This is a genomic window from Nocardia bovistercoris (genome assembly GCF_015674855.1).
Lineage (GTDB): Bacteria > Actinomycetota > Actinomycetes > Mycobacteriales > Mycobacteriaceae > Nocardia > Nocardia bovistercoris.
In genome coordinates this window covers 1-56,886 of the sequence record NZ_JADMLG010000001.1, presented here as the reverse complement: position 1 = coordinate 56,886, position 56,886 = coordinate 1, and the positions used below count along the sequence as shown (strand labels likewise).

Annotated in this window: 52 protein-coding genes and 1 pseudogene; 22 read left to right on the top strand and 31 right to left on the bottom strand. The window is 67.0% G+C overall.

What is annotated here, in order from left to right:
* Positions 1-53: 53 nt before the first annotated feature.
* Positions 54-593 (top strand): M15 family metallopeptidase, encoded by a 540-nt coding sequence (locus IT779_RS00265; protein ID WP_196147090.1) that lies wholly within the window; start codon positions 54-56, stop codon positions 591-593.
* 8 nt (positions 594-601) lie between these two features.
* Here IT779_RS00265 and IT779_RS00260 read toward each other — a convergent pair whose 3' ends face one another.
* Both IT779_RS00260 and IT779_RS00255 read right to left on the bottom strand, forming a co-directional pair.
* A complete protein-coding gene (locus IT779_RS00260; RefSeq protein WP_198428016.1) occupies positions 602-1,105 on the bottom strand; it encodes a DM13 domain-containing protein in 504 nt (167 codons plus the stop codon).
* Positions 1,106-1,140: 35 nt separating this feature from the next.
* Positions 1,141-1,893, bottom strand: coding sequence for an alpha/beta fold hydrolase (locus IT779_RS00255; protein ID WP_232541333.1), 753 nt, complete (start codon positions 1,891-1,893; stop codon positions 1,141-1,143).
* 7 nt (positions 1,894-1,900) lie between these two features.
* Between IT779_RS00255 and IT779_RS00250 the strand changes: the two genes are divergently transcribed.
* Positions 1,901-2,767: a sigma-70 family RNA polymerase sigma factor gene (locus IT779_RS00250; protein WP_232541332.1), complete on the top strand. Its 867-nt coding sequence runs from the start codon at positions 1,901-1,903 to the stop codon at positions 2,765-2,767.
* 165 nt (positions 2,768-2,932) lie between these two features.
* Here IT779_RS00250 and IT779_RS00245 read toward each other — a convergent pair whose 3' ends face one another.
* A complete protein-coding gene (locus IT779_RS00245) occupies positions 2,933-3,337 on the bottom strand; it encodes a hypothetical protein (protein ID WP_196147086.1) in 405 nt (134 codons plus the stop codon).
* Positions 3,338-3,472: 135 nt separating this feature from the next.
* On the opposite strand from IT779_RS00245, the pseudogene IT779_RS37345 reads away from it, so the two are divergent.
* Positions 3,473-3,645 (top strand): annotated as a pseudogene (locus IT779_RS37345) (IS5/IS1182 family transposase); the annotation flags it as partial.
* A 309-nt stretch (positions 3,646-3,954) separates the two neighbouring features.
* On the opposite strand, the gene IT779_RS00235 reads toward IT779_RS37345, so the two are convergent.
* Positions 3,955-4,587 (bottom strand): NADPH-dependent F420 reductase, encoded by a 633-nt coding sequence (locus IT779_RS00235; RefSeq protein ID WP_196147084.1) that lies wholly within the window; start codon positions 4,585-4,587, stop codon positions 3,955-3,957.
* A 62-nt stretch (positions 4,588-4,649) separates the two neighbouring features.
* Between IT779_RS00235 and IT779_RS00230 the strand changes: the two genes are divergently transcribed.
* Positions 4,650-5,006, top strand: coding sequence for a winged helix-turn-helix transcriptional regulator (locus IT779_RS00230; RefSeq protein ID WP_196147083.1), 357 nt, complete (start codon positions 4,650-4,652; stop codon positions 5,004-5,006).
* A gap of 191 nt (positions 5,007-5,197) precedes the next feature.
* Here the strand turns inward: IT779_RS00230 and IT779_RS00225 are convergent, their stop codons facing one another.
* From IT779_RS00225 to IT779_RS00200, 6 genes are all read right to left on the bottom strand, one after another.
* Positions 5,198-6,142 (bottom strand): hypothetical protein, encoded by a 945-nt coding sequence (locus IT779_RS00225; protein ID WP_196147082.1) that lies wholly within the window; start codon positions 6,140-6,142, stop codon positions 5,198-5,200.
* 260 nt (positions 6,143-6,402) lie between these two features.
* Positions 6,403-7,710 carry a pentapeptide repeat-containing protein gene (locus IT779_RS38670; protein ID WP_196147081.1) on the bottom strand — a complete coding sequence of 436 codons (1,308 nt, stop codon included), beginning with the start codon at positions 7,708-7,710 and terminating at the stop codon, positions 6,403-6,405.
* Between the two features lie 485 nt (positions 7,711-8,195).
* On the bottom strand, positions 8,196-8,660 hold the full coding sequence (locus IT779_RS00215; RefSeq protein ID WP_196147080.1) for an NUDIX hydrolase: 465 nt from the start codon (positions 8,658-8,660) through the stop codon (positions 8,196-8,198).
* A gap of 25 nt (positions 8,661-8,685) precedes the next feature.
* Positions 8,686-12,936, bottom strand: a complete 4,251-nt coding sequence (locus IT779_RS00210; protein ID WP_196147079.1) for a TIGR02680 family protein — start codon at positions 12,934-12,936, stop codon at positions 8,686-8,688.
* 2 nt (positions 12,937-12,938) lie between these two features.
* Positions 12,939-14,297: a TIGR02678 family protein gene (locus tag IT779_RS00205; RefSeq protein WP_198428015.1), complete on the bottom strand. Its 1,359-nt coding sequence runs from the start codon at positions 14,295-14,297 to the stop codon at positions 12,939-12,941.
* Positions 14,294-16,102 carry a TIGR02677 family protein gene (locus IT779_RS00200; protein ID WP_232541368.1) on the bottom strand — a complete coding sequence of 603 codons (1,809 nt, stop codon included), beginning with the start codon at positions 16,100-16,102 and terminating at the stop codon, positions 14,294-14,296. The genes IT779_RS00205 and IT779_RS00200 overlap by 4 nt, the downstream gene beginning before the upstream one ends.
* Positions 16,103-16,607: 505 nt before the next feature.
* On the opposite strand from IT779_RS00200, the gene IT779_RS37335 reads away from it, so the two are divergent.
* The 4 genes from IT779_RS37335 to IT779_RS00180 all read left to right on the top strand — a co-directional run bounded on the left by IT779_RS37335 (position 16,608) and on the right by IT779_RS00180 (position 18,662).
* Complete coding sequence (locus IT779_RS37335) at positions 16,608-16,820, top strand: WXG100 family type VII secretion target (RefSeq protein ID WP_332838591.1); 213 nt, start codon at positions 16,608-16,610, stop codon at positions 16,818-16,820.
* Between the two features lie 102 nt (positions 16,821-16,922).
* Positions 16,923-17,114: a WXG100 family type VII secretion target gene (locus tag IT779_RS39015; protein ID WP_408637705.1), complete on the top strand. Its 192-nt coding sequence runs from the start codon at positions 16,923-16,925 to the stop codon at positions 17,112-17,114.
* Position 17,115: 1 nt separating this feature from the next.
* The gene (locus IT779_RS00185) at positions 17,116-18,366 is read left to right on the top strand and encodes a polymorphic toxin type 37 domain-containing protein (protein WP_196147078.1); all 1,251 of its coding nucleotides are present in this window, start codon (positions 17,116-17,118) and stop codon (positions 18,364-18,366) included.
* Positions 18,363-18,662: a hypothetical protein gene (locus tag IT779_RS00180; protein WP_196147077.1), complete on the top strand. Its 300-nt coding sequence runs from the start codon at positions 18,363-18,365 to the stop codon at positions 18,660-18,662. Before IT779_RS00185 ends, IT779_RS00180 begins: the two co-directional genes overlap by 4 nt.
* Before the next feature lie 135 nt (positions 18,663-18,797).
* Here the strand turns inward: IT779_RS00180 and IT779_RS00175 are convergent, their stop codons facing one another.
* The 3 genes from IT779_RS00175 to IT779_RS00165 form a co-directional block, all read right to left on the bottom strand.
* Positions 18,798-19,460, bottom strand: coding sequence for a hypothetical protein (locus IT779_RS00175; protein ID WP_198428014.1), 663 nt, complete (start codon positions 19,458-19,460; stop codon positions 18,798-18,800).
* A gap of 121 nt (positions 19,461-19,581) precedes the next feature.
* Positions 19,582-20,394: an MBL fold metallo-hydrolase gene (locus IT779_RS00170; protein WP_196147076.1), complete on the bottom strand. Its 813-nt coding sequence runs from the start codon at positions 20,392-20,394 to the stop codon at positions 19,582-19,584.
* Between the two features lie 6 nt (positions 20,395-20,400).
* Positions 20,401-20,871, bottom strand: coding sequence for a grhN (locus IT779_RS00165; RefSeq protein ID WP_232541331.1), 471 nt, complete (start codon positions 20,869-20,871; stop codon positions 20,401-20,403).
* Positions 20,872-20,974: 103 nt separating this feature from the next.
* Between IT779_RS00165 and IT779_RS00160 the strand changes: the two genes are divergently transcribed.
* Entirely contained in the window at positions 20,975-22,108 is a 1,134-nt protein-coding gene (locus IT779_RS00160; RefSeq protein WP_196147075.1) for a helix-turn-helix transcriptional regulator, read from the top strand.
* Between the two features lie 158 nt (positions 22,109-22,266).
* On the opposite strand, the gene IT779_RS00155 is transcribed toward IT779_RS00160, so the two are convergent.
* Positions 22,267-22,836 carry a TetR/AcrR family transcriptional regulator gene (locus tag IT779_RS00155; RefSeq protein ID WP_196147074.1) on the bottom strand — a complete coding sequence of 190 codons (570 nt, stop codon included), beginning with the start codon at positions 22,834-22,836 and terminating at the stop codon, positions 22,267-22,269.
* Positions 22,837-22,885: 49 nt separating this feature from the next.
* Between IT779_RS00155 and IT779_RS00150 the strand changes: the two genes are divergently transcribed.
* On the top strand, positions 22,886-23,407 hold the full coding sequence (locus tag IT779_RS00150) for an SRPBCC family protein (protein WP_232541330.1): 522 nt from the start codon (positions 22,886-22,888) through the stop codon (positions 23,405-23,407).
* 122 nt (positions 23,408-23,529) lie between these two features.
* On the opposite strand, the gene IT779_RS00145 is transcribed toward IT779_RS00150, so the two are convergent.
* The 9 genes from IT779_RS00145 to IT779_RS00105 all read right to left on the bottom strand — a co-directional run bounded on the left by IT779_RS00145 (position 23,530) and on the right by IT779_RS00105 (position 34,073).
* A complete protein-coding gene (locus IT779_RS00145) occupies positions 23,530-23,679 on the bottom strand; it encodes a hypothetical protein (protein WP_198428012.1) in 150 nt (49 codons plus the stop codon).
* Positions 23,680-23,866: 187 nt separating this feature from the next.
* Positions 23,867-24,787 (bottom strand): aminoglycoside adenylyltransferase domain-containing protein, encoded by a 921-nt coding sequence (locus IT779_RS00140; protein WP_196147073.1) that lies wholly within the window; start codon positions 24,785-24,787, stop codon positions 23,867-23,869.
* A complete protein-coding gene (locus IT779_RS00135) occupies positions 24,781-25,185 on the bottom strand; it encodes a hypothetical protein (protein ID WP_232541329.1) in 405 nt (134 codons plus the stop codon). Before IT779_RS00135 ends, IT779_RS00140 begins: the two co-directional genes overlap by 7 nt.
* Positions 25,186-25,235: 50 nt before the next feature.
* Positions 25,236-27,428 carry a site-specific integrase gene (locus IT779_RS00130; RefSeq protein WP_196147071.1) on the bottom strand — a complete coding sequence of 731 codons (2,193 nt, stop codon included), beginning with the start codon at positions 27,426-27,428 and terminating at the stop codon, positions 25,236-25,238.
* Complete coding sequence (locus IT779_RS00125; RefSeq protein WP_232541328.1) at positions 27,406-29,148, bottom strand: hypothetical protein; 1,743 nt, start codon at positions 29,146-29,148, stop codon at positions 27,406-27,408. The genes IT779_RS00130 and IT779_RS00125 overlap by 23 nt, the downstream gene beginning before the upstream one ends.
* Positions 29,148-30,614, bottom strand: coding sequence for a tyrosine-type recombinase/integrase (locus IT779_RS00120; protein WP_196147070.1), 1,467 nt, complete (start codon positions 30,612-30,614; stop codon positions 29,148-29,150). The genes IT779_RS00125 and IT779_RS00120 overlap by 1 nt, the downstream gene beginning before the upstream one ends.
* 89 nt (positions 30,615-30,703) lie before the next feature.
* Positions 30,704-31,468 carry a tyrosine-type recombinase/integrase gene (locus IT779_RS00115; RefSeq protein WP_196147069.1) on the bottom strand — a complete coding sequence of 255 codons (765 nt, stop codon included), beginning with the start codon at positions 31,466-31,468 and terminating at the stop codon, positions 30,704-30,706.
* 78 nt (positions 31,469-31,546) lie between these two features.
* A complete protein-coding gene (locus IT779_RS00110) occupies positions 31,547-32,119 on the bottom strand; it encodes a hypothetical protein (protein WP_196147068.1) in 573 nt (190 codons plus the stop codon).
* Positions 32,120-32,954: 835 nt separating this feature from the next.
* Complete coding sequence (locus IT779_RS00105) at positions 32,955-34,073, bottom strand: ADP-ribosylglycohydrolase family protein (RefSeq protein ID WP_232541327.1); 1,119 nt, start codon at positions 34,071-34,073, stop codon at positions 32,955-32,957.
* A gap of 112 nt (positions 34,074-34,185) precedes the next feature.
* Between IT779_RS00105 and IT779_RS00100 the strand changes: the two genes are divergently transcribed.
* Positions 34,186-34,620, top strand: a complete 435-nt coding sequence (locus IT779_RS00100) for a hypothetical protein (RefSeq protein WP_196147067.1) — start codon at positions 34,186-34,188, stop codon at positions 34,618-34,620.
* A 21-nt stretch (positions 34,621-34,641) separates the two neighbouring features.
* Here the strand turns inward: IT779_RS00100 and IT779_RS00095 are convergent, their stop codons facing one another.
* Both IT779_RS00095 and IT779_RS00090 read right to left on the bottom strand, forming a co-directional pair.
* Positions 34,642-35,097, bottom strand: a complete 456-nt coding sequence (locus IT779_RS00095; protein ID WP_196147066.1) for a pyridoxamine 5'-phosphate oxidase family protein — start codon at positions 35,095-35,097, stop codon at positions 34,642-34,644.
* 96 nt (positions 35,098-35,193) lie between these two features.
* Entirely contained in the window at positions 35,194-36,336 is a 1,143-nt protein-coding gene (locus IT779_RS00090) for an XRE family transcriptional regulator (RefSeq protein WP_196147065.1), read from the bottom strand.
* A 416-nt stretch (positions 36,337-36,752) separates the two neighbouring features.
* Here IT779_RS00090 and IT779_RS00085 point away from each other — a divergent pair, with 416 nt between their 5' ends.
* Positions 36,753-37,097, top strand: coding sequence for a hypothetical protein (locus IT779_RS00085; protein WP_196147064.1), 345 nt, complete (start codon positions 36,753-36,755; stop codon positions 37,095-37,097).
* Between the two features lie 74 nt (positions 37,098-37,171).
* Here IT779_RS00085 and IT779_RS00080 read toward each other — a convergent pair whose 3' ends face one another.
* Positions 37,172-38,056 carry a PAC2 family protein gene (locus IT779_RS00080; RefSeq protein WP_196147063.1) on the bottom strand — a complete coding sequence of 295 codons (885 nt, stop codon included), beginning with the start codon at positions 38,054-38,056 and terminating at the stop codon, positions 37,172-37,174.
* Positions 38,057-38,261: 205 nt separating this feature from the next.
* Here IT779_RS00080 and metH point away from each other — a divergent pair, with 205 nt between their 5' ends.
* The 8 genes from metH to hisG all read left to right on the top strand — a co-directional run bounded on the left by metH (position 38,262) and on the right by hisG (position 49,922).
* Positions 38,262-41,888 carry a methionine synthase gene (gene metH, locus IT779_RS00075; RefSeq protein ID WP_196147062.1) on the top strand — a complete coding sequence of 1,209 codons (3,627 nt, stop codon included), beginning with the start codon at positions 38,262-38,264 and terminating at the stop codon, positions 41,886-41,888.
* Positions 41,889-42,270: 382 nt separating this feature from the next.
* Entirely contained in the window at positions 42,271-43,950 is a 1,680-nt protein-coding gene (locus tag IT779_RS00070) for a serine/threonine-protein kinase (RefSeq protein ID WP_196147061.1), read from the top strand.
* Positions 43,951-44,085: 135 nt separating this feature from the next.
* Entirely contained in the window at positions 44,086-44,757 is a 672-nt protein-coding gene (locus tag IT779_RS00065) for an HAD family hydrolase (protein WP_332838590.1), read from the top strand.
* 206 nt (positions 44,758-44,963) lie between these two features.
* Positions 44,964-45,824, top strand: coding sequence for a HalD/BesD family halogenase (locus tag IT779_RS00060; RefSeq protein ID WP_196147060.1), 861 nt, complete (start codon positions 44,964-44,966; stop codon positions 45,822-45,824).
* A gap of 30 nt (positions 45,825-45,854) precedes the next feature.
* Positions 45,855-46,691, top strand: coding sequence for a class I SAM-dependent methyltransferase (locus tag IT779_RS00055; RefSeq protein ID WP_196147059.1), 837 nt, complete (start codon positions 45,855-45,857; stop codon positions 46,689-46,691).
* Between the two features lie 161 nt (positions 46,692-46,852).
* The gene (locus tag IT779_RS00050) at positions 46,853-48,667 is read left to right on the top strand and encodes a choline/carnitine O-acyltransferase (protein ID WP_196147058.1); all 1,815 of its coding nucleotides are present in this window, start codon (positions 46,853-46,855) and stop codon (positions 48,665-48,667) included.
* Between the two features lie 72 nt (positions 48,668-48,739).
* Positions 48,740-49,021: a phosphoribosyl-ATP diphosphatase gene (locus IT779_RS00045; protein WP_196147705.1), complete on the top strand. Its 282-nt coding sequence runs from the start codon at positions 48,740-48,742 to the stop codon at positions 49,019-49,021.
* 49 nt (positions 49,022-49,070) lie between these two features.
* Positions 49,071-49,922 (top strand): ATP phosphoribosyltransferase, encoded by an 852-nt coding sequence (gene hisG, locus IT779_RS00040; RefSeq protein ID WP_196147057.1) that lies wholly within the window; start codon positions 49,071-49,073, stop codon positions 49,920-49,922.
* A 335-nt stretch (positions 49,923-50,257) separates the two neighbouring features.
* On the opposite strand, the gene IT779_RS00035 is transcribed toward hisG, so the two are convergent.
* Positions 50,258-51,166 (bottom strand): RecB family exonuclease, encoded by a 909-nt coding sequence (locus tag IT779_RS00035; protein WP_196147056.1) that lies wholly within the window; start codon positions 51,164-51,166, stop codon positions 50,258-50,260.
* A gap of 95 nt (positions 51,167-51,261) precedes the next feature.
* On the opposite strand from IT779_RS00035, the gene IT779_RS00030 reads away from it, so the two are divergent.
* On the top strand, positions 51,262-52,095 hold the full coding sequence (locus IT779_RS00030; protein WP_196147055.1) for a tRNA (adenine-N1)-methyltransferase: 834 nt from the start codon (positions 51,262-51,264) through the stop codon (positions 52,093-52,095).
* Between the two features lie 57 nt (positions 52,096-52,152).
* On the opposite strand, the gene IT779_RS00025 is transcribed toward IT779_RS00030, so the two are convergent.
* Complete coding sequence (locus IT779_RS00025; protein WP_196147054.1) at positions 52,153-52,689, bottom strand: hypothetical protein; 537 nt, start codon at positions 52,687-52,689, stop codon at positions 52,153-52,155.
* Positions 52,690-52,867: 178 nt separating this feature from the next.
* Here IT779_RS00025 and arc point away from each other — a divergent pair, with 178 nt between their 5' ends.
* A complete protein-coding gene (gene arc / locus IT779_RS00020; RefSeq protein WP_196147053.1) occupies positions 52,868-54,628 on the top strand; it encodes a proteasome ATPase in 1,761 nt (586 codons plus the stop codon).
* A gap of 81 nt (positions 54,629-54,709) precedes the next feature.
* On the opposite strand, the gene IT779_RS00015 is transcribed toward arc, so the two are convergent.
* The 3 genes from IT779_RS00015 to IT779_RS00005 all read right to left on the bottom strand — a co-directional run.
* Entirely contained in the window at positions 54,710-55,495 is a 786-nt protein-coding gene (locus IT779_RS00015) for a PP2C family protein-serine/threonine phosphatase (protein WP_198428010.1), read from the bottom strand.
* A gap of 319 nt (positions 55,496-55,814) precedes the next feature.
* Complete coding sequence (locus IT779_RS00010) at positions 55,815-56,216, bottom strand: DUF779 domain-containing protein (protein WP_196147052.1); 402 nt, start codon at positions 56,214-56,216, stop codon at positions 55,815-55,817.
* On the bottom strand, positions 56,216-56,886 hold a 671-nt coding region (locus tag IT779_RS00005; protein ID WP_196147051.1), incomplete at its 5' end, for an aldehyde dehydrogenase family protein. The genes IT779_RS00010 and IT779_RS00005, both read right to left, overlap by 1 nt.

Genomic DNA, 56,886 nt, shown 5'->3' with positions numbered 1-56,886 from the left:
ATACGACCGTTGTGCCCGGTGTCACATTCCGGCGTGTCGCTACCATCGTCGGCATGTTGCGCTCCGGCGAGAGATCCCACCCGCGAGTGGCGGCGGCACTGCTCACCGCGATCGCGCCCGCACTGCTGGCCGTGCTCGCGCCCGGCGCACCGCTCACGACCCCCATGGCCACCGCCGCACCCGAGGACCAGCGCGAAGTCCAGCCGTTCGCACCGGGAACCGACGGCCTCAGCGCACCCCTGGCCCTGGCCTACACCCTCGCCGAAGACACCGCGCACAGCGAAGGCGTGCCACTGCGGATCAACTCCGGCTACCGCACCCACGCCGAACAGCAGGCGCTCTGGGAGGACGGCATCGCCACCTACGGCAGCCCCGAAGCGGCCCGCCGCTGGGTGCTGCCGCCCGAGGAATCGACCCACGTTGCCGGGAAAGCGATCGATGTCGGCCCGCAGGAGGGAGCGTCCTGGCTCGAGGCCCGCGGCAGCCGCTGGGGGCTGTGCCGCACCTACCTCAACGAATGGTGGCACTTCGAAGTGGCGACCGTCCCCGGCACGAAATGCCCGGCCCCCCGCCCCGACGCCAGCGAACGCTGACCCGCCGCTCAGGTCTCCAGCGGCGCCGACCCGAACGCCACGTGGAATCGTCGGCACCAAATGACGGCAGATCGCAGCCCGGACAGGTCGTGGTCGGCGGGAATCGGGTAGTTGTGGTTGCCATCGGTCGCTTTGAGAGCGCCCAGTCGGACACGGCGTCCCCGGCCGTACTTGAACCAATTCCCACCGGCTGCCTTTTCCGACAACCAGACGTGCAAGTCGGGCCCGTCGGACGTGGCGAAGTCCTCCAATCGCAGGATGCGTCGCCCGTCGGGTAGCTCGAGTAGTCGGGCGGTTCCCACCACTTCGTGTTCCTGGCGCACGAAGCGTCCCCTGGTGAGTTCGGTGATCGCGGGCGCCGCGGATTCGACCGCGCCGCCCGTGAGCGCGCCGTCGACGAAGCTCGGCAGGTTCTCGTCGAGGCGAGATCGAGTCCAGAGCGTCCACAGCGCGAACAGGAATATCACGCCGGCGAGCACGATGCCGCCTGCCGGCCAGGCGAGCGGTGTCACGGCAGACCTCCGAACCTTCTGTACCAGTGGGTACATCACTTCTTTTCCGACAAGGCTGATCGGGTCGCCGATGTGGCGGCGGCGTTGGTCGGCTCGGCGGCTGAGGCGTTTCTTCGCCATTCGATGATGGTCCGCGCGACCAGGGCGGGGTTGTCCGATTGGGGGAAGTGCAACCCCCACGGGACGGTGACGTCGGTCATGGCTGGTCGGATGCGTCGCCAGCCGCGGCGGAAGAGGAAGTAGTCGCCGAACCGTCCGAATACCGTCATCGTAGGCCGGTCCGCCAGGGCCGCGATCCCCCGTTCGGCCGCCTGCGATGTGGCACGGTCTTTGGCGGCGCCTGCGAACATGTGGTGTAGAAACCGCCGCTGCGAGTGCGGGCGCAGACAACGCCGCCATGCTCGCTTGGTGGCCCGGTCGAAGTGTCGGCCCACGCCGAAGCGGGTGGCGCTGCCCCAGGCGAGGAACCCTGTCCACACCGTGAGTTCACGTATCACGGTCGAGCCCATGAACAGCAGGGCGAGCCGCAGCACTCCGCGCGGTGACCAGCCGAACGTGTTGACCGCGACCACCCGTGAGACGCGCTCGGCGCGCGACCGCTCTGCCCCGACCGCGGCCATGGTGGCCCAGCCGCCGGTGTCGTGCACCGCCAGAGTGACGTCGCGCAGATCGAGCCGATCGATGAATCGCCCGATCGCATCCGAGGCGGCGGCCGGCGAGGCAGGCGCCGGACCGGACAAGCCGGAACCCGGCACGTCGAGGGTGATGCACCGGAACCGAGGCGCCAACTCCGTGATGAGACCCTTCCAGAGCAGCGAGCACAAACCCACGTGCACCAACAACACCAGCTACCGCATGCTGGGTACGCTGACCGACGCCGAGGACGCGATGCAGGAGACGTTCGTGCGACTGACACGCGTCGGCGCGGACGGGATCGAGGATGTCGAGGGTTGGCTGGTCACCGTAGCCGGACGAGTGTGCCTCGACATGCTTCGTGCGAGTGCGACACGCCGCAGGTATGTCGGTCCCTGGCTGCCCGAGCCGCTGATCGATCAATTCGCATCCGCACCCGACCCCGCCGACCAGGTCACCCTCGACGACACCATCCGGATCGCGTTGCTGGCCGTCCTCCACACTCTGAGCCCCGCCGAACGGGTCGCCTTCGTACTGCACGACGTGTTCGGTCTGACGTTCCAGGCGATCAGCGAGATAGTCGGGAGGTCACCGGCCGCGCCACGAAAGCTCGCCAGCCGCGCCCGCGCCGTCATCCGCGACGACTCCGAGCCGCGCTTCGACGTCACGGGCGCACAGGCCGAGTCCGTGGCCGAACGGTTCGCCGCGGCCTGCGCGGGCGGCGATATCGCCGACCTCGTCGCGGTCCTGGCTCCCGACGTCGTCGGCGAGTTCGACTCCGGCGGTCGCATCGCAGGTGCACCACAAAGCGCCCAGGTCGGCAGCGAACTCGTGTCGATCGTGTTGGCCGATTCGCTGTTCGGGGCGGGCGCGGACTTCCGCGTCGCCGACGTCAACGGCAGGCCGGGTGTCGTCGTGTCACTGCGCGGTCAGGTGATGGCGGTGATCGACCTGGAGACCGAAGGCCACCTCGTCCGCGCCCTCCGCGCGATCGGCAATCCGGAGAAACTCGCTCATCTCACCCGCTGAGCGCGGATTCCGCATCAGCTTCACTGTCTTCGGATGTGAGGGCTGCGGGCAGGTCATCGGCGTGACGGCATCCACCACGGATCAGCAACCCAGCTCGCCCGAAACCGAATCAACATGCCGCAACCCATATACCGGACGTTCTGGGACCGAGTTCTAGTCAGCCGATCATGGTTCCACATGGGGCGCGGAAACTCGAGAGCGAGCGGCCCGGCGGAGCAGATGACATTGGAGGAGCAAGCCGGCGACGAGACCCGCGAACAATGGTGACATCCCGGGTGCGATTGTGTCGGCGCTGGTTCCGAACGCGAGTAGCACGGCTCCGGTCGCCGCGAGAAGGAGCAGCGGGATGAGTACGTTCCGTTGGCGTTCGCTCACCGTCCCTTGCCAACCCACGACGACGCCCACCGTCTGCACGACCATCACACCGACCATGGCCACGATAACCGCGACGTGCGCGAAACCGTCTGTCCGCCAAGTCAGCACGGCGATGATCCCCGTCAGCGCGATGAACGGCACCGCGGTCCACCGATCCTTGTATCCGCTTCTCGCCGTGATCAGTTCAACCGCCATTTCGATTCGCCGCCACCCTCGACCGAGGCATCGGCGAAGGTGCCAGCGAGCGAGTCCGGCCGACCCGGCTTGCCCTGGGCGTCGTCGGGGACCCCCATTATCGCGTGTTCGTGGCGCATTACGATACCTGGTGTCGAGCTACCGGAATGGAAATAGGCCCACAAGTCCCATCGCAGGGTCTCTGCTCGCGTCGAGCATGCATTCGCTCGGACGAAGACCTGGAAGATCCTGCGGGACTGCCGGTCGCGTGGCAAGGGGTGGGTGTCGCGATGGCCGGGGTGGCCACTCCGACCAACCTCGCGCACGCCCGGCAATCCAGACTGACAGGTGGCCGGCGTCACCGGGGACCGGCCATCGCCGCTCAGGAGTGCTGTCGTCGCCGCGCGGTGGATACTGGAGTACTCGTGCTCGTAGTAGAGCGGGCGGCTGCGGCGGGGCGGCGCTTCTGCAACATCCGGTAATGCCGCGAGCCGGTCATCGACGAGCACGGAGATCCTTGGGTGACTGCCGATCTCATGGCACGACCGCCACCTGCCGATCACCGGCCGGGGGAAGCTGGTCGGAGGGTGTGGGTAGGCGCCGGTCGGCACTCGAGGGTCTGTGGTCGGTGCAGCGGGTTACCGCATGCCCTGGGCGTATTCCAGCGGAGGTAGCACGGCCTGTGCGTCTTCGCCGCTGAACCAGAGGCCGATCATGAACGCCGCTGTGGCCTCCAGCAGACCGGCGCGTTCCAAGGTCCCGGCGTTGATCGGATGGCAGCCGAGAGCGGCGACCAGTGAGGACGCGGTGTCGACCGCGTCGAGGTCACCGCACAGCGGCACCGCCAAGGGCCGACCGTTGAATTGCGGCGGGGTCATTCGCCACACATCCACGTGGCAGAGGTTGAACGCTTTCACCACGCGGGCCTCGGGCACTTGGTCGGCGAATCGTTCGGCAGCCGAGTGTCCCGGGGTCGCCAGGGTGAACCGTCCGGGGATGACCGGGTTGGTGCAGTCGAGCACGATTCGTCCCGGTATCGCTCCGGCCTCGGTGAGCGCCGCGGGCGCCGCGTCGTATGGCACCGCGAGCAGCAGCACCTCGCCGAACGCCGCGGCCTCGGCGAGGGTGCCGTGGGTCGCATCGATCCGGGTGGCGAGCGCGGTCGCCCGCTCGCCGCTGCGCCCGCCGATCATGACGTCGTGGCCCCGCCGGACCCACTGGCCGCCGAGTGCGTCGGCCATGTCGCCGGTTCCGAGAACGCCGATCCGCATACTGTCTCCTCAACTGATTCGATGGATACATGAGAGACGTTAGGCACCACGGTGGTTACCGAATGGTTCCCGACAGCGATCCGAGGTTGCTCGCCGACTGTCGGGCCAGGCTGGCGTTGGATCTGCTGGCCAACACGTGGAACGGTGTCGTGTTGTGGGCGCTTCGAGACGGTCCGCGACGGCACGGCGAGTTGCGCGGTCACATCGGCGGGGTCAGCGCGAAAGTACTGACCGAGACGGTCCGCCGCCTCGAGTACAACGGTCTCGTGACACGGACCTCGGGCCGATACACGCTGACACCGCTGGGCCGGAGCCTGCTCGATCCCATCGAACGTCTCGGTCAGTGGGCAGACCAGCACGGTGACGAAGTGCTGGACGCCCAGCAGCGCGCAGATCTCTCCTCTCGAGACATCCGATAGTGCCGCGATCCGTCCGGTGCGGCCGTGACCCGGGAAACTGCTGGGCCACAGTTGATCTCGTCGGGTGACTGGCGGCTGCCGTATCGAATGTTCCGATGCCTTGGAAGGGCTGAACTGGAACCGTCTTTCGGCCGCGCGGCGGTGGGTGCGGCGTCGTGTTGCCCGAGACCGACTCGTGTCCTCGGAGAGTGTCAGCCATCGAGTTCGTACCGATACCAGCGTCCGGGGTTGCCGTTCTCGTGCAACCACAGGGTCGAGTCACGTCCGATGTTTCCGCGAGCCCATCGCTCGGATCGCCGGCCATCCGGCAGAACGAGTTCTTCGGTGTCGGTTTCGGTGATGACTCCGTCCTGGAGTCGGCCCTTTCGGATCGCCCATCTCGGTTTTCCTTTGTGTCGATGCTGGTCGAAGAAGCCGAAGGTCGAGTCCGATACCGTCAAGCCGACGCAGCGGGTGATGGAGTTTCGGGTGATCGACCGCACGCCATCGGCGTCCATCTCCACCAGCGGAAACTTCGTGTAGGGACAGGCGTGGGTGCGGGTGCGGCCGACATTGACCGCATAGCAGTCGAACCAGTCGACATCGGGTACGGTGCCGTGGAAAGCGAACCAAGGCTCACTGTTGAGGTTGTCCCAACGTGCGAGGCCGATCCCGGAACCGTTGGACCAGGATCCGTCGGGTCCAGCGAACGCGAAGGTGGTTTCGTCGAAGGAGCTGATCCAGATCCGCCCGTCAGGATCTGTCAGCATTTGAGCGATCGCGTCTCCCGCGTAGAAGGCGCCCCGTTGATGTCCCTCGGTGTCGAAGGCGACGATGTTGCGGGGCAAGGTCGGATCCGTGGGCTCGATTCGTTCGATTCGTGCGGCGCCCAAAATGATTCCGTCGTCGAGGACGTCGATCTCGTGGAACTGTCGATCGAGGCCGTTCAGGGGTATCTGGTCGATGTCGCCGTTGTCGCAGATGACGACGACCGCATCGTAGACGGGGCTGGGCGTACGCGTGGCGGGGAGTTGTGTGGGCTCCACGAGCAGGGCAACGAGTCGGCCTCGGTGGTCGATCGTGGCGGCGGGAATGTCGAAGTGTCCGTATCGATCCGGCAGAGCTGCGTGTAGTGCGAGGCGGCGTTTACCGGCCATCGGCCTTTTCGGTTGTCATGGTGCGATAATCGCACGGTCGAGTCGCGGACGCTCGGTTCGGTCGCCACAGTGGGAGTGCGCACTCACGCCGATTATGTGACAGTTCGTCCGCGCCGCAGGAGAGCGACGCCGCTGAACAGGCGGTTGGCGTCGGTCGGCGGGGTCGGGACCGCACCTGTCAGGAGCTCCTAAATCGTGTCGGCGTGCGGGTAGTGGTGGCTACCTGCGTTCTACAGGCAGTTCCCGTAGGTCTCTGCGACCTAAGATTTCTCCGGAGAATTGTCCGTTCCGAGCCCTAGCTCTTTCGGCGGCCAATCAGAGGGAAGTATATTTGACGGCTTCTTACTGGCGTCATCATTCCAATCGAAATCTACACCACGCCATATCTTCGGATCATCGAACTTCACTCTTTCGCTCATGAATGTCGCCTCATTGAACATTGCACCGGCGAACACCATTCCGGTAAAGAATGTATCCGTGCTGTAGAATTTTGCCTTGCGGAAGAGGGCGCCGCCGGCGAATGCCGCTCCGTCGAAAGCTGTCAGATCGCCGTAGAATTCGGCATTGTTGAAGTTTGCCGCTTCCTTGAAAAGCGTCCACATGAAGAGCGTCTCCTTCTCGTGAAATTTGGCGCCGTCGAACGATGCGTCTCCTTCGAATATCGAACCCATGAACACTGTCCACTTATCGCTATAGAATTCCGCACCATCGAAATTTGCATTACCTTCAAACAGCACTTCGCTGAAGTTGGCATTCTCGAAGACGGCATCGGAGAAGTCGAAATCACATATGGACCAGGGGTGTTCTTCATCTTTTTTCAGGCGTGAAGCAATTACCTTGACTATAGTTTGACGGACCTCACGATCATTTTGTCGGTATTCGAAATGGTCTTCGACCGCTCCGCGTGCCGAATTCCTGTCCAAGTTGTTCCTCGGCCTGGAGATTACTCTTTTCGTCAGATGAGAGTCGCCGTGCTCGCGCAAGTAGGGTAAACGTAGATACCCACACAACACGTCAATGCATACCTGGACTTCATCCTGCCGGTCTCGACTGTGCCAATCATCCGCAAGAGCCCCCATGGCATAGACCCCGGCGATGCGGACGGCGGGAGACGGGTGCGCCAACTGAGTAGCCGCCTCGCGGAATCGGATTCGAAGTTCACGCTGTTGTTCGATATCGTGGCGCTCTACCGAGAGTTTATAGGCATTGGCGGTGACGAGCAGGGTTTCAGCCGCAGTGCGCTGGTTCTGATCTGCGGTCAATTGCCGCCTGTACGCTAAATATGCTGCGCCGCCTGCTACCGCGAGCGCAACGAGTGCAACAGTCGCACGCGATGCTTCGAACCAGTCGCCCTGGTTCAATTTATGCTCAAATATCTTCCACCAAGACCCCTTTCCGTCGATCATGCGAGCGAAAAAGCTTAATAGTATCAACGAAGCCAGCGACGTCAATGCAATTCCGAAAAGGCTCCAAAGGAGCAGTTTCCTGCCGTCCCGATCACTTTCTCTTATGGTGGCGTCCTGGTCGCCGTCCAATCCATTACGTCCCGCATGGCCTGCTATGTTCACAATTCAATCATGCCTGATCGCGGATTCTCTCGGCGCAATTTCCGCTAGAACTATCCACCGATGATACGAAAATGGTGACCCGCCATGCGCCATCCTCGACGGCGTCGACTGACCAACATCATGGCTGCCGCCGGCCCGACGCGGAATCGACCCCGCGATCTACGATCATGGCTTCGGACCGATCCTGGGCAACTCTCGTGGTCGGCGCATAGACCGTCACTGCGCCACCGTGGTGCCACAGCGCGCGGCTCTGCTCACGGGTCGCCATGCGCGAGAGCGATCCGAATCAGCGCCGTCCACGCAGCCACAGCTTGGACGTCGCATCCGGCAACTAGCACTCTGGACCCGTGCGCCGGTTGTCCAAACCGATCTGGCCGACAGTGCCTCTCAACGTGCGCGCATGCCGCTGAGCACCTAACAACATCGCCGGGTCGGAGCTGCGGCGAACGCTCGCTGATGCCGCAGGGCGCGCTACCCGACGCGAGCTAGGCGGGAGGCGGTCGGTGACCGGTGCGGCCCAGAGCAGGCCTGGTCCGCCACAGTTCGATTCCGATGTCGACCAAGTCGACTCGGTCGAGGTGGACGATGGTGTCGAGTGGATGCCAGGCGGCGAGGTCGGTCGAGCCGTTGGTTTCGTTGCGGAGTTCGCCCGCGGTGATCCGGGCCTCGTAGACGATTCGGAGCCCGTGGAAGTCGGCGAATTTTCCGTGCGGGCGCGGGTATCGGCGGTTCAGCGAGTCGATGCCGATGAGGCTGACGAGTTCGGCGGTGTATCCGGTCTCCTCGGCTACTTCGCGGACCGCCGTGGTGGTCGGGTCCTCGCCGTGATGCATTCCGCCGCCGGGTAGTGTCCACTGTCTTCCGCCGTCGGGCGCTATCCACCTGGCCAGCAGGATCGCGGCTTCCCGCACGCACACGGCGTAGGCCGCTACTCGAAGCTCTTCGTTCACTCTCAGAGGTTACGGGTTTCGTCGTTCACCTGACCGGACTTGTCGCGCCCGGCATATCGTCCAGAGTCATGCCTCCTTCGATGGTGGTCGGGGTGCGGCGGCGGTCGGGGGAGCCGAGGGCGGCGGTGAGGTCGCCGCCGTCGTGTTCGGCGAGGAGTTCGCCGCTGTCCCATACCAACAGGGTTGCGCTGACGCTGTTTTCGGCGGCGGAGTGGGCAAGGTCGTAGTGGGCGCAGCCGGGGACGTGGGCGTAGGTGATCCACAGGTCGTAGCCGGTCATGAAGAGGTCGAGGTCGAATTGGACGCTGAGGCCGAGTAGTTCGCTGCGGCCGTTGTCGTCGACGCCCGCGAAGGCTTCGTCGAGGGCGAGTAGGCGAGGGGCCTGCGGGTCGGCGGAGTCGAGCATCACGTGGGCGGCGGCGAACAGGGGCAGGTGCAGGGAGACGGATTGTTCGCCGCCGGACAGGGCGCTGTGGCGGGCCACGGTGAGTTTGTCCTCGGCGCCGTCGGCGCCGAGGATGGTGAAGGAGAACACCCGCCAGGTGCGGTAATCGAGGGTGGCGGCGAGGATTTCGGGGTAGGAGCGTTCGGGGTGGGCGGCGCGGGCGGTGCGGATCTCGGCGGCGAAGTGGGCGCGCACGGACGCGAGGTCTTCGGCGGTGAGGGCGGTGGCGTCGCGGTCGAGGAGTTTGCATACCGCGCGGGCGGGGTCGGAGAGGGTGTCGGCGAGAACCCAGTGCACGCCGATGGTGTTGCCGGAGGACATGCGGCGCTGCTTCATCTCCGCGCCCATGCGGGTGATGAGATCGCGGGCGTCGCCGGTGCGTTCGTGGATCTGCTGGGCCAAGCCGGTGAGCAGGGCATCTTCGAGTATGCGGCGTTCGGCGTCGGTGAGCAGCAGTTCCTGGTCGTGGCGGGCGCGGTCGACGCGTTCGGCGAAATCGGCGAGCGCGCAGACGCCGTGCTCGTCCTGGACCTGGACCACGGTGAGCCCGTCGGCGGCGTCCCAGTGCAGGCGGTAGTCGCGTCCGCTCGTGGCGAGTGCGGCGTCGAATTCCTGGAGCGCGGAGGTGACGGCACTGCGGGTGGACTTGCGGGCGGCGTCCCCCGCCCGCACCGATGCGGTTGCGGTGCTCAGATCGGCGAACAGCTCGGCGACTTCGGTTGGTAATACCGATGGTTCGGACTCCGGTCCCGCCTGCGAGATCCGGTAGAGCAGTTGCTCCGGTGTCGACCACGCGGCATCGCTGCCGGGCCAGCGGCCGTGATCGGGGGCGCCGAGTAAGCGCAGTAGATCCGGTTGGGCGTAGGGGGCAAGGGTTTTCACCTCGGCGAGCACTTCGCTCAGTGCGGTGCCGAGTGATTCGTGGGCGGTGCGGTAAGCGGCCTCGGCGTCGCCGACGGCTTCGATCGCCTCGTTGGCCGCCTTGCGCGCCGACTTCTGTTCGGCGCGAGCGGCTTCGATGCGCAGGCGGGCGGCTTCGAGTTCGCGGTCGATGTCGGCGGCGCCCGCTCCCAATGCCTCGCGCAGAGTTTCGAGCTTGCGCAGCTGTTCCTCGTAGCCGGTGCGGGCGGATTCGGCTTCCTCCGCGAATGCTTCGGCGAGGTCGCGGGCCTCGTCGTGGCGGTCGGCGGCCTCGCGTTCGCGTTCGCGCTCCCGCTGGTGGTCGCCGCGCAGGCGCAGCAGTCCGGTGCCGCAGTTCTCGAAATGCCGGATGGCGGCCGCCAGGGCGTCGAGGCCGCGTGCGTCGCGGGGGGTGCGGTGTTCGGCGGCGACGGCACGCACCTTCTTCTCGACCGCCGCCGCGTCGGAGACGGCCTTGTCGAGGTCGCGTTCGGCCTGTGTGGCGGCCTCGGAGCGGGATCGCATCATGCCCGCGCATTCGGAGACCGCACGCAGTGCGGTGATTACCGCCGCCGGGCGCGGGAGCTGTTTGGCGGCGGCGGTCACCCCGTCGAGTTCGGCGATAGCAGCCGCCGAATCAGCTTCAGCGCGTTCGTGTTCGGCGGTCGCGGCTTCGATGTCGGTGGTCAGTTCCGCCATGCGGAGCGCGCGGCGGCGGGCGCGGGCGGTCGCGCCGATGAACTCGGCGTCGGATTTGATGTGCCGACCGAGTTGCACGCCTTGGCGGAACCCGCCCGTTACGCCGATGGTAACCGCTGCACCGGTGACCGCGGCGATATCGGCGTCTCCGATCGCGATGGCATCAACGGCGAGAGCGGAATCGCTCAGCGCGATGGAGCTGAGCACACCGGCGACGGTCTTGCGCGGAACCGTCAGATCGTCGGAATCATCCTCCACCACAAGAACATCGGCGAGGGTCGGGCCGATGGGGCGCGCGGCTTCTGGCAGCGGGACCAGGAAGCGATCCGAACGGAAGTCTGCGGGGATCTCCGTGCAGACCCATGCGTCGAGCAGTCCGGCCGCGTGCAGTGCGGCCTCGATTCCGGCCGCATCACGCGCGGGCAGGTCGTATGCGAAACGGACCAGCCGCCACAGCGGCGCCCCCGCCCGCTCGCCGCGCGCATCGGCATCGGCGAAGGCGACCGGCGGTGCGTCGGCACGCTGGGCCTCGACTTTCTCGTATTCGGTACGCAGTTCGCGCACCCGCGCGGCGGCCGCACCGGCGCGGGCGGCGGCATCGTGGCGGCGCGCACGGATCTCGTCGAGCAGCGGCTGCGCCCGTTCGGCCAGTACTTCGGCGACACCGACCGTGTCTTCCGAACCCGCCGCCGATACCGCGGCATCGAGCGCCGGGAACAGTTCGTCGCCGAGCGCGGAATAGGTCTCGCGGTGCCGTTCCCACCACGCGCGCAGCGCCGTAGCGGATTCCGCACGCGCCAACTCGACCGCCGCCTGCGCGGCCGCGACCTCGGCGCCCGCGGTCTCGCGCGCACCGACGGCGCGTTCGGCATCGCGTTCGGCGCGCAACCGCTCCGCCGACGCGGATTCCAGATGCCCCAACGCCTTCCGAACCTCACGCACGTCCGCGTCGCGCTCTTCGGCGCGCGCCCGGACCGCCGCTGTGAGCGCATCCGCGCGTGCCTCACCCGCGATCGGTGTCCAGGCGATATCGGCTTGTTCGGCGGCGGCGCGCAATTCGTCCTCACCGCGGGCGAGCGCGGCTCCCGCCTCCTGCACGGCGACAAGGGCGCGTTCGGCTTCCTGCGCGCGCTGGTCGAGCGTCTGCCCGGCCTTGAGCGCCTTGTCACCGTGCACACTCGCCGAAGTCTCCAGCCTGCGCACCGCGTCGGCGAGGTCGTCGAGTTGCTGTTTACCCTCGTAAGCGCTGGAACGCTGGAGGGTTTCGCGATCGGCCATGGCCTGGTCGCAGGCGCGGTCGGCGTCGTCGGCGCGGGCTTGGGCGGCGACGCGTTCACCGTCGCGGCGTTGGCGCAGTGCGGTCGCCGCGAACAGCGCGGTGCTCGCGTTGGTCACCGCGTCGAGTCGGACACGGACCTGGTCCACATCGGTTTTCGCCTGCACCGCAAGGTATTTGCGGTAGACATCGACGAACGCCCCGGTGGCGGTGTCGGCGTGCACGAGTCCCTCGAGGGTGCGCCCGACCTCCTCCATATCGCTGAAGGAGCGCGCCGCGTCCAGGATCAGTTGATCATCGAGCGGGCGGAGTCCGTCGGTGAGCGCCTGCGAGAGCCCGCGCGGGTCGAGGTTCTTCGCCAACTGCGGGCGGCGCAGCGTCAGAATGAGATTGATGAGCTGGTCGTAGCGCTGGAGTCCGAGACCGAACATGCGGGCATCGATGGCGGCGCGATAGTCGACCGGGCGGTCGACGATGGCGTCGGTGCCGATCTGTTCGGCCAGCTGTTTGCGGGTGAACGGGCGATCGTCGGCGCCGATGAGCGAGAAGTCGACGCCGACACGGCCGTCGGCGACGAAGTACCACCGGGTGACCTTGTCCGAGGATCGGCTCGCTCGCATGCCGATCCCGACCGTCACGGTCTCCGGATCGGCCCACCGACCGCGCGCGAACTCCATCCACACGTACGAGTAGGCCGATTCCTGCTTGCGATACAGCAGATTCGACTTCATCGTGCGTTCCTCACCCGCGAACGGGTTGAGCCTGCGCGGTTCGATCCGGCCGTCGAGCACGAACGGATACAGCACCTCGAGCGCTTTGGTCTTGCCCGAGCCGTTCGGGCCGCGCAGCACCAATCGGCCGTCGGCGAAACAGAATTCCTGATCGCGGTAGTCCCACAGGTTGACGATGCCCGCGCGCGTGGGGATGAAGCGCACTCCACCGTGGATGACAGACATGCTCAAATCCCTTCGGGGCCGGTGGTGTCGGCGGCGGTGACGAACAATTCCTCGGTGCGCCTGGCACGGACGGTGACGACCGCGCCGCGATAGCGTGCCGCGGCGGGCAGTACGAGTAGTCCGTCCGGTGTGGCGCGGACCAGGCGCAGGCGGTGCAGGAGCGCGGTCACCTCGGCGGTCAATCCCGGTACGTCGGCCTGCCATTGGGCCGCGAAGGTGGCGCCGTAGCGGTCGGCCAGCGCGCGCACGGTGTCGCGCACCCAGTCGTTGTCGAGGAACGGGTATGCCGCCGGTTCGGTTTCATCCGGATCGTCGTCGAGTGAGTCCTCGTCGGGGGCGTCGGCGAGGGCGACGAAGACGGTGGATTCGGGGATTGCGTCATCGAGTTGTCCGATCAGGTCCGTCGCCGGATCGGGCGCGGGCTGTCGTCGCGCGGGGGGATCATCGATATCGAGGACGCGATCGGCGATCTCGCCGACCAGAAGCAGTGCGACCTGCGCCAACGTGCCGGTGCCGGGGAACCGGACATCCGACAGCCGACCCGAGGAATCGATGAGAACCACGCCCTCGGCGCGCCGCTCGGCCCGCAAACCGGTGAAGATCTCCACTTCCGCGACCAGCTGTTCCTGCGTCAGCAGCGCTCGCTCCCGCGTAGGCAGGTCGTCGACGTAGACGACGGGACGTTCGACCAAGGCGCGGCGCACCTTTCGCGCGGCGTCGGCGGCTTGCACGGGGTGCGGTTCCGCGAGAAGACCGCGCACGCTGTGCAGGTGCTGGAGGGCGCGCGGCGGACGGAACAGCGCGAAGACGACCGGACGGTCGATGTCGTAGAGCGCCTCGCCCACTTCGGGATCGGAGGCCCATCCGTGCGCGTCGCCGTCGGCGAGGGTGATCGCACCGCGCGCCGACAGCCAGCCGACGGCATCGACGAAGGCGTCGCGGTCGGCGGCCCGATCGGGCGCGAGTTCCAGCCCCTCGACCCGGCCGCAATAGGCCGACACCTGTTCGGCCAGCTCCGACAGCGTGATCTGATCGCCCGCCCGGCCCAGAGCGGCAAGAGCCAAGGACAGGTAGGCGTAGCGGCGGCGGTCGAAGACGCGGTCGTTGACCGTGCGGGCCGGTCTGTTCGCGTCGAGGCGGTCGAGGACGGGGAACAGCCTGGCCGTGGTCTCGGTGACCTCGAGGCGGTAGCCGAAGAGTTCGGCGAGATCCTCGCGCAGTTCGGTGGCCCAGCGGCGGATCAGTGGCAGCGCGATCCGGTCCGGATAGGTTCTGGTGACCAGGTGATTGGCGAGGATCACCCGTGCGGCGCGCTGGTAGTTGTCGAGCGCGAGGGTGTCGATGCGGCGCGCGTGGATCATGAGTTCGCCCCGATGTCGTTGCGGCGAGACCGTGCTCCGATGGGGTCGGAGGTGTGCGGGGAGGAATCGTCGCCCGGTCCTTCCCGCACAGACTCGGATCGGTCGGGACCGGGTGCGGGAGCGCTCGAATGGTGGAACTCGCTACTCCCGGTGCCGGTGGAAGGCTCCTGGCGCGCATCCGAATACCCGGTGTCGATGGGCCGTGCATCCGAACTTCGTTGGCCTCGCTCACGTGGCGGGCCCGACTTCCGCACGACCGCGACGTCACGCGCCGAGCCGGCGGAACTGCTCGCCCGCACTTCCAGTCGGCGATTGTTCAGATGCAACAAACCTCGGGAGGTGCGGACCACGGTCGACCCGGTGTGCGGCACGACTGTGAGCGTGACCCCGTTGTCGGAGGCCGTCGTACCGGGCGCGCGCCCGCTCACCGGAACCCACGCGGTCGAAGCGGCATCGATCAGTCGGAGCAGCACCTCGGTCTCGCCGTCGTCGAGTTCGCGATGGTGGATATCGGCCGCCGCGAGGGAACGCGCCGCCGCAGCGCGCGCTCGCTGGGCGTCGAGCTGGGATTCACGCAGCCGTCGGACACTCGCCTCGTTGCGCTGGATACGCGCGGGCGCACCCGCCGCGGGCGGGCGGCCGGTCTCGGCCAGCGTGCGCGAGATCTCCAGCGGCGGCGCATCCCACCAGGAACGAATGGCCGGGATGATATCGGCATCCGGATGTTCCATCGCCAGATGCCGCGGGCGACCCAGACCGAACACCGTGTCGAACAACGCGTGCGCGCTGTCGGTGCTTGGCGCCGCGGTGAACCACCCGGCCAGATGCACCAGCGCCGATTCCCGGCTGACCCCGCCGCGCCTGGTCTCGGTGACCCGCCGCAGCAGCGAAAGCACCGCCGCGATCGCGCTCATCGTCGCCTCCCGCAACCGGTCGGCTTCGGTGGACTCGCTCTCACCTGGCCTGCTCGACTCCGCCGCCACGAACCAGGTCCGCAGGCCGTGCCAGCGCGCCCGCCAATCCGCCCGCCGTTGCGCCGCGGTCAACAGCACCCGTTCGTCGCAGCCCGCAGCCCGCTCGACGAGTTCGTCCACGCCCGTCGCCTCGATCTCCCCGATGGCCGCCGCCAGCCGCGGCGCGAACCGCGCCAGGTCCATGCTGAACTCCCGCATGTGCGCGAGCAACGCGTCCTTGTGCGCGAGGAACGATTCCGGGGTGATCTCGGTGGTGCGCACCAGATCGCCCAGCGACAGATAGAAATGCGCGGCCCGAGCCGCCATATCGGTGAGCGCCGCGTCCAGCCTGCGCAGCGTGCGATACACCTGCTCGGCGTCCGCCCGCCGATTCGCCTCCGCCAGGCTTCGCAGATCCGCGAGCAGCTCCGGCAGCACCAGCCGCGACAACGACGCCTCGTCCACCCGCGCGCTCAGCACGCCCGCCACCGCGCGATACGCCCGATAACCCGCCTGCGAGAACTGATAGACGTAGTGCCGATTGCGATATTCGGCCAGCGTGGCCGCACGAGTCCCGTCGTAGCTACGTTCCAGCACACCCCAGCGGTGCAATTGGTCGAGCAGCACCCCGATTTCGAGCGCGGTGATCGACTCCACATCCCCGCGTTCGCGCCGAATCCACTCGGCCACATCGTCGGCGTGCAGCAGCACCACGTACGCGGCGCGCGCACTGTCGAAGGCACGCAACACCCACAGGTACTCGGCGCGCTTCTCCGCCGTCGCGAACGAGAACAGCCGCAGGCGCTCATCCCACACGGCGCTGTCGGCGCTCATCGCGCCCTCGGCGCTCATCGGCCCTTCGACGGATTCGGTCACCGGAACAGAGTAGTAGCGGGTAGATCGCTGCCCGTCGGAGCCGTCCGCCTCGGCGTGCCCGCCCCTGATGCTTCCGGGGACGGGCAACGGACGAGCCCAGTTCTATGTCGGTCTATTCGGGCCGAACGGCAGCTGCGATGGTGCAGCGAGATCAGCTACCGTCCAGTATCTTTTGCTTCCGAGTGGTACGGTTCGCGGCATAACCGGATGTTGGAGGGTAGGTGGGATCACCGCCTCCGCGGACGCGACCTCGTCGGCCGGATTTCGTGCAGCGCAGATCCGGTGAAATCGGGCGAATGGTCCGGAACCCCATATGAGCGTGGACGTATGATCCGAACGTCCGGTGTACGGGGAGGAGACGAGATGGCTACCGATAGCACGCCATTGACGGTGATACCTGACGAAGTGAGGGCGATCGGCACTGTTCGCCCATGAGGTCGCCGAGCAGCTACGGTCGGGCTCGACGACGCTGGATCGAGAAGTGCAGGCATTGTTTGGCACCTGGAAGGGCGCGGCGGCAGACTCGTATCGCACCGGCTGGGACGAGATGCACGACGGGGCGCTGAAAGCCTGGGACGCGCTTACCGACCTGGCGGCGAAACTCGGTGTCACCGCGGCGGAGCTACAGAATCAGGACGATTCGACCGCGACCGGAATCAGCACACTGGATCTGCCCCGACGTCATGTCCGATGAATCAGAATTCGAGTTCGACCTGGAGCACATCGACCAGGTGACCGCGCGGGCCGTGGCTTCAAGGAATTCTTCGCCGACTACCTCGACCAACTGGATGGTCGAGTGCAGGCCCTGGCGCAGAGCGGGCGATGGACCGGCGAAGCTGCGACAGCGTACGCCGCGGAGCAACGGGACTGGTTGATCGCCGCACGGGAACTGCTCGACGGACTCGCCCGAATGCAGACAGCCGCACAGACGGCCCACGATTCCTATGCACACGCGATGGGTGTCAACGACCGGATGACGAGGGGGTGAGATGGTCGGCATCACACCCCAGACGTACTACACCGCGGCTGATGCCTGCTACAAGCTGTCGAAGGAGTTCGAAGGCGCTTACCAACCGTTGCAGACCGCGCTGTTCGACACCGGCGGGATGGCGGGCAGTTACCAGGCCGCCAAAGCATGGTCGAGGGCCTACGACGAGCGCGCGGGCGCATTCACCACTGCGGCAACCAACTTCGTCAACGCGCTCACCCATTTCGGCGACATCCTCATCGCCTCCGGCTACAACTGGGAATGCGCCAACTATGCGGCCAATCGTGATCCGAACAAAGGGGACGGTCCGTCGTGCCCGCGCAGGATTCCGTCCGAAGTGCCGTACGGCGCGGACATCGTCGTGGGAGTCGCATCCTCCCGCGACAACGGCCCAGGGTTGCAGACCGACTTTCCGGAGTTGTACGACAAAGTCGTCGCCAAGGTCGCGGGCGGCGAGATCCCCGACGGCGACACAGACAAACTGGACAAGGCCGCCAAGGCATGGAAACGCTTCGCAGAGGACAACGCGGTCTTCGGTGCGGAGGCCCGGCTGCGGGCCGTCGCCGACGGATTGTCCTCCTTCAACGCTCCCGATATCAGGAACCTGACCGAGCATCTCGGAACACTCTCGACCAACGCGGGCCAGATCAGGCTGGCCGCCGTCGATCTCACCGGTGCCACCGCTGCGCACCAGGCCGCGCTCGCCACAGCCCGATCCGAAATCAATGCCAAGGTGGCGGCGATCTTGGTAGCGGCCTCGGTCGTGATCGCGGTGACGATCGTGCTGATCCGCAACCCGCGGGCAGTGACGGTCGAGGGTCCCGCTCTCGAAACCGCCGCGACCGCGATCGCGAGTGCGTTCGGAGCATTCTTCACAACATTGGCCGGGATTCAATTCAGCGCGGCGGCGCTGGCCGCGACCACGCTGGCTACCATCACCGGGCTGACGATCCTGTCCATCGCCGGTGACGCGACGTTCGAGTCGAACTACAAGTCACCGGCCAACGCCTACGATCCCGATGGACCGAAGGCGCCCGGACGTCCGAGCGAAATCGAAGGATTCAGCCCGCCCAAGGGTGGCGACAAATGGGTGCCGAACCCGAACGGCAAGGGGTCGGGCTGGCTGGACGCCAACGGCAACGTCTGGGTGCCCACCGGTCAAGGCTCGACTGCGCACGGCGGCCCCCACTGGGACGTCCAGGAAAAGAGCGGTGGATATACCAACGTGTACCCGGGAGGTAAGTCGCGATGACCAGCAGTGTCGTTCTCGAAGCGCCACACGTCACCTACTACTCACCACAGGACGAGGCGATCTTCTTCGGGTGGCTCGACAAGATCGACTGCGTCACCTCCTACCGGGGCGAACTCCGCACGCTCTACCTCACCATCGACCCCGCCCGCGCCGACCACGACGCCCTCCGCGAACTCGTCGCCCTCTACCGCCGCTACCACATCGACCTCCGCGAACTCCACCCCCTCACCGCCGACCGCGTCGGCCCATGGTTCAGCGACCAGGCCCGCTGGTGGCACGCTGAAGTCTTCGGATAGCAGCAGATCCAACCAGTCCTAGCTCGTTCGATCGCGATCGACGCTCTCGATCGCTCGCAGCGGCATTACCGCATGTTCTCGAGACCTGACTCGGTGATGCGCTTGCGCAACAGTCGGATGCGACTCGGCCGTGGGTCATTCGTGAGCGGCGATTGCGGCGCCGAGCACCCGGACAGCCTTGTCGTACTGATCGCGGTCGAACAGGAAGGGACCGAATGCGGTGTAGTCACGAGCGGTCCGGTAGGGCTGTTCGAAGTAGTCCCACACGACAAGGTCGCCAGTCAGGCTTATGCGGGTCAGCAGCGGCCAGCAGCCCAGCTCCCCGCAACTGCACGCAAGTACCGGGATCTTCTGTCCCATAGCGAGGGAGGAGAACCCGTGAAAATGGTCCACCGCTGACTCGAACCGGACGAACCGGGGTACGAGGCCGCCGTACGCATCACCCGCAGGCTGCATGTCGGCGCTGATCTCGAAGGTGTCGATGAGATCGTTCAGAGAGATGGTATCTATGCGGGGCATGATCTGGCGGACGTCGGCACGCCCGGGCGGTCCTGGCCGATAGTCGAAGCCGATCTCACTGATGGCCGGCGAACACCGGCGCTGCACACGCTTCCGATCGCCGATGATCGAACCGACACCCGCACGACGGCGCGTGCTAGGCCCCCTACCGGGGATCACCGGCTGAGGCGCACGACGCCCTTCCCAGTCGAAAGAATCACGGTAACACCGTATCCAAAGCGCGCCCATCCCCGCAATGACCGCCGTCCGCCGCGCAGCCCCGACGATCGCCCATTCCACACACGGGCACTTGTGGAGTGTGCAACCGACATTTCACCCGGCGAGCGCGCCGACTTCGCACTCTCAGGTACTCGAGCAGCCGAGCGATCAGCGGCATTTCCGGACGTTCGGATGGTGGCATTCAGTCCGTCGGGGGTGCGGCTTCGAAAGTGGCGAGCAGCAGTTCGACGGCTGCCTGGTCGGGGCCGGTGAAGGGGACTGCGCCGGGAGCCGCAGCGAGCATATCCAGAAACTCGGGCATGCGACCGATCGCGGGTGGCAGGTGGGTGCCGAGGACCAGAGCCGGGTCGAAAGACCGCAGTACGTCGAAGGTTTCAAGGTATTTGGCGTAGTCGACGGTGTGTATCCAAGGACTGTCCACGGTGGCCCACAGCAACTGCCGGTCACGCAGTTCGCATTTGTCGACATATCCGACGTCGGGACAGCCGGCCAGCTCCGCGGAGGGCATGGGAGCGCCGAAACAATCAGAGCTGAAGCAAGCACCGGTGTGCTCGTCGTAGCAGCCGGTAGTCGACGGGTTGTCGAACAGCGGTGGCCGGAAGGCGGTCAACCGCCGGTCGCCGACGTCGAGCGACTGCCCCGGATTGAGGAGATAGACACGGTTCATCGGCAACGGAGCTTCCATCGACATGATGCCCATCCCCAGGAACGTGGTGATCAGGCGGGCGCGGGGAGCGGCATCGAGTAGCTCGCGCAGTGCGCCGGTGTGGTCGCGGTCCGGGTGCGTTATCCAGATCCACTCGACGTCGCGCGGGTCGAGCACCGAGCCGAGCGCGTCCATGAAGCCGCGTTCGGGCAGGCTGAGGCCGGTATCGATCACCACGGGCTCGGCCGCGTGCAGGACGAACGCGTTGACGGGGATGAATCCGATGCCAGGAACTTCCTGGAAGTCGGCCAGGACGCTGATCTCACGTCCGATGTGGTTGATTTCCATGGTATTTCATCCCTCGTTGAAGTCCAGGCGGATCATGGCGCGGGCGATGGTGGACAGCTCGTCGGCGGTCGGCTTGTGGCCACGGCTGGTTTTCAGCCCTAGCTCGAACGGCGTCGCACCGTTGTCCAGCGCTATTCGCATCGCCGTTCCCAACTCCTGCGGTGTGGACCGCAGCAGAACCGCCCGGCCGCGGCGAGTTCGTCCTTGCTGGGTGATGACGACCGGCGCGGCGTCGGCGAAGTTCAGCCGCCACGGCCGTTCGGTGAATACCGTCGGCACACCGTCGATGGTGTGCAGGCACACCGGCACTCGGATCGTCTTGCCACTGCGCCTGCCAGTGAACTCCAGCAGCGCCTGCAGGGTGATACGCCGGCCCAGCCGAGGATTCGACAGGACACGTCGGACGAGTGGATTGATCATTCGCATCAGGGCTGGGGGTGGCGGGGCCAACCGAACATTCGTCGTCGTTGTTGTCATCGCGGACTCCTTCGTTACCGATGACGCTAAAGACGGGCCCGCCGCGCCGGAATACCACAAATTTGGCATTCCGCGGCATTGTTGCTGGTCGTACCGTTGAGGGATGAGCGCGGACACTTTTCAGCGAGCGGCGGAGAAGATCACCCGGCTGTGTGGCGAACCACGCGATCTGGTGACCCTCTGGAATGAGTCGACCGAGGTCCTCGCACGCGCCGTCCCCCACTATTGGACTCCGTGCTTCTACACCCTGGACCCGGCCTCACTGCTGATGACCAGCCACTTCCACCGCGGACTCGATGAGTTCCCCAGTGAGTGGCTGGTCAGCGAGTATTACTCCGACGACGTCAACCAACTCGCGGACGTGGCCCGCTCGCAGTCCGGCATCTCCACCCTCCACGAGATGACCGGCGGTAACCCGTCGAGCAGCCCCCGGTGGCATCGAAACATGACCATGGGGGGCGACCAAGAACTCGTCACTCGCCTGCGAACCCGTTCTGGCGAGGTCTGGGGCGCGCTCGCTCTCTACCGCGAGCCCAAGGCGCCGATGTTCTCCGATGGCGAGAAACACTTCGTGCGAACGGTAGCGCCCTTGCTCGCCGAAGGCGCCCGCGCGGCGCTGCTGCTTGGTCAGGCGCGAGAACCCGACTTCGCCGATTCGCCGGGGCTGCTCGTTCTCGATCACAACTGCGCCGTCGAATCCACCACACCCGGTGTCGCGCAATGGCTTTCGGAACTGCCCGATGGCGATTGGGAGATCGGTCGGCTGCCGTCCGCGGTCCTCACGCTGGCCGGCCGGACGCTGCGCGCAGCCGAGCATTCGCACAGCGGCGACGTCACCGTGGTCCGGGTGCTTTCACGAACCGGTACCTGGGTCGTCCTGCACGGCGCCTGCCTGAACTCGACCGGTGACCGACGCATCGCCATCATCATCGAGCCCGCCGACCCGGGCCGCTTGTACCCGCTGCTCATGTCCGCCTACGGTTTGACCGAACGCGAGAAGGACGTCACCCGGCTGGTCCTGCAGGGCGCGTCGACCTCCCAGATCGCCGCCGACCTGGTGCTCTCCGCTTACACCGTCCAGCAACACCTCAAAAGTATCTTCGACAAGACCGGCGTCCGCAGCCGCCGCGATCTCATCGGCAAGGTCTTCTTCGCACACTACGAGCCCCGGTTCCGCGACAACGAACAGCGAGTCCGCAACGACCAGCCGATCCGTGGGGAACCCTGGCTGCGGTGAGGTCGCTTCGACGGCAACGAGTTGGACGGCGGACTCGCCGGCACTACGCACGCTCATCGGCAGGTGCGGCCATGGCGCGAGATCCTGAGTTGCCCAACGATCTTCACATTTCCAAACCGATCGGTTCGCGGCATTGCAGCGCGTCGCCCGGCCGCAGCTCAGGATCCAGCCTCGGTCAATACCCGCCATATCTCGTCCAGGTAGGAATCCCAGGCGTCGGCGTTTGCGGGCAACGCGCCGCGCGCTGTCCGCCAGAGCTGTCCGGTACCTAGGTACGCCGAGTACGCCAGCACTGCGTGGTGCCGGGCTGCCTCGCCATCGAAGCCGAGCCGGACGAACAGCTCCGTCAGATAGTCGATGCGGCGGTTGGTGACTCGGGTCAGGACGGGTTCGACCAGCGGGTCCATGGCACCGGCCAGCAGGATCGTGAGGTTCTCCTGCGGATGCGACAGCGCAGCGCCCAAGAGGGTCCGAAGGCCGACAGCCGGGTCCGGTTCGGTCGATACCAGGGCGATCACGGCATCGGTCTCGTCGTGCTCCCAGCGCTGCAGGGCTGCCCGCAGCAACTCGTCCCGGTTCGCGAAATGCCAGTAGGCGCTGCCTTTCGTCGCACCCAGTCGCGCGGCAAGCGGTTCGATGGCGACCGCACCCACTCCACCTTCGGCCAGTGCCGTCAGCGCGGCCGCGATCCAATCGTCGCGGCTGAGCCGTCGCCTCTTCTCCGCCATGGCGCCGTACGGTACCGTATGGAGCGAAACCATACGGCACCGTATGGAAGTGGGCGAGTCGATGATCTGGAATATCCACCAGCGAGAACTGCCGGTGTCCGCGCAGCAGGCCGGCGCGCTGCTCGACACCGTGGCCGAGCCCGGCAATCCGCTGTGGCCCGCCGACCAATGGCCGGCCCTGGCATTGGACCGGCCATTGCAGGTCGGTGCTGACGGCGGCCATGGCACCATCCGTTACGCCTGCACGGCCTATGAACCCGGACGCACAGTGGAATTCACCTTCGCGCCGAGCATGCCGTTCGCGGGCGCTCATACCTTCGAGATCATTGATCGTGGCGAGTACGGTTGCGTGATAAGACATCTCGTCGTCGCGCGGGCCCGCGAGCCGCGCGGCTGGCTATTGTGGACCTTCGCCATCCGCTGGTTGCACGACGCGGTGATCGAGGAACTGCTCGATCGTGCGGCGACAGCGGTGGGGCACCCGCCGGCCGAACCTGCCCGGTGGTCACCTTGGGTGCGCATGCTGCGACGGTCGCTTGACCGTGTCCATGCGGCCGTTCCAGTCGACTGATCAGTCAGTCCTCGGTTTTCGGAACTTTTGTTGTTCAGGATGCCCGCTACTTCAGGCTGAAGGAACCGTTCGTGCCGATGGCCCATGTGAACGCGCACTATTCGGCATGCGGGGTTCGGGTGTCATGTGCCCGAGGCCATATAGGCGGCGAGGATGTAGTTCGGATGCCGATCCAGGTTCTTGCGTGCTCGGTGGTAACGCATCGTGGTGCGCGGGTCGGCGTGACGGGCGGCGATCTGGACATCCCGTAAACCGACGCCTGCGTCGAGCATGGTGGTGACGTACGTGTGGCTTGTCTCCGCAGAGACCGTGTGCAGATAGGTCTGTGTGCGTTTGATTGGCCGAGATGGCGATCGTGACGTGCGCAACGGCGGTGGCGGGCGTGTTGCGATAATCTTCCGTGTCAAGTGATGCATGTCACTCGACTGGGTTCTGCTTGGCGTGGGCCGCTCGGTGGCTTCAGCCGACGTCAGGTGCGGATCGGTTGTCATAGATGTTGTGGGCGTCGGCGATCGCCATGTGGCCGAAGGCCAGAATGTCGCGTCTGCGGGCCAGTGGGTTTCGGTAGAGCGTTTGTCGGGAGTCGCCACGGCGAAGCCGTAGTGCCTCATTGATGATGCGATGCCAGCGGTCGGGGAAGGTGTGCAGGGCGTGGCGGCCTGCGCCGTCTTTGGAAGTGATGTCGCCGGTGGCGAGGGTGTAGTGGAGTCGGGCGATGCCGGTGACTGTCCAGACTGTGCCGTAGTCGGTGAGCAGGCCGAGCCCGGGTTTGCTGATCAGCCGGGCGGCGCGGGATAGTCCGCTCGCCCAGTAGTTTTCGAGGTTGGTGTTCTGCCAGGCGGCAAGTGCGGCAGGGTCGGTCCAGATGTCGAGGTCGCCGATGGCCGGTCCCCGTAACGCGACGCCGTGGTGGGCGAGGGTGTGCCAGGTGACCGGGGTTTGTGGGCCTGCACCCGATTTCGCCTGCAGTTGTCCTTCGTGGCTGAATGGTCGGCCGATGGCAGCGGCCGGGCCTGCGGTGAGGTCGTTCCAGGTGAGGTAGGTCCCGTCGAAGAATGGTCGACGTTGCTGCTGGCGCAGTTGTGTGTGGATTCGTTCCAGCGTGGCCAGCGCTGCGGCATCGGGCGGTGCCGCGGTCACCGCGACGAAGTCGATGTCGCCGGCCTCGGGGCGGAAATCCCCCAGTGCCACCGACCCTTCCAGATAGAGACCTTCGATCAAACCGGGGGCCTCGGCGTCGGCCAGGGCCAGATAGAATTCGACGGTGTCTGTGACGATTGAGGGTATCGACATGGGTTCGAGTCTGCCGGAATCGGCCCAGATAGGTATCGGATCCGGTGCCCATCGTCGCGATGTCGGGGCGTTCGTCCGGGTCAGCATGGGCCGATGATCTTCTGCCGTGTCGGTGGCAGGCGGGTGATGTTGGTGTTGGGGTCCGGTGCGGCGCGCAGGCGCAGGATCTCCTCGTGCTGAGCCGCGAGTCGTGCGAGGGCCTGAGTCCGGAAGACGGAAAGTTCCTCGACCGTCGAATTCGCCTGGTTCAGGCGATTTCTGAGCTTATCGAGCTCGGACTTCAGTCGCTCGATCTGCGAGGTCCTCGGGTCGGGAGTTTGCCCGGCGTCCTGGAGTTGCTGGACCCGTTGTTCGAACTCGGTGCGCAGGTGGGCATAGGGGCGGCTGCCGTAGAACGCGGTGCGGTCGAGGCCCGCCTCGCGGGCGAGGGTTTTGATGTCGCAGCCCCCGCCGGGTGGAATCTCTCCGCGCAGCAGGCGATCCATGGCGGCGCGGATGCGGTACTCGTTTTGGATGCGTTGTGCAGCGGTAATTCTCATGCATGGTCCTGTGGGAGATCTGTGGCGGCAGCGGCGTCGATGGCGTCGATGACGCGCAGGGCCCGGTCGTAGTCGGCTTGCAATCGGGCCTTGTCGGTGCGCCGGGTCGTGCCGAGGCTGCCGAGGAAGGTCTTGGTCTGCTGGGCGTGTTCGGCCCAGACGGGCCGATGGTGCTGGTGATGGGTGGCCTGCGGGCAGCGCGCTGAATCACACATTCCTGCCAGCGGCCGGTCGGCGTGTGGGGTGCCGGCGAGCTTGAGGCAGAGCGCGCGGGAGGGGTCAGTGAACCAGCAGTAGTTCGCGGTTCCGAGGTGAAGGGTGTGGGCTCGTTTGGTGAGCAGGTCGAGGATCTCCCGGTCGCTGGCTTGGGTTTTCGGCGCAGCCGGGTCGAAGAGTTCGCCGTCGACGTGGGCGAAGAATTCGGTCAGTTCCCGTGCGCCGGGTCCGGCGGGCATGATGCCTTGCTGGTAGTTGCGGAATTCGGTCCAGACCAGCTCCAGGTTGCGGTCGGCTTCGTGCTTGTTCACCTCGGTCAACAGTTCGGCTTGTGCCCCGCCGGGCTTAGAGACATATCCTTCGGTCGTGGCGACGGCGATGTGCTTGAGGTGCCATTTCGCGGCCAGCATTCCGCCTGGCCGGTAGGCCAGCTCGATAGCCAGTGTGCGGCGCAGGGCGCGCAGGCTGACGGCGGTCTCGGGGATCGAGGCGAGCCCGAGTCGTTGACCGGTCGGTCCGTTGACCCAGTTCCGCAGCCAGGTGCTGCGGACGTCGAAGGCGAACCGGCCCAGCAGCAGTGCGCCGGGTTCGGGATTGTCGTGCAGTCGTTCGATCAATTGAACGGCTCGATAGACCGGTTCGATGACGACCCATTCGTCAGCGACGCCGCCGAGGCGCTGGCCTTTGACCACGCGGCTGGCCAGCCGATAGCGCACCAGATCCGGACCATGGCGTTCCGGCGGGCGGCAGCAGCCAACCTGTAGTTCCATCAATTCGCTCGAACGCATGCCGGACAAGGCCGCCAGCAGTGTGATCGCGGCGGTGCGGACGATCCCGACAACGGCGACGGCTTGTTCGCGGTCCAGCGGGACTGTCCAAGTGACCTGGTCACCGGTGTCGGCTCGTCCGACCAGGGCAGCGTCGCGGGCGAATTGGCGTTGGGCGCCAACCAAGTTCAGTGTGGCCTCGACGCGGGGACGCAGATGGGGCAGCCAGTCGGTCATGAACTGGGTGAATCCGGCCTGTCGGGCCAGAACTCCCAACGAGATCGCAACCAGCGGGTCCTGCGGTGACCAGCCTTGGGTGATGCGTCTACGAACCCAGTGCTCGGGCAGCATCGGCAGCGGTTCGCCTCGGCGCTTGTAGCCGGCGAGCAGTCGGAGGAATTCCGCGAGCGGCAGCCGCCCGGTCGGGGTGTGCGCTCCGTGCCGGATCGACCACTTCCGATTGGCGTCGGCGACTTGGCGGGCCAGCGTGATCGCGTGCGGTGCGATCACCTCGACCAGGTAGGTGGCCGCGCTCAGCAGCGGCCGTAGGACTGTGTCGTCGAGTGGCTGCGTTTTGTTCTGGCCCGTGCCGGAGGGCATTTCGGCGATCGCCGAGGGTGCTGCTCCGCCCCAGGGCCGGAGCGTGGCCGTGACCCGGTCGCTGGTGAACAACTCCCGATGGTTGATCAGGTCGACGACGATCTGGGCCGCGGCCCGCCTGGTCGCGGGCGATCGTTCGCCCACGACATGGCCATTGTCGTCGAGGAGGTAACGGCGGTGGGCAAGATAGTTCTCGCAATCGGTGTCGGTGACGACAGCCAGGCTCGTGATCTGCCGTTCGGTGAGCCAGGCCAGGAATCGAGTGAGCTCGTCGAGGCGGGCCTTGGCGGTGTTGAGATGCAGCGGCGTGCGATAGCCGCGCGGCAGCAGCGCGACCGCGTCGTGGCGGGGCGCGAGCATCGCGACGATCTGTTCCTTGGCAAGCAGCCGCCAGCGGGGTTCGGCGATCGTGGTGAAGACGAATCGCCGGTTCACCATCGACATCTGAACTGGCAAGCCGATGACGTCGGTGAAGTCCCAGCGATCATGCTCGAATAGCGGACGAGGTGCACTGGCGGGCAATGTCAGGCCGGCCTCCGCGCAGATGTCGGCCCCGGCGAACGGTGAACGCCGGTATGGGTCTTCACCGCTGAACGCAACGGTCATCGTGTGAACTCCTCGGGGCGCAAGGGGATCTCGGTGTCGGTGTCGGTGACGCGCTCGGCGGCGCGGGCAACGACCACCGGGTCGAATCGGTCCAGGACGTGGTCGATGCGGTGGGCGTAGGGACCGAATACGGCCATGAACTGGGCGGCGGGCATCTGCTGCCATTGCGACTGAAGAATGCTCTGAGCCGCAACAGATTCACTGCGTGCCGGGGTGCGAACACGGACAGCGGGCAGAGCAGGCAGATCCAGGGGCGTGCCGGGCAGGGCTTGCCTTTGGGTCCGTGCAGTCCGGACAACTGGTCGGCGCAGGCTGCGGTGAACACGTCTCGGTCGCCGCCGACCAGCTCGGCCAGCGCGGTGTTGTCGAGCCCGAGTTCGGCGACGAGCCGCGGATAATCGCGGGCCAGCTCGGCAGCGCGGTCCTCGGTGAGCACGGTAGGTGGCTGGGCGCGGCGCAGCAGGTCATGCTGAGCGTCTTCGACGATCGCCTCGACGGCCTGTTGCTGCGCGGGGGTGGTGGCGGTGAGGTATCGGTCGCCTTCGACCGCCGGGGTGTGGTTCGGGTCGATGGTGGCGCGTCCGCGTCCAGCCCAGGTCGTCTTGTCCCGTGAGGCGTGGAAGGTGGTGCGGATCCGGGATCGGTGGATCTTCAGTGGATGGCCCTCGGAATCGAGCAGGCCGTGACGAACAACCCAGCGCTGTATGCCCATTCGTGCGCCGCCTCCAGCCTTGGCCGACAGCTCCGTGCCGCCGGGTTGGCAGAGCCGCAACCACAACTGCGTGCGCTCGTTCGGACCGGCGTGGCTGCGCAGCAGTGCCGAATGCGACAGCCACTGCTCGAGCAAACGGACCGCGTTGCGTGGCAGATTCAGGCTCTCGGCCGCAGTGCGGCCCTTGATGTAGGACAGCAGGATCGTGGAGTCACCCGCCCAATCGATGTCGTCGGCGACCAGGTCGTCGATGCCGTCGGGGACTATGCCGCAGTAAGCGCCGAACAGCAGCTTGTAGGCGATCACCGTGTTCAGGTCGGGAAACAGGTCGCGGCTGGCGTCGAGGACACCGCCGTGTTGCCAGACCACGTTGTGTGAGCAGCCCAGATGCTCGCCGAAGGCGACCACCCCGACCGGCCCGACACGGGCCAGCAGCCAGCGCAGGTTCTGCGCGGTCCATCCGTGCTCGCGGGGATGACGGCCGCGTTCGGCCGCGGCAAGGGCCGCGCGGTGCCGGGCGAATGTCTCGTCGGTGATCGTCTTGCAGGTGCGGATCAGCTTGTCCCAGTCCGCTTCCGAGTAGGGCGGCAGTTGACGATGGTTGCGCTGGGGGTTGAATGCGCGCCCGGCCGCCAGCTCGGCCAGCCGGTCATCGATCGTCCCGCCTGCGACTTGGACTCCGTGCAGCATCCGCCGCGTGCATGCCTCCTTCGGCCCGGACGTGCCCATCCAATATTCGGCCATCAACGGCTTGCTCAAAGCCGATGCCCCACCGGTGAATCCACGATCGGCCAGATATCGGACCAGGTGGCGGATGGACTGCTCATAGTGGCCTACCGACCCTGCGGCATTGACAGTGCCGTGCGGGTGGATCAGTTCCACCAGCCCGACCAGCAGATCCCGCACCAACGCTCGGCAGGGCAGATCCTCCAGCACGAACCGAGCCGTGGAGCCGTCGCTGAACACACACGAGATCGCCAAGGGGACCTCGCTCACGATGGCCGGCATCAGCAGCCTCCGCGTGCGGTGTCGTCGGTGAACTCGGCGTCCGCCTCGGCGTGCGCATCAACCGCCGAGGTCAATCCCTCGGCCGCGCCCGCAGTTTCGTAGGCTTCCCGGTAGATCCGTGTCAGGTCCAGACGTTTGAGGTATTTCTCGGTCACGAGCACCGAGCTGTGACCGAGAAGATCACGCAGCACCAGCAGTGGGTCGGCCTTGGTCAGATAGAACACCAGAGCGGCATCGGCGTCGGTGTCGCGCACCAGTTTCGCAGCCTGTCGGTAATGCCCGGTCACGAGGTATTCCAAGGTTCGCATCGCGAACGAATGCCGCAGCCGGTGGGGGTGAACGTGCGGGAACCGCGGCTCGAACCGGGCCCGCAATCGATCGGAAGTGCGTTCGAACACCGTCGCCCAGGCTATGAACGGGCCGCCGTCGCCGCGCAACGCGATCAGACAAGATCCGCCTCCGGGTGCCACCAACCGAAGCCGCTCCCGCGGCGTCAACGTCTCCCAGGCCCGGCGGACACCATTAATCCGACCACCGCGCGCGTCCGGCTCGGTGACCATCAGCAGCTCGCCGCGTCGTGGCCGCCAGACCGAGCCCACGGCGGTGACGGCCCGGTCGAGATCCAAGTATCGGTGCACCGCCGCAAGCGCCTGGTAGGAAATCCAGGTGGTGCGAAACTTGCGGCCCTTCGTGATCCCCGACGGCACCGAAAACGGGATCGGAACAACAGTGGGTTTGCTTGGCAGAGACGGGATTTCGTAGGTCAGCAGGTGGGTGAACTCCTGCAGACGCAGCCCAGTCGACAGGGCCAGTTCTCCGACCGCGCCGTTGCGGGCCAGCTCGCGGCCGTGATAGCCGGTGTCGAGGACACCGTCCGGTGCCAGGCCCCGCAGCCCTGCCAGGAACAGCGCGGCGAAGTCCGGCTCCAAATATTTGATTGTGACGTGCGGTTTCGGTGTCCGGCGCACCGCCAGATTCACCTTCACTTCGCGACCGGTGCCGCCGAACAACAATCGCGCGGTCCGGTAGGTGAACGGCTCCGCGGCTGCCAGGCCCTCCTCGATCGCCCACTTGTAGAACAGCGACAGAATGCTCATGTGCTGGCCCCACGTGGTGGCTGCCAGCCGCCGCGGCAGCGGCCCGGTAGCCCGATACTCGGCATACCGGCTCAGCGCCAGCTTCAACCGGTCCCGCGAATCGAACAGTCCCACACCGTGTTCGGCGAGAAATACCATCCAATCCCGCACCGCCCGCGCATACGCCTCCCACGAATTCGGCGACGGCGCACCACTGGCCGGCAACAACCGCAACCACCGATTCACCACCACGGTCGGCCGAGCCGCGACCGGTCCGTCCTCGAACAACAAATCGTCATCGACCAGCACCGGCATCCCCTCCGGAATCACCGGCCGATGCGTGACGTCCCAGGACTCCCAGCCCTGCGACGAGTAGAAGCTCAGGATCATGGACGCCGAGAATAGAAACGCCACACGCCCCGGCGCAACAGCCAAACCCCAGGCCCCCTGCGCCTTCCCGCCTTATCGCAACACGGAAACTAAGCGGGGACAATATGGCGCAGCATGTGCGGATGCATCCGCGGCAACCGCACCACCGCGACCGCGGCCAACCGTCGCAGGCGACGAGTCGCGCAATGCCGATCCATCCGCCGACCCCGCGAATTCACCAGTATCGGGCCGATCTCGCGATCCGTGACGGCGCGATCGACAGCTCGGCCGATGGCGGGCGGTAGCGGCACCAGTACGACCTTCGATCCTTTCCCGACGACGCGTAGCACGCGGTGTCCGTGTTCGTCGCCGATGTCGGAGATGTCGGTGCGGCAGGCTTCGGAGATCCGTAACCCGAGCAGTCCGAGCATCGTGACGAGGGCGAAGTCGTGGGGGTTGGTCGAGTCCCTGGCGGCGGTCAGCAGGGCCTCGAACTGTAGGTGTGACAGGCCCAGGGTGGGTGATTCGTTCGACACCCTCGGGCGGCGGACGTAGTCGGCGGGTGAATGGTCGATCACGCCGTCGATGACGCAGGTGCGGTAGAAACCGGTCACCACCGCCATCCGCCGTGCCACCGTGGCCGGTGCGAAACGCCGGACCTCCTGCATCCACCGCACATATTGCTCGACCTGAGCCCGCTCCGTCGCCAGCGGCGCGAGGTCGCGTTCGGCGCACCAGGCGAAGTAGATCCGAAGGTCGGATCGGCAATGGATTCGGGAACTGCCGGTGTAGCGGGCCAGATACGCTGAGGCGGCCAGTCGCAGGACGAGATCCTCACCGCCGGTGGCGGTGTCGATGTCTGTTGAAGCGTTCATAACCCACGATGCCGCCAACCCCAGACCAGACGCGGCATTACCGTGCACTGGCAAGGTGTGCCCGCCGACAATTAGGATTTATCGGCGGTCAGGATCAATCGGATTGCCTCGACGGAGGTATTGAAGACCCCAGGACCTAACCCCCTCTACGAAGTAGTAAAGCATGGGTGCCCCGAGGACAACTACGAAAACATAAAGAGCACCGCCCACTCCGAATCCTTCAGGGTCGATCCAACTCATGAAGCCGACTATGGCCGTAACCGCACCGAACGATCCTATGACCTCAACGAAGGTCCTGCGGCTAGCGCGGGCGACCTGCTGTTCAGCTTCGCGGACGAGCGGGGGAGGCGCGGGATGCGCTTTGCCGCCCTCCTTCCTGCGAATCTGCTCGAGCGCGAAGGCGATCGAGCGCTCGACAGAAGCGAGGCCGTCGGGGTCACTGTCAGGCCAGTCGGCGCGCGCCTTCGTCAGCAGCTCCAACCGTTCATACGGCGTCTTCCAGAGGTTTTGGCGCAGGAAGAGGCCAGCGATGATGGCAGCGCAGAGCGTCCCTATCGCAACAGCATAGGGGCCGAGATCTTTCCACGCCCAGGACGTCTCGACAGCTGTCTCAGCGGGTGTCGGTGCCTGCGCCAGCCACGTGAGGATCACCACCGACATTCTGCCAGCGCCGCGCGAGGTGGGTCCGGCGATTGGACACGTGCAGCAGGGCTGGCCGCCAACTGGACGCTATCGGCGGTCAAGCGGCCGGATGTACGTGTTCCAGATCGCTATCCCGAAGATGGCTACGATCGGTAACGCCAATACTCCATATATACAGATCAACACCCACGTCGAATTAGACTGAGGCGTATAGATATTTGCGAATCCCAGCAACGTCCCGAGCAGTAACGCTAGAGCAGCTAGAGCAGCGTTTTTTAGGTACTGCTGTCGCCAGCTTTTCGCCACCTGCCGATCCGCCTCACGAGAGATCTCAGTCGGCTCGGGAGGCGCAACTACTCGCTGCACACGGCGAATCTCGGCAAGCACGAACGCGATCGACTGGTCAAGAGAGTCACGACCCTCAAGTTCTTCAGGCCAATCCGCGCGAGCCTTTATCAACTGCGCAAGTTGATCGTATGGGGACTCCTTGTTGTTGCGCGTAAGGAACCAGCCCGCGATCACCGCCGCTATCACGGTACCTATACGCCAGCCGCAATAGGGGCGTAGTCTTTCCATTGGTTCTCGGCGGATTCGACTGCCAGCCTTGTGATCACAGCAGACATAATGCCATTGGCGCGCGAGGCAGTGGTGATCAGGTCGGCCTCGCACTGGGCTCGCGGTAGTCAATGCATGCCGACATCATGCGATAGCGGCACTCGGCCGACTCGAAACCTCCGAGAGAAGACCCACACCATCACTGGACCCGGAACTCCGCAGATACGGACGTACGCAAGATAAACTGCGGGCCAACGCTTATGCCTAGTAGAACGCACAGGTCGCGGCATTACAGGACGTTTGAGCCGTTGCTGTCGTCGAGCTTTTGCCGGGCGTCGCCATCGGTCACCCAGGCAGGCAGTGGCTCTCGCGCCGACAACCACTGCGGGGGTATTCCACGTACGCCGCGTCGCGCACCGATACCAGTACGCGCTGCCACTATCCCGCCGACGATGGCGGCCGTGGTGTCCGCATCACCACCGGCCTCGATACACGCGGTAACAGCGGCGGGATAGTCGTCGAGAAAGGTCGCGGCCGCCCACAGGGTGAACGGCACCGTGTCCTGAGCGCTGACTTGCGCACCGTTGCCGAGTTCGTACGCCGCTTCGGCCACCGAGCGCCCCAACAACCGCCGAGCCCGGCGGACACCACCGGCGGTCCGGCCCTCGACCAGGTACGGCTCCACAACGGCCAACAACTCCTCGGGCGCGCAATCCCTTCCGCGGGTGGCCGCCGCGTGCCCCGCCGCGACGGCGACCGCCATGGCACCCACAATCGCTTCCGGATGCCGATGCGTCACCTCGGCCGACAATGCGGCCTGGGCCGCCGCGCGGTCCGGATTCCCGGCGAAATACGCTCCGAGCGGAGCGACCCGCATCGCGGCACCGTTACCCCAGGAGCCACGCCCGTCGAACAAGGCGCCCGCCGCGTCGGACCACGGCCGTCCGTCGCGAATCTCGTGCAGCACAGCGACTGTGCCGCCACTGTAGCCCCGGTAAGGCTCGCAACGATCGGCGAAAGCCGCCGCCAGCCGATCCCGGTCGACCCGGCCGTCGTCGCGGATCTGCGCATACACCGAACAGGCCATCTCCGTGTCATCGGTCCATTCCCACGGCGCCGCAGGCGCTCGGCCGGCGAGAAGATCAGATCGCGAACGGCCCGGCACGAAGAATTGAGCACCCAGCGCGTCACCGACGGACAAGCCCTCGAGACTGTCACGAGCGACATCGGAAATCAGTGGCATACCGGCGACCATGCTGCCAAACCAGGAGCAACCACCGCAACACCACTGCCCCGAAGCGCTTCGTAGATCCATCGAATGGCAACCCGCGTAGTTCGTCGACCGGTTCGCGGCATTACAGTGCACGGCATACTGTCCCGGTCGCGAAAGGCTTGCCGAAGCGGGCATGGCAGCCGCTCTCGGCTGGTGACGGAGCCAAAGGCCCCCGCATCTACGACTGGGCCTGGATACAGATCGACCCGACGACCGCGACAACTCTGTCCCCGGACATCGTTGGCTGATGATCCGCCGCAACCAGCGCACCGGGGAACTCGCCTACTACCGCTGCTGGAACAGGCAACCGGTGCCACTTGCCCGGCTGGTGAAGGTGGCCGGTCGCCGCTGGTCCACGGAGGAGAACTTCCAATCCGCCAAGACCCTCACCGGCCTGGACCAGCACCAAGTCCGGAGCTGGCGCTCCTGGCACCGCTGGACCCTGCTCGCGATGCTTGCTCACGCCTTCCTCACCGTCTCGGCCGTCACCCAGCCCGACGACCCCGCTCCCACCGAACTGATCGCATTGACCCGCAACGAAATCCGGCGTCTGTTCACGACACTGGTGTCCGCACCGGTCCACACACTTCGCCACCGGATGCACTGGTCACACTGGCGACGCCGACACCAATACCGCGCCCGCCGCAGCCATTACCAGCGACGAACCCAACCCACACCGTGATCCAGAAGTCCGGCTGGAGTACTACTCGCGCTCGACGCGCTGTAATCCGTGGGTGGGGGTCCACCATTCGATGACGAGGACGGTGGCTTTCTCGTCGAGGTGGGTGTGGACGACTTCGGTGATGTCGGCGTGGAAGAGGTTGCCTTCGGGGCCGTCGGGGATGGGGCCTGCGGGGAGGGCTCGGCCGGAGATCTTGGCTTCGCCCGGCCATTCGGATTCGGAGCCTTCGACGGGGTCGACGGTGGCGGTGTGGAGGGCGAAGCGGGGGTCTCGGTGTAGGTCGTCGGCTTTGCGGGCGTCGGGCATGGAGCCGAAGGTGAGGTTGCCGTCGGCGAAGGTGGATTCGATGCCGGAGATGCGTGGGGCGCCGTCGCGGCGGATGGTTGCGATTGTTTTGTGTTTGTGGGCGTCGAACAGGGCGCGGACTCGGCGGGCGAAGTCGGGCGCGGCCTGTTCGACGTCGTGCCAGGTCGTCATGCGGACATGATCGCATCGCGGGGGCGTGCGGCGACGGATTCGCGGCGGCCGGGGTGGGATGTGTGGAACCTGTTCGCCGGAAAGCAAACTGGTCGGTTATGAATCTGTCGACAGGGAGCGGAGTTGTTCCAGGTAGGCGAGGGTGCGGGGGTCGCCGGGGTAGAACTCGACGAGTTCGCGGGCGGTTTCGCCTGCGATCCACGTCAGGGACGGCAGGGAGCGGCGACGGCCTTCGAAGGCCAGGGCGCCCTCGTGTGCGGCGCGTTCGAGATCCTTGTCGCGCACCGCGACCACGGCGAGGGTCAGGTGGGCTTCGGCGACCCGCATGGGGTTTCGGACGGTGCCGTCGGCGTCGGTCGAGGTGCGGATCACCTCGTTGGCGAAGGATTCGGCCATGCGGTCCTCGCCCGCGACGCGCGAGCAGTCCATCGCGTAGAAGTCGAACTTCTGCGGGTCGACGACGAAATGGTTGCCGAGATCGACGGGGTGGTCGAGGCGTTCGAGGATCGCGCGGCCCGCTCGCAGCGCCTCCTCGGCGCGGGCGCCGTCGCCGAGGCGCGCCCATGCCTTGGCGCGTTGCGCCGCGAGTTGCACGCCGACACCGAGATTCGCGCAGGCCGCGGGCGCGAGGTCGGCGGCTTCGATGGCGCCGAGGTAGTTGCCCTGCGTGAGCGCGAACCACGACGCCATTTCGGCTGCCCAGCCGGTGATCTCGGGCTGGTCGGCTTCCCGGCCCAGTGATACGGCGGCGCGGCGGGTGGCCTCGGCGGAGGTGCGGCGGCCGAGGTCGTAGTCGACGCAGCCGACCAGCAGGGCGACCCAGCCCGCGAGGACGAGGATTTCGCGATGCTGCGACAGGGTGAGTCGACCGTCCAGTAGGGAAGTGATGCGGCGCAACCACGCCGTGCCCTCGGTGTGCAGATCGTGCGGATCGGCGTGCGGATATTCGCAGCACAGTCGTTCGGCGGTGATCCGGATGGCGTCCAGCGTGGCGGCCGACACATCCGACATCCGTAGTCTGCCGATGAATTCGAGGGTGTCCATGCCGGTTGCCGAGAGCAGCTCGTCGTCCCGATTCGGCCGCGCCTTGGGGAAGAAAGCGGCGGTCACGGTGTCGAAGGCGGCGGCGATGAGGGGGGCGTAGAAGTCGTCCGGTCGTGACTCGCCGGATTCCCAACGCCGCCAGTTACGTAGCAGCGTACTGTCGGTCGGCAGATTGTGCGAGGACTTGCTACGCATGACTCGCACCGCATCTGCTTGTGACCACCCCCTCGCGTCACGCTCGGATCGCATACGGATGGCCCAGACTGGTCGATCGTCTCCCGAGGACACCCTTGTAGTATCGCACCAGTTAACGTTTGTCGTTCGGTATAGGGCATTTGGATGTCATGAGGTTGACAGCTGGGCGTGTCCGCTCGGGTTGGTAATCCTCGAAGGTGTGCGGAAAGGTTGCCGGTTCCGGAATGTTCGTCCGTTCGCCGGACCGAGGGCGCCTTGCTCGCTATGCTCCTACGGTTTGCCGTCACACCGGGTTTCGGCGACGACACCGGGTTTCGGCGGCCGAGTTCGATCCGACCGTGTGCTCCATCTCCGCGGTACCCCGTGCGCGGGGTGATCCAAACAAGGAACAGCGACCCAGTCCAACGGAGGTTCGGGTGGAAGCGTTGATCTATGGATACGTGCGCGACGATTTGGCCGAAGGTCATTGCGAGGAACTGGAGATCGCGATGAGCGACCTCGCGCGGGAAGAGGGCTTCTGTTTCGCCGCGACCTTCCACGAGTCGACATCGGGTGACGGCGCGGCCTTCGCGGAGCTGACCCAGGAATTGCGGCGCGCCGACGCCCATCACGTGATCGTCCCTTCGCTCGATCACCTTGCGGGGCAGACGATTCCGCGTGACCTGTTGATCGCGAAGCTGGCTCAGGACGCGGCGGCGCGGGTGTGGACGATCGACGAGGTCGCCGAGTCGAGTGCGTTGGCCGACACCGGGACCGATTAGGGGAAGCCCTCGGTCCTATCGATGGGACCGGTCGGTATTGGAAGTGGGGCCGGAAACGTCCGGCCCCGAGGCGTTCACAGACCGAAGCTACCGGGACCCCGCCTGCGCAGGTACTTTTCGAATTCGGCCGCGATGGAGTCGCCGTCGATCTTGGCCATGGTGTCGTTCAGATCGATCGCGGCATCCCCGCGCTCCTCGAGCGAGCGCACGTACTCGCTGATCTCCTCGTCGCCGACGGTCATCTCGTTGACCGCGGTCTCCCAGTCCTCGGACTGCTTGGGCAGCTCGCCGAGCGGCACCTCGATGTCGAGTACGTCCTCGACGCGATGTAGGAGCGCGATCGTGGCCTTCGGGTTGGGTGGCTGGGACACGTAGTGCGGAACCGCGGCCCAGAACGACACCGCGGGCACGCCCGCCTTCACGCACTGGTCCTGGAGGACGCCGGTGATGCCGGTGGGGCCCTCGTAGCGGGTCTGCTCCAGGTTGAAGCGTTCGGCGGCCTCTTTGCTGTAGGCCGAACCGGTGACGGGCACCGGGCGCGTGTGCGGGGTGTCGGCGAGCAGCGCGCCGAGGATGACCACGGTCTGGACGCCGAGCTGTTCGATGAATTCCAGCAGATCCCCGCAGAAGCTCCGCCAGCGCATATTCGGTTCGATGCCGCGCAGCAGCACGACGTCGCGGTCGCTGCCGGGCGGCGAGCACACCGACAGCATCGTGGACGGCCACTGGATCTCCCTGGTGACGCCGTCGACCTGGCGCACCGTTGGACGGTTGACCTGGTAGTCGTAGTAGTCCTCGGAATCGAGTTCGGCTAGCGGCTCGGCGTCCCAGATCAGTTCCAGATGCTCGACGGCGCCGCTGGCGGCATCGCCCGCGTCGTTCCAGCCTTCGAAGGCCGCGACCAGCACGGGGTCCCGCAACGTCGGCAGTTCCGAATCGGGAGTTTCACTGGGGTTCACCCGGTCAGCCTAATGTCTGTGAAGCGCGGGCGTGCACACGACGCGATCGGTTTCCCCGGTACCCGTCGACTGGAAAATTTCCGGTCCGAAGGATTCCGCTCGCGATGAACCGAGCGGCCGCCGGAATGTGGCGCCGCTCACGGGCGAGGTCCGCTCGGCCGGATAGGCTCGGGACCTGTCGGCCCCTCCCACTAGGCTTGTACACATGCCTGTGTCCGACTCCTCCTCGCTGGAAAGCGCCGTGCTCGACAGCACGGCGTTCGATACCACGCTCCTGGACACGCTGTCCCGGCGTGTCGTGATCGGCGACGGGGCGATGGGCACGATGTTGCAGGCCGCCGACCTCACCCTCGACGATTTCCGCGGGCTGGAGGGCTGTAACGAGATCCTCAACGACACCCGCCCCGACGTGCTGCGCCATATCCATCGCGCGTACTTCGAGTCGGGCGCCGACGCGGTCGAGACCAACACCTTCGGCTGCAACCTGCCGAACCTGGCCGACTACGACATCGCCGATCGCATCCGCGACCTGTCCGAACGCGGCACCCGCCTGGCGCGCGAGGTCGCCGACGAGATGGGGCCCGGCCACGACGGCGCGCCGCGCTACGTGCTCGGGTCGATGGGGCCGGGCACCAAACTGCCCACCCTCGGGCACGCCCCCTACACGGCGCTGCGCGACGCCTACGTCGAGGCCGCCCTCGGCATGCTCGACGGCGGCGCCGACGCGATCCTGATCGAGACCTGCCAGGACCTGCTCCAGGTCAAGGCCGCCGTCACCGGCAGCAGGCGGGCGATGGCGCGCGCGGGTCGCCGGATCCCGATCATCACCCACGTCACGGTGGAGACCACCGGCACCATGCTGGTCGGCAGTGAGATCGGCGCGGCGCTCACGGCGCTGGAGCCGCTCGGCATCGACATGATCGGCCTCAACTGCGCCACCGGGCCCGACGAGATGAGCGAGCATCTGCGCCACCTGTCGCGGCACGCGAACATCCCGGTGTCGGTGATGCCGAACGCGGGCCTGCCCGTGCTCGGGGCCAACGGCGCGGAGTACCCGTTGACGCCGGAGGAGCTGGCGGCGGCGCTGCGCGGCTTCGTCTCCGAATTCGGGCTTGCGCTGGTCGGCGGCTGCTGCGGCACCACGCCCGAACACATCCGTCAGGTCGCGGCGGCCGTGCGGGAGGTCGAACCCACCTTGGCGCCGCCCGCCGAGCGCCGCAGGCCCGAACACGAGCCGAGCGTGTCGAGCATGTACACGGCGGTGCCGTTCGAACAGGACGCCTCGGTGCTCATGATCGGCGAACGCACCAATGCCAACGGCTCCAAGGCATTCCGCGAGGCCATGCTGGCCGAGGACTGGCAGAAGTGCCTCGACATCGCCAAGGACCAGACCCGCGACGGCGCGCACGTGCTCGACCTGTGCGTCGACTACGTCGGCCGCGACGGCGCCAAGGACATGACGGCGCTGGCCGCCCGCCTCGCCACCGCATCCACGCTGCCGATCATGCTCGACTCCACCGAGACCGACGTGCTGCGCGCGGGCCTGGAACACCTCGGCGGGCGCTGCGCGGTCAACTCGGTGAACTACGAGGACGGCGACGGTCCCGAATCGCGTTTCCAGCAGACCATGGCGCTGGTCGCCGAACACGGCGCCGCGGTCGTCGCGCTGACCATCGACGAAGAGGGCCAGGCCCGCACCGCGGCGCACAAGGTCGAGATCGCCGAACGCCTCATCGCCGACATCACCGGCAACTGGGGGCTGCTGGAGAGCGACATCATCATCGATACGCTCACCTTCACCCTCGGCACCGGTCAGGAGGAGTCGCGCCGCGACGGCATCGAGACCATCGAGGCCATCCGCGAACTCAAGCGTCGCCATCCGGCGGTGCAGACCACCCTCGGGTTGTCCAATATCTCCTTCGGGCTGAATCCGGCGGCGCGGCAGGTGCTGAACTCGGTCTTCATGCACGAATGCGTGCAGGCCGGTCTGGATTCGGCGATCGTGCACGCGTCGAAGATCCTGCCGATCGCGCGGATTCCCGAAGAGCAGCGGCAGACGGCGCTCGACCTGGTCTACGACCGCCGCGCCGAGGACTACGACCCGCTCCAGAAGCTGATGGCCCTGTTCGAGGGCGTCTCGGCGGCCTCGTCCAAGGCGTCGAGGGCCGAGGAACTGGCCGCGCTGCCGCTGTTCGAGCGGCTGGAACGCCGCATCGTGGACGGGGAGAAGGCCGGTATGGACGCCGACCTCGACGCCGCCATGACCGAGGTCCCGCCGCTGCGCATCATCAACGAGACGCTGCTCGCGGGCATGAAGACCGTCGGCGAACTGTTCGGCTCCGGTCAGATGCAGTTGCCGTTCGTGCTGCAGTCCGCCGAGGTCATGAAGACGGCGGTGGCCTACCTGGAACCGCATATGGAGGCCACCGACGATTCCGGCAAGGGCCGCATCGTGCTGGCCACCGTCAAGGGCGATGTGCACGACATCGGCAAGAACCTGGTCGACATCATCCTGTCCAACAACGGCTACGAGGTGGTGAACCTCGGCATCAAACAGCCGATCGCCACCATTCTCGACGCCGCGGTGGACAAGAAGGCCGATGTCATCGGCATGTCGGGACTGCTGGTCAAGTCCACGGTGGTGATGAAGGAGAACCTGGAGGAGCTCAACGCCAAGGGCGTGGCCGACCAGTTCCCGGTGTTGCTCGGCGGCGCCGCGCTGACCCGCGCCTACGTGGAGAACGATCTCACCGAGGTCTATCTCGGCGATGTGCACTACGCGCGCGACGCGTTCGAGGGCCTGCGCCTGATGGACGAGATCATGACGGTCAAACGCGGCGGCGGGGCCGATCCGGACAGTCCGGAGGCCGTCGCCGAGCGCGAGAAGGCCGCCGAGCGCAAGGCTCGCCACGAGCGGTCCAAGCGCATCGCGGAGAAGCGCAAGGCCGCCGAGGTGCCGGTGGTGGTGCCCGAACGCTCCGACGTGGCCGCCGACCTGCCGGTGCCGACGCCGCCGTTCTGGGGCACGCGGGTGGTCAAAGGTCTCGCGGTGCAGGAGTATTCGGGTCTGCTGGACGAGCGGGCGCTGTTCCTCGGGCAGTGGGGTCTGCGCGGTCAGCGCGGCGGCGAAGGGCCGTCCTACGAGGAACTGGTCGAGACCGAGGGCAGGCCGCGGCTGCGGTACTGGCTGGACCGGTTGGCCACCGAGGGCGTGCTGCAGCACGCGGCGGTGGTCTACGGGTACTTCCCCGCGGTCTCCGAGGGCGACGACGTGATCGTGCTGACCGAGCCCGAACCCGATGCCGCGCAGCGCTACCGGTTCACCTTCCCGCGTCAGCAGCGCGACCGTTTCCTCTGCATCGCCGACTTCGTGCGCTCGCGCGAGCGGGCGCGCGCCGCGGGGCAGGTGGATGTGCTGCCGTTCCAGCTGGTCACGATGGGGCAGCCGATCGCGGATTTCGCCAACGAGCTGTTCGCGGGCGACAACTACCGCGACTACCTCGAGGTGCACGGCATCGGCGTGCAGTTGACCGAGGCGTTGGCCGAGTACTGGCATCGGCGGATTCGCGAGGAACTGGTGCTGGAAGGGCACGCGGTGGCCGATTCGGATCCGGCCGATGTGCAGGACTATTTCAAACTCGGCTATCGGGGTGCGCGTTACTCCTTCGGCTACGGCGCGTGCCCGGAACTCGAGGACCGCGCGAAGCTGGTGGATCTGCTCGAGGCCGATCGGATCGGCGTGGTGCTGTCGGAGGAGTTGCAGTTGCATCCCGAGCAGTCCACCGACGCGTTCGTGTTGCTGCATCCCGAGGCGAAGTACTTCAACGCCTGAGGTTTTGCCGCACGATTGTGTGATGGTGGTCACCATGCGGCTGCTGATCGCCGCGCGGTAACCGGTCGCCGGGCGCCGTGACACCTGTAATGCACTGGGATCGAAGGGATGACGCGCAGCGTCGCGCGCGGATCGATGCCCGCCGTGCGCGGCGCCGCGCACGGACACGAGGGTTCGATCGAGGGACCCGCCGTGTCGTGGCTGGATGTCGGTCGGTCGGGTATGTCATTGTCGAAGACGTTGCTGCGTCCGTGGCCGTCGGCGGATGCGAACGCCGAGCTGTGCGGGCGGCAAAGCGCAACGGCGCGTAGGATTTTCGGGTCGAACGGCCCGACGCGCGCCATGCGCGACGGCTCGGTGTCAAGCAGGAGGGCACAACCAGATGACGGCGGACAGGTTGATCGCTGGAAGGTACCGGCTCTCGGATCCGATCGGTAGCGGCGCCATGGGAGTGGTGTGGCGCGGCACCGATGTGCGATTGCAACGCACGGTGGCCGTCAAACAGTTGCTGCTCGCGCCGCATCTGACCGGATCGCAGGCGCTGGAGGCGAAGTTGCGCGCCATGCGGGAAGGGCGGATCGCGGCCCGCCTACACCACCCCAACGCCATCACCGTCTTCGACGTCGCCGAGGAAGACGGGCAGCCGTGGCTGGTCATGGAATTCATGGACGCGCCGAGTCTGGCGGCGCGACTCGCGGGCAAGCGCACGCTGCCGCCGGTGGAGGTCGCGCGCGTCGGCGCGCAGGCTGCGGCCGCGCTGGCTGCGGCGCACACCGCCGGCATCATGCACCGCGATGTCAAACCGGCGAATCTGCTGGTCGCCGATGACGGGACGGTGAAGATCACCGATTTCGGCATCTCCCGCGCGGTCGGCGACGTGACCGTCACCGCCACCGGATTCCTCGCGGGCACGCCCGCCTACCTGGCGCCCGAGGTGGCGCGCGGGGAGAATCCGGAACCGTCCTCGGATGTGTTCGCCCTCGGATCGACGCTCTACGCGGCGGTGGAGGGCGCGCCGCCGTTCGGCGAGGGCGACAATCCGCTGGCCGTCCTGCACGCGGTGGCGCGGGGGGAGATCCCGCCGCCGCGGCAGGCCGGTGCGCTGGCCCCGGTGCTGATGCGGCTGCTCACCGGAACCGTCGAGGCTCGGCTCACCATGCAGGAGGCCAGGGAAGCGCTGGAAGCGGTGGCCGCCGGGCGGGCGCCCGCACTGGCGGCCGCGCCGGTGGTGACCAAGGTGCTGCCCTCGCCGGGTGCGGTCGCGGGCGCGACCACGGTGCTGCCGTCGTCGGCGACCGGATCGGGGCCGTCGAATGCCGCCGATCCCACCGCGTACCTCGGTGCGGCCACCGGCCCGCCGTTCGCGCCGGTGCATTCGGGCGGCGGTCCGCGCGGCGGCGGCAGCGGTCCGGTGCGGCAGCCCGCCGTGTCGCCGACGCCGATCGCCCCGATCCCGCCCGCGCAGGCGCGGACCTCGCGCGGCGGCCCCGACCGGCGACTGCTCGCCGTCGCGGCGGCCGCGCTGGTCGGACTCGTCGTCGTGGTCGTGTTGGCGGTGGCCGTGCAGACCCGAGGCGGCGACGACAACACCGCCGCGCCGCCCGCGACGACGAATCCGCCCGTCGAGGTCCCCGGCGGCGGTTCGATCATGGAGAGTCCGAAGCAGGCCCCGGTCGCGCCGCCCCCGACCACCTCGGCGCCGACCACGACACCGCCCGCGTCGACCACTCCGCCACCGCCGCCCCCCGAGGGACCGCCGACCCCGGAACGGATCGCGGGTTTCATCCAGAGCTACTACGGCATGCTGCCCGGCAATATCGGCGGCGCGTGGGCCCAGCTCTCGCCGTCGTATCAGGCGCAGACCGGCGGCTACGGCGCGTTCAGCTCGTTCTGGTCCTCGATCCGTTCGGTGCGGGTCAACGGTGTGACGCCCAACGGGGCCGACGCGGCGACGGCTTCGCTCACCTACGTGAAATCCGACGGCTCCACCGCCACCGAGAACCGCTGGCTGCGGGTGTCTTCGGAAGGCGGTCGGCTGGTGATCTCGGCGTCGAGCGCGTGACGGCCGACACCGAAGCGGCTGTTCACCCGTCGTAGTCGATAGGCTTGGCGCGTCGACGGCCACTCGCTCGAGCAGCGGGTGGCCGTGCCCGGCGTCCGCGCCGGATTCGTCATCAGCAGAGGAGTAGTACGGCACGTGAGCGCGCCACTCGCCGCGGTTCTGTGGGATATGGACGGAACGCTGCTGGATTCGGAGAAGCTGTGGGACATCGGCGTCCGCGAACTCGCGGCGGAACTCGGCGGTGTCATGACCGACGAACTCCGCCACGCCCTGATCGGCGCGTCGGGTCCCAACGCGCTTGGCATCCTGTTCGCCGGACTCGGCGTCGAGCCGACGCCCGCCGCCCTGCTCGAGGCGGGTCGCTTCCTCGAGGTGCGGGTCACCGAGTTGATGACCGGTCCGATCCCGTGGCGGCCCGGCGCCGAGGACGCGCTGTCGCTGGTGCGCGCCGCGGGCCTGCCGAGCGGACTGGTGACCAATACGAAGCGATCGCTGACCGAATACGGCCTGAACACCCTCGGCCGCGGCTACTTCGACGTCTCGGTCTGCGGTGACGAGGTCGCCGAGGGCAAACCCGAACCCGACGTCTACCTGCGTGCCGCCGAACTGCTCGGCGTCGACCCGAAATCCTGTGTGGCGATAGAGGATTCGCCGACCGGCGCACATGCCGCCCAGGCGGCGGGCTGCGCGGTGATCGTGGTGCCCTGCGAGATCGCGGTGCCGCACGCGCCGGGCCGGGTGCTGCGCGAGTCCCTGGTCGGCCTCACCGTCGACCACTTGCACGCGGCATTGCGCACCCGCACCTGAGTTGTGTTTATCGGCGTCGACTTCGTCGCCGCGGGTTCGCGGCCCTGGGAGTCTCGCGTCAACAGGCTCTGCGCTTGTCCGTGTGTCGGGGTGAGAGTTACTGTCCCGCAACACATGTGCGCCCTGTTGGTAGGTGTGACAGTAGTCACGGGCTATCTTTCGGAATCTCGGGCGTGTCGCGGGGATCGGCCAGCAGAATGGGCCTCATGGCAGTTGCGGGCGTGCTGGACGAGATCGTCGATACCGCAAGGTATCCGCTGGCCGATGTCGGGAGCGCGGACCGGGAGGGTGTGGTCGCGCTGGCGCGGGCGGAACTCGCCGAAGACGGATGCACCGTGCTGCGGGAGTTCATCCGGCCCGCGCTCGTCGAGACCTTGCGGGCGCAGGGCGAGGCGATGGCGCCGCACGCGTACTACGAGGTCGAGCGGGTCAACGCCTACAACATTCCGCTGGATACCGAACTGCCGCAAGACCATCCGGGCCGCATCGTGCTCGACCGAGGCAACGCGTTCGTCCCGCGCGATCGCATCCCGGCCGACGCGCTCATCCACCGGCTCTACACCAGCGAGCCGTTCCAGCGCTTCGTCGCCGACTGCTTCGGACTCGCCGAACTGCACGAATTCGCCGACCCGCTGGCCGGGCTCTGCCTGAACGTGGTCGCGCCAGGGATGTCGCACCCCTGGCATTTCGACACCAACGAATTCACCGTCAGCATGCTGACCCAGCCCGCCGCGTCCGGCGGAGTCTTCGAGTACTGCCCGAACATTCGCTCGCCGCACGCCGAGAACCTCGACGACGTGCGCGACGTGCTGACCGGCTCGGGCGAGCGGCTGGTGCGCGGGCTCGCGCTTCGGCCGGGCGATCTGCAACTGTTCCGCGGGCGCTTCTCCCTGCATCGGGTCTCACCGGTAACCGGTGGCCACCAACGACATTCGGCGATCTTCGCCTACACCGACCGGCCCGGTGTCATCGGCACCGTGGAACGCACCCGCCAGCTGTTCGGGCGGGTACTACCGGATCATCTAGCCGCGGCCGACGCTGTCCGCGGCGACCGGCTACTCGACTAGCCGATCCCGCGATCGAGAGGAACCACAAGCGTGCCAGTGCCGTTACATACGACCGGGAAAGCCTCCTTCGACCACATCTACGACCGACCCGATCCCCGCGAGTACTACGCTCGGATGTCGGCACTGGACTATCGCATACCGGAACTGGCGAAACCCTTCTTCGAACAGCAGATTCGCGAATACCGCGCCGCCACGCGCACGCACGCGCCGACCGTGCTCGACATCGGCTGCTCCTACGGCGTGAACGCCGCCCTGCTGCGCCTCGGTCTCACCATCGACGAACTCTCCGAACACTATCGCGCGGGCGAGGCCGCGAGCCGCGCCGCCATGGTGTCGCGCGACCGCGCCCGACTAGCCGAGGGCGACGCCTGTCCCGATGTCCGTTTCATCGGTATGGACGCCGCCCGCCCGGCACTGGACTACGCGAACGAAGCCGGTCTGCTGCACGACATCGTGCACGCCGACCTGGAAAGCGCCGACCCCACCGAAGCCCAGCGCGATCTGCTGGCCTCGGCCGATATCGTGATCTCCACCGGATGCGTCGGCTACGTCACCGAGAAGACCCTGGTCCGCATCGCCACCGCCGATCCGGCCCGCAGGCCGTGGATGGCCCATTTCGTGCTCCGCATGTTCGACTTCGCCCCCATCGCGGCGGAATTCGCCGCGCTCGGCTACCGCACCGAACGCGTGCCCGGCCTGTTCGAACAGCGTCGCTTCGCCTCCGACGACGAGCGCGCGCAGGTGCTGAACGCCCTGTCCGACAGGGGAATCGACACCGAGGGACAGGAATCGCGTGGGTGGCTCTACGCCGCCCTGTATCTGTCGCGCCCGCTGCCCGAGCCGGGCGCGGTCGAAGATCGCGGCTGAGCGGCGAACGACACGCGCCACGGCCCTTCCCAAACTCCGCCTCGACACCGAGGATCGTGTGTGGTGAGTCGCCGCGTCATGTCGCGTGATACGCCGTCGCATCGCCGTCCCGATGTCCGTAATTTCGCACCCGTCCACCCCATCACACCGAGGAATCCGACTTGAGCGACCGCACCTTCGCCGCCGAAGACCACCTGCCGCGGGTACCGCTGCCGACCTTGGAGGACAGCGCCGAGCGCTTCCTGCGCTGGTCCGCGCCGCTGCTGACCGACGACGAACTTGCCACTACCGAGGCGGCCGTCGACGATCTGCTGCGCGCGGACGGCCAGGGCCGGGTCCTGCACGAGGCCCTGCGGGAATACGACGCGACACCGGGTGTCGGCAGCTGGCTCGACCTGTTCTGGCCGTCGCGGTATCTCGGCCGCCGCGACCGGATCGCCCTGAACGCCAACTTCTTCTTCCTCTTCCGCGACGACACCGTGCTCGCCGCGTCCACCGGCGCCACCCAGGTCGAGCGCGCGGCCGGGATCATCGCCGCGGCCGTCGACTACAAACTGGCGCTCGACGAGGAAGCGATCCCGCCGGTCACCCAGCGCGGGCAGCAGTTGTCGATGTGGCAGAACAAGTTCCTGTTCTCCGAGACCCGGATTCCCGGCGTCGAACAGGACAGCGTGCGGGCGCCGTATTCCGACGAGCAGCCGGGACCGTCCGCCGCGCGCCACATCGCGGTCTTCCACCGCGGCAACCTGTTCCGCGTCGACGTGATCGGTCCCGAGGGCGCGCCCTACACGCCCGAGGATCTCGCCGATGGCCTGCGGGCGGTGCAGCGCGCGGGGGAGCAGCGGGTGCCCGCCGACGCCGCCGTGGGGCATCTCACCACCAAGGCGCGCGCCGAATGGGCCGCCGACCGGGCGGCGCTGCTGGCCGAACCGGCGAACGTCGCGGCGCTGGAGGAGTTGGAGACGGCGCTGTTCTGCGTCTGCCTCGAGGATTTCGCGCCCCGTGACGTGCAGCACGCCTGTGATCAGCTGCTGCACGGCGACAGCGGCAACCGGTGGTTCGACAAGTCGGTGTCGTTCATCGTCTTCGCCGACGGCCAGGCGGGCATCAACGTCGAGCACTGCGGTCTGGACGGCACGACCATCCTGTCCTTCGTCGACACCCTGCTCGAGACCTCGGCCGCCGAACACGCGGCCCGCTCGGGTGCGCAGCGGCAGGGCGCGCCCGCCGTCGCGCCGATCGAATTCGTCCTCGACGACGCCCTGCGCGCGGCGATCGGCGCGGCGGGCGCGGATTTCGCCGCCTACGCCGCGGCCAACGCCACCCTCACGGTGTCCTTCGACAGCTTCGGCACCGCGCGCGCCAAGGAGCTGAAGATCTCCCCGGACGCCTTCGCCCAGCTCAGCTACCAGCTCGCGCACCGGCGCAGCAAGGGGCTCACCGGCGCCACCTACGAATCCATCGCCACCAGGCAGTACCGCAACGGCCGCACCGAGGCCATGCGGGTGGTGACGCCGGAGCTGATCGCCTTCGTGGACGCGATGGTCGATCCCGAGGTCGACGCGGCGGCCAAGCTCGCGGCCGCGCGCACGGCGGCGGCGACCCACGTCGAGCGGGCCAAGCAGTGCCAGTCCGGCGCGGCGCCCGAACAGCACCTGTGGGAACTGCAGTGGATCCAGCGTCGCCGCGGCGCCGAACTCGGCGCCACCGAGGCGCTGCCGCTCTACGACAGCCCCGGCTGGACGATCATGCGCGACGACTACCTGTCCACCAGTTCCGCGCCGTCGGTCAACATCACTTTCTTCGGATTCGGGTCGACCAGCCCGACCTGCATCGGCGTCGCCTACGTCCTGCTGCCGGACCGCTGGAACCTGTATCTGGCCACCCCGGAGCCGGTCGCCGACCAGATGCACGCCTTCGCCGGACATCTGCGCACCGCGGTCGCCGACCTCGAGGCGCTGCTCGCGCAGGACTGAACGCGTTCACCCGGCTACCACCCCGTCGATCCGTCGGCGGGGTGGTGCTGTGTGCGGGGAGTGTGCGGGAGTCTGAAAGAATGGTCACCCGTGAAGAACTTCGAAACCCTGTTCGCCGAGCTCCAGGACCGCGCCCGCACCCGTCCCCATGGGTCGGGCACCGTGGCCGCACTGGACGCGGGCGTGCATACCCAGGGTAAGAAGGTGCTCGAGGAGGCGGGCGAGGTGTGGCTGGCCGCCGAGCACGAGAGCGACGACGCGCTGGCCGAGGAGATCTCCCAGCTGCTCTACTGGGTCCAGGTGCTGATGGTTGGCCGCGGGCTGGAACTCGAGGACGTGTACCGACATCTGTGACGGCCGCACCGCGCCCCGTCACCGTCACATCCCGAAAGGACCTTCCCCCATGCTGCGCGTCGCAGTCCCCAACAAAGGCGCCCTGTCCGAATCGGCCACCTCCATCCTCAGCGAGGCGGGCTACCGCAAGCGCACCGATTCGCGCGACCTCACTGTTCTCGATCCCGCCAACCAGGTCGAATTCTTCTTCCTGCGGCCCAAGGACATCGCCATCTATGTCGGTTCCGGTGAACTCGACCTCGGCATCACCGGCCGTGATCTCGCTCTCGATTCCGGTGCGCCGGTCCAGGAGCGGATCTCCCTCGGCTTCGGCCGCTCCACCTTCCGCTACGCCGCACCCGCGGGGCAGGACTGGAAGGTCGAGGACCTGCACGGCAAGCGCATCGCCACCTCGTACCCGAATCTGGTGCTCACCGACCTGGAGCGGCGCGGCATCAGGGCCGAGGTGATCCGCCTCGACGGCGCGGTGGAGATCTCCATCCAACTCGGCGTCGCCGACGCCATCGCCGACGTGGTCGGTTCCGGGCGCACCCTGCGCCAGCACAATCTGGTCGCCTTCGGCGACATCCTGTGCGATTCGGAGGGCGTGCTCATCGAACGCGAGGGCGCCGACCGCGCGGACCGCGCCCGCAATCAGCTCGTGGCCCGCGTGCAGGGCGTGGTGTTCGCCCAGCAGTACTTGATGCTGGACTACGACTGCCCGAGGGACCTGCTCGAGCGCGCGGTGCTCATCACACCGGGACTCGAATCGCCGACGGTCTCGCCGCTGGCCGACGAGACATGGGTGGCGGTGCGCGCGCTGGTGCCGCGCGGGCAGGGCAACGCGGTCATGGATCAGCTCGCCGAACTCGGCGCGAAAGCCATCCTCGCCACCGATATCCGCTCCTGCCGAGCGTTCTGACGCACGCGTGCGTGGACGCGACCTGACACCGCTCGCGGGCTGGATTTCGCGTGCGGGACTTGACGTCGTGCGCGCGCCTGCGGTCGGCGCACAACATCGTGCGTGTCTGCGCATCGCGCTCGGCCTGATCGGCGATGCGGTCCCCACGAAACTGGAACTGTGGGAAAGGCTTTCGGCGGGATCCCGATGAGATTTCGGATGCGCGAGGCGGACCGGTGTCCGGTCGTGGGGTTCGGTTCGGTGACGTCGGTGAATTTCGTTGTGGGAATGGAGCTTTCGGTGTCGCTGTGCCGCGATTCCACCGTCCGATCCCGTGATTACCGCGCATTCCGCGACTACTGCGCCACCGATTCCGCCGAGGTCTCCTCCGGCGATTCGGTGGCGCCCCCGGGCCAGCCGGGATACGGGGGCGGGGTGCCGCCGAACTCCGGGCACATGGCCTTGTAATCGCAGAAGCCGCACAGCCAACCGGGATTCGGGCGGAAATCGCCACTGCGGCCCGCCGACACGATCGCCTCCCACAGCGCCGACAGCGTGCGTTCGAACCGCAGCAGTTCCTCCTCGTCGGGCGCGTAGGTGAGGATCTGTTCGTCGGCCAGGTAGATCAGCCGCAGCTGGGCGGGAAGTATTCCGCGCGTGCGCAATACGACCAGGGCGTAGAACTTCAGCTGGAACAGCGCCCTGGTCTCGGCGTTCGGTCCCGGCGCGCGGCCGGTCTTGTAGTCGACCACCCGCAGTTGGCCGGTGGGCGCCAGATCGATGCGGTCGACGAAACCGCGCAGCAGCACGCCGTCGCCGAGTTCGACCTCGACCAGTTGTTCGCGGGACTCGGGATCGAATCGCGTGGGGTCCTCGAGCCGGTAGTAGGCGACCAGCAGCTCGCGCACCTCGGCGAGGAACGGTTCGAGGCCGTCGTCGGCGACCAGTTCGGCGATCTCGGGGCTGTCGGCGAGTGTGCGGTCCCACGCGGGCGCGACCAGCGTGTCGGCCCGCTCGGGGGAGCGTTCGGCGGCGGGCAGACCGTAGAGATCCTCGAGCACCGCGTGCACCACCGTGCCGCGCACCGCGTGCCGCGACGGCTGCTCCGGAATCCGATCGATCGCGCGCAGGCGGTATTTCAGCGGGCACTGTTTGAAATCCATTGCCCGCGAGGGTGAGAGCGCGGGTCTGCGTGGTGCGCCCGAGCCGGCCGCGCCGGGATCGTTCGCGGTGTCGGCGGGGGGCGTGGACGCGGGCACTGACATACCTGGCAGGCTATCCGGCGGTACCGACAGCGCGGCGCGATCGGCAACCGCCGCATGCGGTCGCCGCCATCGCGATACAGACGGAACGGAGATACATGACGGCCGGACGGACCGGGCCATTCACCATCGGTGACCGGGTGCAGCTGACCGACGCCAAGGGACGCCTCTACACGGTCCTGCTGGAGCCGGGCAAGGAATTCCACACCCATCGCGGCGGCATCAAGCACGACAGCTTGATCGGCGCCGACGAGGGCAGTGTGGTGCATTCCACGAACGGCACCCCGTATCTGGCGCTGCGTCCGCTGCTCGTGGACTATGTCCTGTCGATGCCGCGCGGCGCGGCCGTCATCTATCCGAAGGACGCCGCGCAGATCGTGCACGAGGGCGATGTGTTCCCGGGCGCGCGGGTGCTCGAGGCGGGCGCGGGGTCGGGCGCGCTGACCTGTTCGCTGCTGCGCGCCGTCGGCCCCGATGGCCGGGTCGTCTCCTACGAGATCCGCGAGGATCACGCCGCGCACGCGGTGCGCAATGTGGAGACCTTCTTCGGCGAGCGCCCGGCGAACTGGTCGCTGACCGTCGGTGATGTGGCCGACTACGCGGGGGAGCCGGTGGACCGGGCCGTGCTGGACATGCTCGCCCCGTGGGACGCGCTGCCCTCGGTGGCACGCGCGCTGGTGCCGGGCGGGGTGTTGATCATCTATGTGGCAACCGTCACACAGCTGTCGAAGGTGGTCGAGGCGCTGCGGGAGCAGGAATGCTGGACCGAGCCGAGGTCGTGGGAGTCGATGGTGCGCGGCTGGCACGTCGTCGGCCTCGCCGTGCGTCCCGAGCACCGTATGCAGGGCCACACCGCCTTCCTGGTGAGCGCGCGGCGCCTCGCCGAGGGGACGGTGACCCCGAAGCCGCAGCGTCGCCCCTCGAAGGGCTGAGCGGCCTTGCGCGTCCGCCCGTGCGCGGCCTGCTCGCACGGGCGGAACGTCGGCCGACTACGGTGTGCAGGGCGCCTGGGCGAAGCCGAGCAGAACGCACGCGCTCGCGTCGGCGATCTTCCACTTGCCGTCGACCTTCTGCCAGGTCAGCGGCATGGGCGGGGCGTCGCCGTTGGGCGAGCTGATGACGGTCTGCGCGGTGGCGGTGGCGCCGTCGACCTTGACGTCGCTGACGATGAACTTCAGCGCGCCGTAGCCCGCGAGCAGTTTGGTCATCTGGTCGATGTTGGCGGCCCGCTTCTGGCCGTCGACCACGACCGCGACCTTGTCCGCGGTTGGCTTGTCGGCGGCGGCGAAGACGGCGAGTGTGTTCTGCAGCTCCTCCGCGGTCGGGGCGCCGTCACTGTGATTACCACCGTGACCGCCCGAACCCGTGGTCCCGGCGGCTGCGGATGTGGTATTTGCAGAGGAGGTGGCGCTGGTGGCGGTGTCGGACTTGTCGTCCGATCCACATCCGGTGAGCCCGACCGTCGCGGCGACGGCCACCGCGACGGCGGCGACGCATCCGCGCAGGGATCTGGCGGTGAAGAGCATTACTGGCAACCTTTCGGCTCGATGGACGAGAACTCTCGTCCGGTTCGGGTTAGGGCAGGCTAACATGGACTTCCGCCGCCGATAGAAGCGCAGATGTGATCACGAAGAAACCATGTCGGACAGCGAGAACCGTTCACGCCCGGTAGCGTTGATAGACCGGGACTGGGAGGAGCAGCACATGAGCCCCATCGAGAATTCCGATTCGGCGGCCTGGAGAGAGCTCGAGGCAGTACGCGCCGAGGCGGCTGCACTCCGGAGGCAACTCGCCGATTCGCCTGATCACGCGCGGGAATTGGAAGCCCGCGTCGATTCGCTGACGATTCGCAACACGAAGCTGATGGACACCCTCAAGGAGGCGCGTCAGCAGCTGGTCGCGCTGCGCGAGGAGGTCGATCGGCTCGGTCAGCCGCCGAGCGGATACGGCATCCTGATCGGCGTGTACGACGATCAGACGGTCGACGTGTTCACCTCGGGCCGCAAGATGCGGTTGACCTGCTCGCCGAACATCGACACCGATTCGCTCGAATACGGTCAGACCGTCCGCCTCAACGAGGCGCTCACGGTGGTCGAGGCGGGCGTGTTCGACTCCGTCGGCGAGATCGGCACCCTGCGCGAGATCCTCGACGACGGCCGCCGCGCCCTCGTCGTCGGCCATGCCGACGAGGAGCGGGTCGTGTGGCTGTCCGGTCCGCTGGCCAAGATCGCCGAGCTCGATGATCTCGACGATCCCGATTCCCCGATCCGCAAACTCAGGCCGGGTGACTCCCTCCTGGTCGACAGCAAGGCCGGATTCGCCTTCGAACGCGTGCCGAAAGCCGAGGTCGAGGACCTGGTGCTGGAGGAAGTCCCCGACGTCGGCTACGAGGACATCGGCGGTCTGGCCCGCCAGATCGAGCAGATCCGCGACGCGGTCGAGCTGCCGTTCCTGCACAAGGACCTGTTCCGGGAGTACGCGCTGCGCCCGCCCAAGGGCGTGCTGCTCTACGGTCCGCCCGGCTGCGGCAAGACGCTGATCGCCAAGGCGGTGGCCAACTCGCTGGCCAAGAAGATCGCCGAGGCGCGCGGTGAGGACGCCAAGGAGGCCAAGTCCTTCTTCCTCAACATCAAGGGCCCCGAACTGCTGAACAAGTTCGTCGGCGAGACCGAGCGCCACATCAGGATCATCTTCCAGCGGGCGCGCGAGAAGGCGTCCGAGGGCACGCCGGTGATCGTGTTCTTCGACGAGATGGACTCGATCTTCCGCACCCGAGGTTCGGGTGTGTCCTCCGACGTGGAGACCACGGTGGTGCCGCAGCTGCTGTCGGAGATCGACGGCGTCGAGGGCCTGGAGAACGTGATCGTGATCGGCGCCTCCAACCGTGAGGACATGATCGACCCCGCGATCCTGCGTCCGGGCCGCCTCGACGTGAAGATCAAGATCGAGCGCCCCGACGCCGAGTCGGCGCAGGACATCTTCTCCAAGTACCTGACCGAGTTCCTGCCGCTGCACGCCGACGACGTCGCCGAATTCGGCGGCGACAAGGTGGCCTGCATCCAGGCGATGATCGAGCGGGTCGTCGACCGGATGTACGCGGAGAGCGAGGACAACCGCTTCCTCGAGGTCACCTACGCCAACGGTGACAAGGAGGTCCTGTACTTCAAGGACTTCAACTCCGGCGCCATGATCCAGAACATCGTGGACCGCTCCAAGAAGTACGCGATCAAGGCCGTGCTCGACACCGGCAATCCGGGTCTGCGCATCCAGCATCTCTACGATTCGATCGTGGACGAGTTCTCCGAGAACGAGGACCTGCCCAACACCACGAATCCCGATGACTGGGCTCGCATCTCGGGCAAGAAGGGCGAGCGGATCGTCTACATCCGTACGCTGGTCACCGGCAAGAACGCCTCGGCCAGCCGAGCCATCGACACCGAGTCGAACACCGGGCAGTACCTGTAATCCCACATCGACACGAGGAGCCGCGTCCTTCGGGACGCGGCTCCTGTGTTGTCCGTGAGTCCGTTGCCGGTGCGCCGGGCGTCAGCGGCGGTCGATGACGAAGGCGGAGGCGTTGTCGCGGCCGCCGCTGTGCAGGGCGAGTTCGACCAGGCCGTCGGCCGTGGCCTGCGCGGATTCGCCGCAGGCCAGGGCCGCTTTGATCGCGGCGATGCCGAGGGGTTTGTGGACGCCGTCGGTGCTGAGCAGCAGCCGACCGTTGCTGGATCCGGTGGCGGCGCGGCCGATCTGATCGGGACGCACGGTGCGCACGGTGGTGGTGATGATGTGGTGGGTGCGCGGTGCGGCGTAGCGGCCGCGCAGGCGCAGGTATTCGGCCAGGGTGTGGTCGGTGGTGATCTGGTGCAGGGTGCGGCCGTTCCAGCGGTAGGCGCGGCAGTCGCCGACCCAGGCGATATCGGCGGGGGCGTCGTCGCGGTCGGTGGTCGGGAGCACGGCGACGACGAGGGCGCTGTCGGCCTTCGGCTCCGGGAACTCGCGCAGCAGATGCCGTTGCGCGGCAAGGATTCCCTCGGCCGCGTCGCCGCCGCGGGCGGCCTCGCGCGCGGCCACCGTGGCCGCGGCGCGGGCGGCGCGCGCTGCGGGCAGGTGATCGCCGACGCCGTCGGCCACCACGAACGCGGCGCGGCCGCTGGTCGGGTCGGTCCACGTGGCGACGGCGTCGGCGTTGATGGCGCGGGACCCGCGCTTGCTGACGGAATCGCCCGCGATTCCGGTGAGCCGAACCAATTCACGACGCGTCGTCGTCATCGCGCTACACACGGCCCTGACCTCCTGGATCGGACGCTGCCGGTACGTCTCTACTGGCATACCACCAGTGGAACAGTTCAAGCCGTGGCGGGCGCCAGAGATGACTGTGGGCTTGCTGAGAACCGGGGGTACCGGAAAGTATCCTCTGCGCGGGCCCGCTCGGGAAGAGGTTCGCACCGATCCCGCCGTTCGACGGGAATACCGTCGGCATCGAGGAGCGTCGAGGCGGGCGTCGAAGATCGCGCATACAAGGCGCGGGAACGCGTCGGGCGCGGGAAGGTGCGAGATCGGTCACGTTCGCGCGTGAGATCCGCGCCGAGCGGTCGGGTCCGGCGGCCACCGCGTCGAGTCGGGATCGAGGCGGTGGCCGCGCGGGCGGTCACGGCAGGGGATCGGCTCCGGTGGGCGGCGGATGTGCTTCCAGCGCCTCGAGTTCGGCGTCGGTGAGCAGGCGGGATCTGGTCAGGAAACGCAGGCCTTCCGGCGCCTCGAGGGAGAATCCGCTGCCGCGTCCGGCGACCACGTCGATGGTGAGGTGGGTGTGCCGCCAGTATTCGAACTGGTCGGCGCTCATCCAGAACGGGATCCGATCGCCGACGTAGCCGAGCAGCACATCGGCGGCGCCGACCCGGAATTCGCCGCGCGGATAGCACATCGGTGAACTGCCGTCGCAGCAGCCGCCGGACTGATGGAACATGACCGCGCCGTGCCGACCGACCAGCGTGCGCACGAGTTCCTGTGCCGCTTCGGTCAATTCGACGCGGTTCGCGTCCTGCGGCATCAGAAGAATCCGAGTTTGTTCGGCGAGTAGCTGACGAGCAGGTTCTTGGTCTGCTGGTAGTGGTCGAGCATCATCTTGTGGTTCTCGCGGCCCATGCCGGATTTCTTGTATCCGCCGAAGGCCGCGTGCGCGGGGTAGGCGTGGTAGCAATTGGTCCACACGCGGCCCGCCTTGATCTCGCGGCCGAGCCGGTAGGCGGTGTTCATGTCGCGCGTCCAGACGCCCGCGCCGAGTCCGTAGAGGGTGTCGTTGGCGAGGGCGAGCGCCTGTTCGACGGAATCGAAAGTGGTCACCGCGACGACCGGGCCGAAGATTTCCTCCTGGAACACCCGCATATCGTTGCGGCCGCGGAAGATCGTCGGCTCGACGTAGTACCCGTCGGGGAATTCCGCGACCTTGCGCGGATTTCCGCCGGTGAGCACCTGTGCGCCCTCCTGTTTGCCGATATCGATGTAGGACAGGATCTTCTCGTACTGGTCGTTGCTCGCCTGCGCGCCGATCATGGTCGCCTCGTCGAGCGGGTTGCCGCTCTTGATCGCCTCGGTGCGTTCGATGCAGCGGGTCATGAATTCGTCGTAGATGGTGGAGTGGATGAGGGCGCGGGAGGGGCAGGTGCAGACTTCGCCTTGGTTGAGGGCGAACATGACGAATCCTTCGATGGCTTTGTCGA

Bases quoted from the DNA above. Each gene is read 5' to 3' on its own strand.
- IT779_RS00210 (WP_196147079.1), bottom strand. From the start codon at position 12,936: ATGTCTGTCATCCACGGTGGAGTGCGCTTCATCCCCACGCGCGCGGGC.
- IT779_RS00225 (WP_196147082.1), bottom strand. From the start codon at position 6,142: ATGGCCGGTAAACGCCGCCTCGCACTACACGCAGCTCTGCCGGATCGA.
- IT779_RS00170 (WP_196147076.1), bottom strand. From the start codon at position 20,394: ATGGAAATCAACCACATCGGACGTGAGATCAGCGTCCTGGCCGACTTC.
- metH (WP_196147062.1), top strand. From the start codon at position 38,262: ATGCCTGTGTCCGACTCCTCCTCGCTGGAAAGCGCCGTGCTCGACAGC.
- IT779_RS00090 (WP_196147065.1), bottom strand. From the start codon at position 36,336: ATGCGTAGCAAGTCCTCGCACAATCTGCCGACCGACAGTACGCTGCTA.
- IT779_RS00155 (WP_196147074.1), bottom strand. From the start codon at position 22,836: ATGGCGGAGAAGAGGCGACGGCTCAGCCGCGACGATTGGATCGCGGCC.
- IT779_RS00250 (WP_232541332.1), top strand. From the start codon at position 1,901: ATGAGACCCTTCCAGAGCAGCGAGCACAAACCCACGTGCACCAACAAC.
- IT779_RS00130 (WP_196147071.1), bottom strand. From the start codon at position 27,428: ATGACCGTTGCGTTCAGCGGTGAAGACCCATACCGGCGTTCACCGTTC.
- IT779_RS00180 (WP_196147077.1), top strand. From the start codon at position 18,363: ATGACCAGCAGTGTCGTTCTCGAAGCGCCACACGTCACCTACTACTCA.
- IT779_RS00160 (WP_196147075.1), top strand. From the start codon at position 20,975: ATGAGCGCGGACACTTTTCAGCGAGCGGCGGAGAAGATCACCCGGCTG.
- IT779_RS00030 (WP_196147055.1), top strand. From the start codon at position 51,262: ATGACGGCCGGACGGACCGGGCCATTCACCATCGGTGACCGGGTGCAG.
- IT779_RS00120 (WP_196147070.1), bottom strand. From the start codon at position 30,614: ATGATCCTGAGCTTCTACTCGTCGCAGGGCTGGGAGTCCTGGGACGTC.
- IT779_RS00095 (WP_196147066.1), bottom strand. From the start codon at position 35,097: ATGACGACCTGGCACGACGTCGAACAGGCCGCGCCCGACTTCGCCCGC.
- IT779_RS00100 (WP_196147067.1), top strand. From the start codon at position 34,186: ATGATCCGCCGCAACCAGCGCACCGGGGAACTCGCCTACTACCGCTGC.
- IT779_RS00025 (WP_196147054.1), bottom strand. From the start codon at position 52,689: ATGCTCTTCACCGCCAGATCCCTGCGCGGATGCGTCGCCGCCGTCGCG.
- hisG (WP_196147057.1), top strand. From the start codon at position 49,071: ATGCTGCGCGTCGCAGTCCCCAACAAAGGCGCCCTGTCCGAATCGGCC.
- IT779_RS00205 (WP_198428015.1), bottom strand. From the start codon at position 14,297: ATGATCCACGCGCGCCGCATCGACACCCTCGCGCTCGACAACTACCAG.
- IT779_RS00105 (WP_232541327.1), bottom strand. From the start codon at position 34,073: ATGCCCGCTTCGGCAAGCCTTTCGCGACCGGGACAGTATGCCGTGCAC.
- IT779_RS00245 (WP_196147086.1), bottom strand. From the start codon at position 3,337: ATGGCGGTTGAACTGATCACGGCGAGAAGCGGATACAAGGATCGGTGG.
- IT779_RS00145 (WP_198428012.1), bottom strand. From the start codon at position 23,679: ATGCTCGACGCAGGCGTCGGTTTACGGGATGTCCAGATCGCCGCCCGT.
- IT779_RS00035 (WP_196147056.1), bottom strand. From the start codon at position 51,166: ATGTCAGTGCCCGCGTCCACGCCCCCCGCCGACACCGCGAACGATCCC.
- IT779_RS00185 (WP_196147078.1), top strand. From the start codon at position 17,116: ATGGTCGGCATCACACCCCAGACGTACTACACCGCGGCTGATGCCTGC.
- arc (WP_196147053.1), top strand. From the start codon at position 52,868: ATGAGCCCCATCGAGAATTCCGATTCGGCGGCCTGGAGAGAGCTCGAG.
- IT779_RS00265 (WP_196147090.1), top strand. From the start codon at position 54: ATGTTGCGCTCCGGCGAGAGATCCCACCCGCGAGTGGCGGCGGCACTG.
- IT779_RS00135 (WP_232541329.1), bottom strand. From the start codon at position 25,185: ATGGATCGCCTGCTGCGCGGAGAGATTCCACCCGGCGGGGGCTGCGAC.
- IT779_RS00115 (WP_196147069.1), bottom strand. From the start codon at position 31,468: ATGAACGCTTCAACAGACATCGACACCGCCACCGGCGGTGAGGATCTC.
- IT779_RS00165 (WP_232541331.1), bottom strand. From the start codon at position 20,871: ATGACAACAACGACGACGAATGTTCGGTTGGCCCCGCCACCCCCAGCC.
- IT779_RS00060 (WP_196147060.1), top strand. From the start codon at position 44,964: ATGGCAGTTGCGGGCGTGCTGGACGAGATCGTCGATACCGCAAGGTAT.
- IT779_RS00070 (WP_196147061.1), top strand. From the start codon at position 42,271: ATGACGGCGGACAGGTTGATCGCTGGAAGGTACCGGCTCTCGGATCCG.
- IT779_RS00010 (WP_196147052.1), bottom strand. From the start codon at position 56,216: ATGCCGCAGGACGCGAACCGCGTCGAATTGACCGAAGCGGCACAGGAA.
- IT779_RS00140 (WP_196147073.1), bottom strand. From the start codon at position 24,787: ATGCTGACCCGGACGAACGCCCCGACATCGCGACGATGGGCACCGGAT.
- IT779_RS00235 (WP_196147084.1), bottom strand. From the start codon at position 4,587: ATGCGGATCGGCGTTCTCGGAACCGGCGACATGGCCGACGCACTCGGC.
- IT779_RS00125 (WP_232541328.1), bottom strand. From the start codon at position 29,148: ATGCCGGCCATCGTGAGCGAGGTCCCCTTGGCGATCTCGTGTGTGTTC.
- IT779_RS00230 (WP_196147083.1), top strand. From the start codon at position 4,650: ATGGTTCCCGACAGCGATCCGAGGTTGCTCGCCGACTGTCGGGCCAGG.
- IT779_RS00200 (WP_232541368.1), bottom strand. From the start codon at position 16,102: ATGAGCGCCGAGGGCGCGATGAGCGCCGACAGCGCCGTGTGGGATGAG.
- IT779_RS00015 (WP_198428010.1), bottom strand. From the start codon at position 55,495: ATGCCAGTAGAGACGTACCGGCAGCGTCCGATCCAGGAGGTCAGGGCC.